General features: G+C 61.6%; 41 protein-coding genes (2 of these 41 cut by a window edge). 21 read left to right on the top strand and 20 right to left on the bottom strand.

All coding sequences use genetic code 11. The features are described from left to right. From DTP52_RS15485 to DTP52_RS15460, 6 genes are all read left to right on the top strand, one after another. Positions 1-1,333, top strand: the 3' portion of a protein-coding gene (locus DTP52_RS15485; RefSeq protein ID WP_218278357.1) for a glycosyltransferase family 39 protein. 125 nt of this gene lie to the left of the window's left edge; the window shows 1,333 of its 1,458 coding nt (coding positions 126-1,458); its start codon lies beyond the left edge, outside the window; its stop codon occupies positions 1,331-1,333. 393 nt (positions 1,334-1,726) lie between these two features. Then, entirely contained in the window at positions 1,727-3,391 is a 1,665-nt protein-coding gene (locus DTP52_RS15480) for an AMP-binding protein (protein WP_109754134.1), read from the top strand. Positions 3,392-3,407: 16 nt separating this feature from the next. Beyond that, positions 3,408-4,169 carry an SDR family NAD(P)-dependent oxidoreductase gene (locus DTP52_RS15475; protein ID WP_109754133.1) on the top strand — a complete coding sequence of 254 codons (762 nt, stop codon included), beginning with the start codon at positions 3,408-3,410 and terminating at the stop codon, positions 4,167-4,169. A 12-nt stretch (positions 4,170-4,181) separates the two neighbouring features. Further along, complete coding sequence (locus tag DTP52_RS15470) at positions 4,182-5,372, top strand: acetyl-CoA C-acyltransferase (RefSeq protein ID WP_162893830.1); 1,191 nt, start codon at positions 4,182-4,184, stop codon at positions 5,370-5,372. A gap of 9 nt (positions 5,373-5,381) precedes the next feature. After that, positions 5,382-6,509, top strand: coding sequence for an acyl-CoA dehydrogenase (locus DTP52_RS15465; RefSeq protein ID WP_109754132.1), 1,128 nt, complete (start codon positions 5,382-5,384; stop codon positions 6,507-6,509). Between the two features lie 13 nt (positions 6,510-6,522). Further along, a complete protein-coding gene (locus DTP52_RS15460) occupies positions 6,523-7,296 on the top strand; it encodes an enoyl-CoA hydratase (RefSeq protein ID WP_109754131.1) in 774 nt (257 codons plus the stop codon). Between the two features lie 126 nt (positions 7,297-7,422). Here the strand turns inward: DTP52_RS15460 and DTP52_RS15455 are convergent, their stop codons facing one another. The 8 genes from DTP52_RS15455 to DTP52_RS15420 form a co-directional block, all read right to left on the bottom strand. After that, positions 7,423-8,574, bottom strand: a complete 1,152-nt coding sequence (locus DTP52_RS15455; RefSeq protein WP_109754130.1) for an acyl-CoA dehydrogenase family protein — start codon at positions 8,572-8,574, stop codon at positions 7,423-7,425. Positions 8,575-8,577: 3 nt separating this feature from the next. Beyond that, the gene (locus tag DTP52_RS15450; RefSeq protein WP_109754129.1) at positions 8,578-9,684 is read right to left on the bottom strand and encodes an enoyl-CoA hydratase/isomerase family protein; all 1,107 of its coding nucleotides are present in this window, start codon (positions 9,682-9,684) and stop codon (positions 8,578-8,580) included. 134 nt (positions 9,685-9,818) lie between these two features. Continuing rightward, the gene (locus tag DTP52_RS15445; protein WP_109754128.1) at positions 9,819-10,526 is read right to left on the bottom strand and encodes an HPP family protein; all 708 of its coding nucleotides are present in this window, start codon (positions 10,524-10,526) and stop codon (positions 9,819-9,821) included. A 177-nt stretch (positions 10,527-10,703) separates the two neighbouring features. Next, on the bottom strand, positions 10,704-12,083 hold the full coding sequence (locus DTP52_RS15440; protein ID WP_109754127.1) for a UDP-glucose/GDP-mannose dehydrogenase family protein: 1,380 nt from the start codon (positions 12,081-12,083) through the stop codon (positions 10,704-10,706). Positions 12,084-12,180: 97 nt separating this feature from the next. After that, a complete protein-coding gene (locus tag DTP52_RS15435) occupies positions 12,181-13,116 on the bottom strand; it encodes a LysR family transcriptional regulator (RefSeq protein WP_109754126.1) in 936 nt (311 codons plus the stop codon). A gap of 188 nt (positions 13,117-13,304) precedes the next feature. Continuing rightward, entirely contained in the window at positions 13,305-13,844 is a 540-nt protein-coding gene (locus DTP52_RS15430) for a hypothetical protein (protein ID WP_109754125.1), read from the bottom strand. Between the two features lie 40 nt (positions 13,845-13,884). Next, positions 13,885-14,688: a putative hydro-lyase gene (locus DTP52_RS15425; RefSeq protein ID WP_109754124.1), complete on the bottom strand. Its 804-nt coding sequence runs from the start codon at positions 14,686-14,688 to the stop codon at positions 13,885-13,887. Between the two features lie 91 nt (positions 14,689-14,779). Beyond that, a complete protein-coding gene (locus DTP52_RS15420; protein WP_109754123.1) occupies positions 14,780-15,727 on the bottom strand; it encodes a LysR family transcriptional regulator in 948 nt (315 codons plus the stop codon). 253 nt (positions 15,728-15,980) lie between these two features. Here DTP52_RS15420 and DTP52_RS15415 point away from each other — a divergent pair, with 253 nt between their 5' ends. Both DTP52_RS15415 and DTP52_RS15410 read left to right on the top strand, forming a co-directional pair. Further along, entirely contained in the window at positions 15,981-17,264 is a 1,284-nt protein-coding gene (locus DTP52_RS15415) for an MFS transporter (RefSeq protein ID WP_162893829.1), read from the top strand. 118 nt (positions 17,265-17,382) lie between these two features. Beyond that, entirely contained in the window at positions 17,383-18,621 is a 1,239-nt protein-coding gene (locus DTP52_RS15410; RefSeq protein ID WP_109754121.1) for an OprD family porin, read from the top strand. A gap of 3 nt (positions 18,622-18,624) precedes the next feature. On the opposite strand, the gene DTP52_RS15405 is transcribed toward DTP52_RS15410, so the two are convergent. Then, positions 18,625-19,305, bottom strand: coding sequence for a bifunctional 2-polyprenyl-6-hydroxyphenol methylase/3-demethylubiquinol 3-O-methyltransferase UbiG (locus DTP52_RS15405; protein ID WP_109754120.1), 681 nt, complete (start codon positions 19,303-19,305; stop codon positions 18,625-18,627). A gap of 63 nt (positions 19,306-19,368) precedes the next feature. After that, positions 19,369-19,998, bottom strand: a complete 630-nt coding sequence (locus tag DTP52_RS15400; protein WP_109754119.1) for a LysE family translocator — start codon at positions 19,996-19,998, stop codon at positions 19,369-19,371. A gap of 157 nt (positions 19,999-20,155) precedes the next feature. On the opposite strand from DTP52_RS15400, the gene DTP52_RS15395 reads away from it, so the two are divergent. Continuing rightward, positions 20,156-21,535 carry a hypothetical protein gene (locus DTP52_RS15395; RefSeq protein WP_109754118.1) on the top strand — a complete coding sequence of 460 codons (1,380 nt, stop codon included), beginning with the start codon at positions 20,156-20,158 and terminating at the stop codon, positions 21,533-21,535. Positions 21,536-21,618: 83 nt separating this feature from the next. On the opposite strand, the gene DTP52_RS15390 is transcribed toward DTP52_RS15395, so the two are convergent. Then, on the bottom strand, positions 21,619-22,242 hold the full coding sequence (locus DTP52_RS15390) for a TetR/AcrR family transcriptional regulator (protein WP_178082488.1): 624 nt from the start codon (positions 22,240-22,242) through the stop codon (positions 21,619-21,621). 113 nt (positions 22,243-22,355) lie between these two features. Here DTP52_RS15390 and DTP52_RS15385 point away from each other — a divergent pair, with 113 nt between their 5' ends. Continuing rightward, positions 22,356-23,360, top strand: a complete 1,005-nt coding sequence (locus tag DTP52_RS15385) for an NAD(P)-dependent oxidoreductase (protein ID WP_109754117.1) — start codon at positions 22,356-22,358, stop codon at positions 23,358-23,360. A gap of 759 nt (positions 23,361-24,119) precedes the next feature. Here DTP52_RS15385 and DTP52_RS15375 read toward each other — a convergent pair. The 9 genes from DTP52_RS15375 to DTP52_RS15335 all read right to left on the bottom strand — a co-directional run bounded on the left by DTP52_RS15375 (position 24,120) and on the right by DTP52_RS15335 (position 33,948). Continuing rightward, positions 24,120-25,667 carry a TerC family protein gene (locus DTP52_RS15375; RefSeq protein WP_109754115.1) on the bottom strand — a complete coding sequence of 516 codons (1,548 nt, stop codon included), beginning with the start codon at positions 25,665-25,667 and terminating at the stop codon, positions 24,120-24,122. Between the two features lie 221 nt (positions 25,668-25,888). After that, positions 25,889-26,494 (bottom strand): class I SAM-dependent methyltransferase, encoded by a 606-nt coding sequence (locus DTP52_RS15370; RefSeq protein WP_109754114.1) that lies wholly within the window; start codon positions 26,492-26,494, stop codon positions 25,889-25,891. 311 nt (positions 26,495-26,805) lie between these two features. After that, the gene (locus DTP52_RS15365) at positions 26,806-27,306 is read right to left on the bottom strand and encodes a lipocalin-like domain-containing protein (RefSeq protein ID WP_109754113.1); all 501 of its coding nucleotides are present in this window, start codon (positions 27,304-27,306) and stop codon (positions 26,806-26,808) included. 46 nt (positions 27,307-27,352) lie between these two features. Next, positions 27,353-28,675, bottom strand: coding sequence for an NTP/NDP exchange transporter (locus DTP52_RS15360; RefSeq protein WP_109754112.1), 1,323 nt, complete (start codon positions 28,673-28,675; stop codon positions 27,353-27,355). A gap of 69 nt (positions 28,676-28,744) precedes the next feature. Continuing rightward, positions 28,745-29,797 (bottom strand): oxidoreductase, encoded by a 1,053-nt coding sequence (locus tag DTP52_RS15355; protein ID WP_109754111.1) that lies wholly within the window; start codon positions 29,795-29,797, stop codon positions 28,745-28,747. Between the two features lie 44 nt (positions 29,798-29,841). Then, a complete protein-coding gene (locus tag DTP52_RS15350) occupies positions 29,842-30,102 on the bottom strand; it encodes a DUF2790 domain-containing protein (RefSeq protein ID WP_109754110.1) in 261 nt (86 codons plus the stop codon). Between the two features lie 137 nt (positions 30,103-30,239). Continuing rightward, the gene (locus tag DTP52_RS15345; protein WP_109754109.1) at positions 30,240-31,613 is read right to left on the bottom strand and encodes a heavy metal sensor histidine kinase; all 1,374 of its coding nucleotides are present in this window, start codon (positions 31,611-31,613) and stop codon (positions 30,240-30,242) included. Then, positions 31,613-32,317: a heavy metal response regulator transcription factor gene (locus DTP52_RS15340; protein ID WP_109754108.1), complete on the bottom strand. Its 705-nt coding sequence runs from the start codon at positions 32,315-32,317 to the stop codon at positions 31,613-31,615. The genes DTP52_RS15345 and DTP52_RS15340 overlap by 1 nt, the downstream gene beginning before the upstream one ends. Before the next feature lie 197 nt (positions 32,318-32,514). Then, on the bottom strand, positions 32,515-33,948 hold the full coding sequence (locus DTP52_RS15335) for an HD domain-containing phosphohydrolase (protein ID WP_109754107.1): 1,434 nt from the start codon (positions 33,946-33,948) through the stop codon (positions 32,515-32,517). A 114-nt stretch (positions 33,949-34,062) separates the two neighbouring features. On the opposite strand from DTP52_RS15335, the gene DTP52_RS15330 reads away from it, so the two are divergent. The 11 genes from DTP52_RS15330 to DTP52_RS15280 all read left to right on the top strand — a co-directional run. Continuing rightward, a complete protein-coding gene (locus DTP52_RS15330) occupies positions 34,063-34,824 on the top strand; it encodes an alpha/beta hydrolase (protein WP_109754106.1) in 762 nt (253 codons plus the stop codon). A 172-nt stretch (positions 34,825-34,996) separates the two neighbouring features. Beyond that, positions 34,997-36,550 carry a GMC family oxidoreductase gene (locus DTP52_RS15325; protein WP_109754105.1) on the top strand — a complete coding sequence of 518 codons (1,554 nt, stop codon included), beginning with the start codon at positions 34,997-34,999 and terminating at the stop codon, positions 36,548-36,550. A gap of 450 nt (positions 36,551-37,000) precedes the next feature. Beyond that, positions 37,001-39,226, top strand: coding sequence for a type VI secretion system Vgr family protein (locus DTP52_RS15320; RefSeq protein ID WP_109754104.1), 2,226 nt, complete (start codon positions 37,001-37,003; stop codon positions 39,224-39,226). 16 nt (positions 39,227-39,242) lie between these two features. After that, on the top strand, positions 39,243-39,701 hold the full coding sequence (locus DTP52_RS15315; RefSeq protein WP_109754103.1) for a DUF6484 domain-containing protein: 459 nt from the start codon (positions 39,243-39,245) through the stop codon (positions 39,699-39,701). 15 nt (positions 39,702-39,716) lie between these two features. Further along, complete coding sequence (locus tag DTP52_RS15310) at positions 39,717-40,832, top strand: DUF2169 domain-containing protein (RefSeq protein WP_109754102.1); 1,116 nt, start codon at positions 39,717-39,719, stop codon at positions 40,830-40,832. Next, positions 40,829-41,866 (top strand): hypothetical protein, encoded by a 1,038-nt coding sequence (locus tag DTP52_RS15305; RefSeq protein WP_109754101.1) that lies wholly within the window; start codon positions 40,829-40,831, stop codon positions 41,864-41,866. Before DTP52_RS15310 ends, DTP52_RS15305 begins: the two co-directional genes overlap by 4 nt. Next, positions 41,866-42,948 carry a PAAR-like domain-containing protein gene (locus tag DTP52_RS15300; protein WP_109754100.1) on the top strand — a complete coding sequence of 361 codons (1,083 nt, stop codon included), beginning with the start codon at positions 41,866-41,868 and terminating at the stop codon, positions 42,946-42,948. The genes DTP52_RS15305 and DTP52_RS15300 overlap by 1 nt, the downstream gene beginning before the upstream one ends. Before the next feature lie 10 nt (positions 42,949-42,958). Then, complete coding sequence (locus DTP52_RS15295) at positions 42,959-43,867, top strand: hypothetical protein (RefSeq protein WP_109754099.1); 909 nt, start codon at positions 42,959-42,961, stop codon at positions 43,865-43,867. 37 nt (positions 43,868-43,904) lie between these two features. Next, complete coding sequence (locus DTP52_RS15290; RefSeq protein WP_109754098.1) at positions 43,905-45,191, top strand: TIGR02270 family protein; 1,287 nt, start codon at positions 43,905-43,907, stop codon at positions 45,189-45,191. A 452-nt stretch (positions 45,192-45,643) separates the two neighbouring features. Beyond that, positions 45,644-55,252 (top strand): non-ribosomal peptide synthetase, encoded by a 9,609-nt coding sequence (locus DTP52_RS15285; RefSeq protein WP_158285166.1) that lies wholly within the window; start codon positions 45,644-45,646, stop codon positions 55,250-55,252. Further along, a protein-coding gene (locus DTP52_RS15280; protein WP_109754096.1) for a non-ribosomal peptide synthase/polyketide synthase crosses the window boundary here: on the top strand, positions 55,249-57,671 show its beginning. 15,379 nt of this gene lie beyond the right edge of the window; 2,423 of the gene's 17,802 nt are visible here — the first part of the coding sequence; its start codon is at positions 55,249-55,251; its stop codon lies off the right edge, out of view. The genes DTP52_RS15285 and DTP52_RS15280 overlap by 4 nt, the downstream gene beginning before the upstream one ends.

Here is a 57,671-nt window from a genome sequence, read left to right as displayed (position 1 = left end):
CGCCGACAAACCGCCGCTGTTCATGTGGATGGTGGCGTTGTTCGTGCAACTGACCCACTTGCCCAAAGTCGCCCTGTACTTGCCCGCGTTGCTGGCAGGCGCCGTCACCACTGCGTGTCTGTATGACCTGGGCCGGCGCTTGTGGGGGCGACGCGTGGGGGTGATCGCTGCGCTGTTGTTTCTCGCCACCTACCAGACTTACAGCATCCTGCGCACCGGGCAGATCGACGGTTTCCTTGCGCTCTGGACCATCCTGGGGGTCTATGGCCTGTGCCGGCATTTACTGCTCGGCCCGGCCTGGCGCTGGTACTACGTTGCCTGTGCGGCGATGGGGTTCGGGATCATCAGCAAAGGCGTGGGGTTTCTGCCGGTGTTGATGCTGATTCCCTATGCTTATGCGCTGCGCCGGGGTTGGAAAGGCGTGGTGTCCATGCCTGGCAAGGCAGGCGCCTGGTGGTTGGGGCTGGCCGTGGCGCTGGCAGCCATCGCGCTATGGCTTGGGCCTTTGCTGCTGATCGTGTGGCAGGGCAGCCCCGACAGCCTGGCGTACGCCCAGGAAATCCTGCTGAAGCAGACGGCTGGGCGCTATGCCAATGCCTGGGAACACCGCGAACCCTTCTGGTATTTCTTCGTCCAGGTGATTCCGAAGTACTGGTTGCCGATATTCTTCATGCTCCCCTGGCTGGTGCCGGCCTGGCGCAAGCAGTTGCTCAAGCACGACGGTCGCGTGTTGGTGCTGCTGGGTTGGGTGGTCCTGGTGCTGTTGTTCTTCAGCCTGAGCAGCGGCAAGCGCAAGCTGTATATCTTTCCCGCGTTGCCGGCCTTGATCCTGCTGGTGGCGCCGCTGGTGCCGTGGATGCTACGCCGCTGGTTTGGCTCAAGGCCGAGGGGCAGGGTGGTATTCGCCACATTGACGGCAGTGTGGCTGTGCGCCTGGTTTGTGCGCGGTTTCATCGAGCCCCACAGGGAAGGTATCAACCCCCACGAAAGCCTGATGCGTGATGTCGCGGGGCTGACTTCGAATGCCGAATTGGTGCTCGTGGGGTGGCGTGAGGGGCATTGGCTGTTCGCCCAGCAACCCATCGTGCATTTTGGTTTCCATGACAGCCAGTCTCTGGAACGATCCGTCACCTGGCTACGCAGCCACCCGCAGGCCTTCGCCTTGGTGCCCGCGCGGGACCTGGCCCGCTGCTATGACCCGCAAAAAGCGCGCAGGGTTGGCGGTACTTCAAGGGCCGAGTGGTTCCTGGTGGGGGCTGATGCGGATAACCAGCGCTGCCAGCCCCCGGCGCCGGAGAAGGTTTATTCATTTGCCTGGAAGCAGCCCTTGTAGCGGCTGAACCATCGTCATCGCGAGCAGGCTCGCTCCCATACGGGGGCTTGGACGGTCACAAAATCCAGGCTCACCACTAATCACCTGTGGGAGCGAGCCTGCTCGCGAAGACGTCCTGACAGCCGATCACGATGTAGCTGAACCACCGCTATCGCGAGCAGGCTCGCTCCCACATGAATGGTTGGGGGCTCGCCAAATCGGGGCCCACCTCAAATTCCCTGTGCGAGCTTGCTCGCGATGACGGCCTTACGGGCAACACATCCCTCGAACCATGGCCAAACCAGTCAAGCAACTTGATGGCTTTGACCATTGCCCCCAACGCCCTCCGGCGCGAGTATTTCCCTGCTGTCTACGGTTCCCCCAACCAATAAAAAATACAGAGGGATTCTGCTCATGCGCGATTATTCGTCCGCCACGTCGCAGTTCGATTACCTGAACACCGTCAACGCCGCGCTGCACGGCTCGCTCGAGGCACTCAATGCCTGTGTCGAGTGTTGTGACCGGCACGCGTTGCCAGGGCGCATTGCCCTGTTCTGGGAGGGCCGCGACGGCAGCGACGCGACTTGGACTTACCGCGACTTGCAGGACCGCGCCGCGCGGTTCGCCAATTTCCTCCTGGCCCAAGGTGTGGGCAAGGGCGACAAAGTGGCCGGCCTGCTGCCACGCACCGCTGAACTCTTGATCGTGGTGCTCGCCACCTGGCGCATCGGGGCGGTGTATCAACCGCTGTTCACCGCGTTCGGGCCCAAGGCCATCGAGCACCGCCTCGGCAGCTCGGGCGCGCGGGTGGTCGTCACCGATGCGGTCAACCGTCCCAAGCTCAACGAAGTCGCTGGTTGCCCCACCGTGGTCACGGTCGGCGGCGAAAAAGGCCAGGGCATCGTGCGAGGCGACTACAGTTTCTGGGCCGAAGTGGCAAACCATTCCGACCAGTGCGAACCCGTGATGCTCACTGGTGAAGACCCGTTCCTGCTGATGTTCACCTCCGGCACCACGGGGCCCGCCAAGGCGCTGTCGGTACCGCTCAAGGCCATTGTCGCGTTCCAGAGCTACACCCGAGACGCGGTGGACCTGCGCCCTGAAGACGCTTTTTGGAACGTCGCCGACCCAGGCTGGGCCTACGGCATTTATTTTGGCGTGACCGGGCCGCTGGCGATAGGGCACCCCATCACGTTCTACGATGGCCCGTTCACCCTGGAAAGCACCTGCCGAGTCATCAACAAATACGGCATCACCAACCTGACCGGCTCGCCCACGGCCTATCGCCTGCTGATTGCCGGTGGCGAGCAGTTCGCCCGGTCGATCAAGGGCAAGCTGCGCATCGTCAGCAGCGCCGGCGAGCCGTTGAACCCGGAGGTGATCCGTTGGTTCGCCGACAACCTGAACGTGGTGATCCACGACCATTACGGCCAGACCGAACTGGGCATGGTGCTGTGCAACCACCACGGCCTGGAACACCCGGTGCACCTGGGCGCGGCCGGTTTCGCCTCGCCTGGCCACCGGATCGTGGTGCTGGATGAAAACAATCACGAACTGGGCATCGGCCAGCCCGGAATTCTTGCCGTCGATCGCAGCCAGTCGCCGATGTGCTGGTTCGCCGGCTACGAAGGCGGGCCGACCAAGGCCTTCGTCGGTGACTATTACCTGAGTGGCGACACCGTGGAACTGAACCCGGACGGCAGCATCAGCTTCGTCGGCCGCAGCGACGACGTGATCACCACCTCCGGCTACCGGGTCGGCCCGTTCGACGTGGAGAGCGCGCTGATCGAACACCCGGCGGTGGTGGAAGCGGCCGTGATCGGCAAACCTGATCCGGAACGCACTGAGTTGGTGAAGGCTTTCGTGGTGCTCAGCGCCCAATACCGCGCCGCGCCAGAACTGGCCGAAGAATTGCGCCAGCATGTGCGCAAACGCCTGGCGGCCCATGCCTATCCCCGTGAAATCGAATTTGTCAGCGATTTGCCGAAAACCCCAAGCGGCAAGTTGCAGCGCTTTATCTTGCGCAACCAAGAGATCGCCAAAGCTCAAGAGGCTGCGGCGCAGAACGTTTCAGCTTGAACCCAAGGAAACCATGATGCAGATCGACAACAAGATTTTCCTCGTCAGCGGCGGTGCTTCCGGCCTCGGCGCGGCCACTGGTGAGATGCTGGTCAGGGCCGGCGCCAAAGTGATGCTGGTGGACCTGAACGCCGAAGCCGTGGCTGCCCAGGCGCAGAAACTGGGCTGCCAGAGCGTGGTGGCCGACATCAGTAACGAAGCCGCGGCTGAAGCGGCGGTCAAGGCCACGGTGGATGCGTTCGGGGGCCTCAATGGCCTGGTGAACTGCGCCGGCATCGTGCGCGGCGAGAAGATCCTCGGCAAGAACGGCCCCCACGCGCTGGCGAGCTTCAGCCAGGTGATCAACGTCAACCTGATCGGCAGCTTCAACCTGCTGCGCCTGGCAGCTGCCGCGATCAGCGAAACCGAGGCCGATACCGACGGCGAGCGCGGCGTGATCATCAACACCGCTTCGGTGGCAGCCTTCGACGGCCAGATCGGCCAGGCAGCCTATTCGGCGTCCAAGGGCGCCATTGCCAGCCTGACCCTGCCGGCCGCCCGGGAACTGGCGCGCTTCGGTATCCGGGTGATGACCATCGCGCCGGGCATTTTCGAAACCCCGATGATGGCCGGCATGACCCCGGAAGTACGCGATTCCCTGGCCGCCGGCGTGCCATTTCCACCGCGCCTGGGCAAACCCGCCGAGTACGCGGCGCTGGTCAGGCATATCATTGAGAACAGCATGCTCAACGGCGAGGTGATCCGTCTCGACGGTGCCTTGCGTATGGCTGCCAAATAATCAGGAGGATTCATGATGTCCAACGATCCTATTGTCATCGTCAGCGCCGTCCGCACCCCCATGGGCGGCTTTCAAGGTGAATTGAAAAGCCTCACGGCCCCGCAACTGGGGGCTGCCGCGATCAAGGCGGCGGTAGAACGGGCCGGCATCGCGCCGGGCGCCGTTGAAGAAGTGCTGTTCGGTTGCGTGCTCGCCGCCGGCCAGGGCCAGGCACCGGCGCGTCAGGCTGCGCTGGGCGCCGGGCTCGACAAGTCGACCCGCTGCACCACGCTCAACAAAATGTGCGGTTCGGGCATGGAAGCGACGATCCTTGCCCATGACATGCTCATCGCCGGCAGTGCCGAGGTGGTGGTGGCTGGCGGGATGGAAAGCATGTCCAACGCGCCGTACCTGCTCGATCGGGCCCGCGGCGGTTACCGCATGGGCCATGGCCGGGTGCTTGACCATATGTTCCTCGACGGCCTGGAAGACGCCTACGACAAAGGTCGGCTGATGGGCACCTTCGCCGAAGATTGCGCCGAGGCCAATGGCTTCAGTCGCGAGGCCCAGGATGCCTTCGCTATCGCCTCAACTACCCGCGCCCAGCAGGCGATCAAGGACGGCAGCTTCGACGCCGAGATCGTGCCGTTGCAGGTCATGGTCGGCAAGGAACAAGTGACCGTGCGCCACGACGAGCAGCCGCCCAAGGCGCGGATCGACAAGATCGCCTCACTCAAACCGGCATTCCGCGAGGGCGGCACGGTGACGGCGGCCAACGCCAGTTCGATTTCCGATGGCGCCGCTGCCCTGGTGCTGATGCGCCAGAGCCAGGCGGTCCAGCGTGGCCTCAAGCCTCTGGCGGTTATTCACGGCCATGCGGCGTTTGCCGATACACCGAGTCTGTTCCCCACCGCGCCGATCGGTGCCGTGAAGAAACTGATGCAAAAGACCGGCTGGTCGCTGGATCAAGTCGATCTGTTCGAAGTCAACGAAGCCTTTGCCGTGGTGGGCCTGGTGACCATGAGCAAGTTGGAAATTGCCCATGACAAGGTCAACGTCCATGGCGGCGCCTGTGCGCTGGGCCACCCGATTGGCGCGTCTGGCGCGCGGATCCTGGTAACCCTGTTGTCAGCCCTGCGCCAGAAAGGCCTGAAGCGCGGCGTTGCGGCGATCTGCATCGGCGGCGGCGAAGCCACGGCCATGGCTGTCGAATGCCTGTACTAAGGAATCACCATGCTCCCGACTGAAGAACAGACGCAAATCCGTGACATGGCCCGGCAATTCGCCCAGGAGCGCTTGAAACCGTTCGCCGCTGAATGGGACCGTGAGCACCGTTTCCCCAGGGAAGCCATCGGTGACATGGCCGAACTGGGCTTTTTCGGCATGCTGGTGCCGGAGCAGTGGGGCGGTTGTGACACCGGTTACCTGGCCTATGCCATGACCCTGGAGGAAATCGCCGCCGGCGACGGCGCGTGCTCGACCATCATGAGCGTGCATAACTCGGTGGGCTGCGTGCCGATCCTCAAGTTCGGCAGCGATGAGCAGAAGGCGAAATTCCTCACGCCCCTGGCCAGTGGCGCGATGCTCGGCGCCTTTGCCCTGACCGAGCCCCAGGCCGGTTCGGACGCCAGCAGCCTCAAGACTCGGGCGCGGCTGGAGGGCGATCATTACGTGCTCAATGGCTGCAAGCAGTTCATCACGTCGGGGCAGAACGCCGGGCTGGTGATTGTGTTCGCGGTGACCGATCCGAGTGCCGGCAAGCGTGGTATCAGTGCGTTCATCGTCCCGACCGATTCGCCGGGCTACAGCGTGGCGCGGGTCGAAGACAAACTCGGCCAGCACGCGTCCGACACTTGCCAGATCCTCTTTGAGGATGTGAAGGTGCCACTGGCTAATCGCCTGGGGGAGGAGGGTGAGGGCTACAAGATCGCCCTGGCGAACCTCGAAGGCGGCCGAGTGGGCATCGCCGCGCAAGCGGTGGGCATGGCCCGCGCTGCGTTCGAGGCGGCCCGTGACTACGCCCGGGAGCGCGCCAGCTTTGGCAAGCCGATCATCGAGCACCAGGCCGTGGCGTTCCGTCTGGCCGACATGGCGACCCAGATCGCCGTGGCCCGGCAAATGGTGCATTACGCCGCCGCGCTGCGGGACAACGGCCAGCCGGCGTTGGTGGAAGCGTCCATGGCCAAGCTGTTCGCCTCGGAAATGGCTGAAAAGGTCTGTTCCATGGCCTTGCAGACCCTGGGCGGTTACGGTTACCTCAACGACTTCCCGCTGGAGCGCATCTATCGCGACGTGCGGGTCTGCCAGATCTACGAAGGCACCAGCGACATTCAGCGCATGGTCATTTCGCGCAATCTTTGAACAGGAGTCCTGCATGAGCTACGAAACGATTTTATTGGAGATCAAGGACCGCGTTGGCCTGATCACCCTCAACCGTCCCCAGGCCTTGAACGCCTTGAATGCGCAGATCGTCAGCGAGCTGAACCAGGCGCTGGACAGCCTGGAAGCCGATCCGAAGATTGGCTGCATCGTGCTGACCGGCTCGAAAAAAGCCTTTGCCGCCGGTGCTGACATCAAGGAAATGGCCGAGCTGACCTACCCGCAGATCTACCTGGACGACCTGTTCAGCGACAGCGATCGTGTGGCTAACCGGCGCAAGCCGATCATCGCGGCGGTGAACGGTTTCGCGTTGGGCGGTGGCTGCGAGCTGGCGTTGATGTGTGATTTCATCCTGGCCGGCGACAATGCCAAGTTCGGCCAGCCGGAGGTCAACCTCGGCGTGCTGCCGGGCATGGGCGGCACTCAGCGCCTGACCCGGGCGGTGGGCAAGGCCAAGGCCATGGAAATGTGCCTGACCGGGCGCTTCATCGACGCGGTGGAAGCCGAGCGCTGCGGCATCGTCGCACGCATCGTGCCGGCTGATGAACTGCTGGATGAGGCCCTTAAAACGGCGGCGTTGATCGCCTCCAAGTCGGTGCCCATCAGCATGATGGTCAAGGAAAGCGTCAACCGCGCCTTTGAAGTCAGCTTGTCCGAAGGTGTGCGCTTCGAGCGCCGGGTATTCCACGCGGCGTTTGCGACACAGGATCAGAAGGAAGGCATGGCGGCATTCGTGGCCAAGCGGGCGGCGGAGTTTCAGGATAAGTAATGCGGCGTCATTACTGACGCCATCGCGAGCAGGCTCGCTCCCACATTGGATCTGAGGTGTATGCCACATGTGTGTACACCACAAAGCCCTGTGGGAGCGAGCTTGCTCGCGATGTTTTTTCAGCCATCACACCAGGTAGTTCTTCAACTCCCGGGCAATGACCATCCGTTGTATTTCGCTCGACCCTTCATAGATCTGGGTAATCCGCGCATCGCGGTAGTAGCGCTCCACCGGATAATCCTCGAGATATCCATAACCACCATGAATCTGTATCGCCGAGGAGCAGACTTTCTCAGCCATTTCCGAGGCGAACAGCTTGGCTTGGGAGGCCTCGGACAGGCACGGTTTGCCGGCGCTGCGCAGGCGAGCGGCGTGGAGGATGAGCAGACGGGTGGCGTTGATGCGGGTGTGCATGTCGGCCAGCAGGTTGGCGATGCTCTGGTGCTCGATGATCGGCTTGTCGAACTGCACGCGATCGCGCGCGTAGGCCAGCGCCGCTTCAAACGCCGCACGGGCGATGCCCAGGGCTTGCGCCGCGATGCCGATGCGACCGCCTTCCAGGTTGGACAGGGCGATGGCCAGGCCTTTGCCACGGGCGCCCAGCAGGTTGGCTTCGGGAACGGTGCAGTTGCTCAAGGTGACCGCACAGGTGTCCGAAGCACGGATGCCCATCTTGTGTTCTGTGCGATCGACGATGAAACCCGCTGTATCGGTGGGCACCAGGAACGCTGAAATGCCTTTCTTGCCCAGCTCCGGGTCCGTCACGGCGAACACGATTGCCAGCTTCGCCCGCTTGCCATTGCTGACGAACTGCTTGGCGCCGTTGATCACCCACTGGCCATCGCGCAATTCGGCGCGGGTGCGCAGGTTGTGGGCTTCGGAGCCGGCCTGGGGCTCGGTCAGGCAGAAGCAGCCAATGGCCTGGCCACTGGCGAGCTCGGCCAGCCAGGTCTGCTTTTGTTCATCGGTGCCGAAATTCAGGACCGGCCCGCAACCTACCGAGTTGTGGATGCTCATCAGGGCCCCGGTGGCACCGTCACCGGCGGAAATTTCCTCCACCGCCAGGGCATAGGCCACGTAGTCGACGTAAGTACCGCCCCATTCTTCCGGCACCACCATCCCCAACAGGCCCAGTTCGCCCATCTTCGCTACCAGGCCGTCGTCAATCCAGCCGGCCTTTTCCCACGCTTGGGCATGGGGGGCGATTTCACCACGGGCGAAGTCCCGGGCCATGTCGCGGATCATCACTTGTTCTTCGGTCAGTTCGAGGTCGTGCATGGCTCAGTTCCCGTGGTCGTCGAAGCCGTCGAAGAAACTCGCCACGTGGTTGGCGTCCAGCGCCTCCAGGGTCGGCGGGTTCCAGCGCGGGTTCTTGTCTTTGTCGATCAGCAAGGCGCGCACGCCTTCGATCAGGTCACCGCGTTCGAACCATTGCCGGTCCAGATGCAGTTCCAAGGCAAAACAGTCTTCCAGGCTCAAATGCCGACCGCGCCGCAGCATCTCCAGGGTCACGGCCATGGCCAGGGGAGAACGGCTGTCCAAGAGGTCGGCGGTCTTCAGCGCCCATTCGTGGCTGTTGGCGACAGTGACCTGGCGCAACTGCTCGACCATGCTTGGCACATCGGGCAAGGCAAAGAAATGGTCAATGGCCGACCGCAAGTCAGCCAGGGGCGGCGCAGGCAGTTGCTGCTGGCCAAGCTTGGCCAGCAGGCTTTGCAGGTCCTTGAGCGGCGTGTCGTGCCACTCGAGCCGATCGAGACGTTCGTCGAGTTGCTTGAGCTTGCGACTGTCGAGGTACCAGTCGGCCAACCCGCAATACAATGCATCGGCGGCGCGGATCTGCACGCCGCTGACCCCCAGGTAGATCCCCAGCTCACCGGGAATGCGCGGCAGGAAATAGCTGCCGCCCACGTCCGGGAAATACCCGATGGCGACTTCCGGCATGCCCAGGCGACTGCGTTCGGTCACCACCCGCAGGTCGGCGCCTTGTACCAGGCCCATGCCGCCGCCCAGGACGAAGCCGTCCATCAAGGCGAGGATCGGTTTGCGGTAGTGGTGGATCGTCAGGTCGAGGGCGTATTCCTCGACGAAGAAATCTTCATGCAGGGTGTCGTCCTGCTTGTGGCTGTCGTACAGCGAGCGGATATCACCGCCGGCGCAGAAGGCCTTGTCACCGGTGCCACGCAATACCACGGCGCGGATCTGCGGGTCGAGTGCCCAGGTATCGAGTTGTTGCTGCAAGCTGCGCACCATGCCCAGGGTGAGGGCATTGAGGCCGGCGGGGCGATTCAGGGTCAAGTGCCCAATGTGATTGCGAACGTCGACCAGCACCTCATAGGCCGCGGTTTCGCTGGTTTGCGCGGCTTGTGATGAAACCTGAGCAGTCATCGCTAACTCCCTGCTTTTATTCTTCTTTATGAATTGTATCGCGCGTATCCGTTCAGGATCGTACCAGTGCAAATTTGCATTGCACAACCGGGATACGTGCAGGTCCTGTCTGCATATTTATAGCAGCCACAGGCTCAACCGCGACCAGAGAGAACCTCCGTGATGCTGCGGCGCTTGGCATTTCGCTCGCTGGCGTGGATCAACTGCTCGAGATCTTCTGGCGTGACGTCAAAGAATGCTTCCATTTCCGCCAGGGCCAGTTTCAGGTCTTCGGCCGTGATGGCGTGCCGGTCGACGGGAGAGTGGTCAGCCGGTATGACGGCCACCGGTTCACTGGCGCGCTTTGGATAGCGCACCCGGGTCAGATTGTTGTAGGCCAGCGCAAAGGCGAGCAGTCCGGAGCCGGCCAGCATGGCCGCGCCTACGGCCTGCCAGTCCAGGGCGATGATGGACGGGGCGGCCAGCACCAACGTTGCCGCCAGGGCCCCTGCCGGTGGGTGCAGGCAGCGCAACCAGCACATCAACACCAGCGCCATGCCAGCCGCCAGGCAGGCGCTGCCCAGCGTGCGGCCCAGTACATGGGCCACCAGCAGCGCGACGACCGACGCACACAGGTAGCCGCCGACAATCGACCAGGGCTGGGCGAGCGCGCCCGAGGACACCGCAAACAACAATACAGCCGAGGCGCCGAGGGGGCCGATCAGGTGTTGCGCCACCTCAAGACCGAATACCTGTCCACAAAGCCAGACACTGAACATCGTCCCCAACGCCATGCCGATGGCGGCGCGGCTCCATTCGGTGGGACGGGTATTGATAGCGGCGGGGAACCAGCGAGAAAGCATTAAACGAAAATCCAAAAAACGAACAAAAAAAGGGGCTTACGGGTGAGTCCCAGAAAGCCCTTTAAATGTTCCAACAGTTGGGGGAGGAACGCTGCACAGTGTGCCGTTCACAACCCTTGGTTACAAATTCATATTAATGCTGATTGAGTGCATTAATTTTGAGGTATCGCTCAGGGCTCAAGCACTTCTCGAGGGCCGGAACCATGTTTGCTGGGCAACGGGCAGGTTGCGCGACTGCCCGCGACCCATCGGGAAATAAGTAAAACCCTTGTCGGCCATGCGCTCCGGATCGAACAGGTTGCGACCGTCGAAAATCACCGGGGCCTTGAGCCGTTGCTGGATCAGGTTGAAATCCGGCGCCTTGAAGGGCTGCCATTCGGTGCAGATGACCAGCGCGTCGGCCCCCGGCAACACCGATTCCGGCGTGCCCATCAGCATGAGTCGGGGCTCGTCGGGGTAGAGCAACTGCGTCTGCTGCATGGCTTCCGGGTCGAACGCGCGGACGCTGGCACCTGCGGCCCAAAGCGATTCCAGCAGGGTGCGGCTCGGTGCATCGCGCATATCGTCGGTGTTGGGCTTGAACGCCAAGCCCCACAGCGCGAAGGTCTTGCCGCGCAGATCGCCCTGGTAAAACGCGTTGATCCGCTCGAACAGCTTGTGTTTCTGCCGTCCATTGATGGCTTCCACCGCTTGCAACAGGTCGCTGGAGCAGTGGGCCTGCTCGGCGGTGTGGATCAGGGCACGCATGTCCTTGGGAAAGCATGAGCCGCCGTAGCCGCATCCCGGGTAAATGAAGTGATAGCCGATGCGCGAGTCGGCGCCGATGCCCAGGCGCACGGATTCGATGTCGGCCCCCAAGTGTTCGGCCAGTTCGGCGATCTGGTTGATGAAGCTGATCTTGGTCGCCAGCATGCCGTTGGCGGCGTATTTGGTCAGTTCGGCGCTGCGCAGGTCCATGAACAGGACCCGGTCGTGATTGCGGTTGAACGGGGCGTACAGGTCGCGCATGGTTTCGCGCACTTCATCGCGCTCGCAGCCGATCACGATGCGGTCCGGACGACGGCAATCGGCGACCGCCGAGCCTTCCTTGAGGAATTCGGGGTTGGAGACGATATCGAACTGCAGCAGGCGACTGGCCTTGAGCAGGCATTTGTCGATGTGCGCCCGCAGAACATCGCCAGTGCCCACCGGCACGGTGGACTTCTCCACCACAATGACCGGCAGCTCGCGGTAGCGGGCGATGGCCTCGCCGACGGCCAGGACCTGGGCCAGGTCAGCGCTGCCATCGTCCCGGGATGGTGTGCCCACGGCGATGAACAGCACTTGGCCGTGCTGCACGGCGAGTTGTTCGTCACAGGTGAAGTGCAAGCGTCCGGCCTCCAGGCCTTCACGCACCAGCGCGGCGAGACCGGGTTCGAAAATACTCACCTGGCCTTGGCGCAGGCTTTCCACCTTGCGCTCGTCGATGTCCATGCACACCACGTCATGGCCCACCTCGGCCAACACCGCGGCTTGCACCAAACCTACGTAGCCACTTCCGAATACACTGATTTTCATGGCGGATTCCCTGGGTCATTCCGAGCGGGCGACATGCACAACCAGCGTTCGCCGCAGTGCGCTTGGCTCAGAATAAGTCGGGGATATTGCAGTTCACTTACAGTCCGCTGATGTCTTGTGTCGGCAATCGGTACGCTGCTGGCAGTTGCGCGACGAACTCGCCGACCACTTCCCGGGTCAAGCTGACAATGTCTTCCACTCGTTCCATACCGGCGCCGGTCCGCCAACTGGCTACGATGTCCATGACCGATGGCAGCGGCACGCCGTCCACCAAGGTCAATGTGCCTTGGGTCAGTTCGCCGACAACCAACGCCGCGGGCATGGCACCGATGCCGAAGCCATCGCGAACCAGGCGGGTGATGGCCGACGCGGAGTTCACACAGTTGATGCGGGGCGAGACGATGTTGGCTGAATGCAGCAGGTTGAGAATGTCCTGGTGGGGCCGCGAGTTGCGCGAGAACGTCACGATGCGCTCCTGGGACAAGTCCTCCAGCGACGCATAGGATCGGTCATAGGGGGAACCAGTGCGAACCACCCAGTGCATCGGGTAGCGAGTCAGCAGTGTATTGCGCACGCTGTCCAGGCGCAGGATGTCGGTCTGGAAAATGATGTCCTGGTAGCCTTTCTCCAATTGTGAGCACAGGTTGCTCGCGGTGTCGGCCGACAGCTCGATTTCCAGGGCTGGGTAGTATTCCATCAGGCGTGTCACCAAGGGGCTGAGCCAGGTGTGGATCACCGTATCCATTGCCCCGATGCGGATCCGGCCGCGTACCTGGCGTGGATCCTTGATCACGGCTTTCATGCTTTGCATGGTGTCCATGATGCGCTCGGCGTATTCCAGCACGCGCTGGCCTTCGGAGGTCAGCGATACGCCTTTGGAATCGCGCACGAACAGGCGCACGCCCATTTCGTCCTCCAGGGCCGCGATCCGGCTGGAAATGGACGCCTGGGTGGTGAACAGCTTTTCGGCGGTGAGACGAAAGCTCTTCAGGCGGGCCACCCAGACGAAGGTTTCGAGAAACTTGATGTTCACTTGGGCGTTTCCTTGATCATGAAGCATAGAAACAGTGGCGACGGGCGTATCCCCACCTTGTGGGAGCAAGGCTTGCCCGCGATGAAGATAACTCGGTCTTCCTGGAAATCGAGGTGCGTGCATCGCGAGCAAGCTTTGCTCCCACAGGGAAGTCCCCTCGCGCAGTGGCTAGGCAGGTTTCCTATTCTTCACTGCTCGGCATTAGCCATGTACAGGACTACTTCTCGCAACTCGGCTAAATCCGGAACATTATTGATAGCCGCCTCAGGCCTACACCAGGGATAGTCCAACTTCGATACCCAGGCCATGATCATCGGCAGATCGGTCGCCGGCAGGGTCTTCATGTGTTCGATGGTGATGGTCAGTCGCTCGGCCAGTCTCGAGGCTGGATCGAACTGCCAGTCATACAGGCCACACCCGACACGCACCTCGCCGCTGCTTTTGTCTGACATCGCCACCAGCCATTTGCACTCGAACGCCTCTGTGTTGGCGGGCGGAGGGGCGGCCAGGCAGAACGTGTAGACATTTTCGAAGGTCTGGCCAAAGCGACTGACCAACACGTCGCCAATGGCGGTACGGCCTTCGACGTGGGCGGGAAACGCGATGGTACCGGTGCGCACGACCATGTCCAGAATAGCCGCCGGTGTAAAGGCCTGGGCCAGCAGGTGAGGGCGGTTGCCGTCCTTGGCGTGGATGTACTGTTGAATCGATCGCTGAGCGGTGTTCATCGCGTGTCCTTTCAGGTTGAAAAACAGCCTTTGTTCGAGGCTACAAATCACTGTTCCATAAGTCCGTCACCAGCATGCAACCCGGAGCGTGGGTGATGCACAGCGGTGGACGCGAGGCCTGGACCACGGATTGGGGCGTTACGCCACAGGCCCAGAATACCGGGATTTCGTCCGCTTCCACCGGTACGGCGTCGCCATAATCCGGCATGTCCAGGGACCGGATGCCGATCAATGAAGGATCACCGATGTGCACCGGGGCGCCGTGAACGTTGGGCATGCGCCCGGTAATCTGGATCGCTTGGATGGCCGCGGCCGCTTTCATCGGCCGCATGCTTACCACCATCTTGCCAGACAGGCGAGCGGTGGGACGGGTGTCGATGTTGGTCTGGAACATCGCGACATTGCGCCCCAGCTCGATGTGCCGCAAACGGATGCCAGCCTCCAGCAAGGGCTGTTCAAAGGAGAATGAGCAACCGAGGGCGAAGGCCACCAGGTCGTCCTGCCACAGGTGTGCGATGTCCAGCGGCGTTTCGCTCAACTCGCCGTGGCGGTAGACCCGGTATTGAGGCACCTCATGGCGGATATCGATGGCGGCGCCCAGGTTACGGAAGAACGGATCCCCTGGCTCGGTCACGTCCAGCACTGGGCAGGCCTGGCGGTTGAGGGTGCAGTAGCGCAGGAATTCATTGGCCCAGTCGCTGGGCAGGATCACGATATTGGCTTGCACGCGCCCTTGGCCCAGGCCGCTGGTATGGCCCTGGTATTGGCCGGCGGCGATGCTCTGGCGCAGGGCGACGGGCGTGCATTGCTGCAGTTGTTCGAAAGGCAGGGCGGGTTGATTCATCACGGGGTCTCCAAGCGTTCGTCCGTTACTTTGAGAACAGCATGGCGATGACGTCCAACAAGGAATATTGGTACCCCGTGACAACTAAAAGTTATTCCAGAGGCGCTTGGCTGTTCAGGCCCGGGGCCGCCACCATGCGTTGCGGCCCGACATCAGCGGCGTATTGGCTGACCACCTGGCGACTCATCTGGACGATGTTCTCGATCAGCTCCAGGCCGACGCCAGCGCGCCAGGAGGCGACGACGTCGAGTTGGGGCAGGGCGGTGCCGGGCTCGAGCTGGATCAATTCGCCGCTGGCCAGCGGCTTGGCCACCAGCGCTGCTGGCAAGGCGCCGATGCCGAATCCGTCGCGAATCAGCCGGGTCATGGCCGACACCGAATTGACGCAACTGACCCGCGGTGCCGTGACCCCATGGGCGTACAACAGGTTGAGCACATCCTGGTGCGGACGCGAATGCTTGACGAAGGTGATGATGCGCTCGCCCGCCATCTCCACCAGCGAAGCGTAGGGGCGGGCATAGATGGACTGGCTGGCGGCGATCCAGTGCATGGGATAGTGACCCAGTTCCAGGTTGCGCACGCTTTCGTGGCGGACCAGATCGGTCTGGAACACGATGTCCAGGTAGCCTTTCTGCAATTGCTCACAGAGGTTGCGCGCCGCATCGGCGGTGATTTCGATTTCCACGGCGGGAAAGGCTTGCATCAGCATCGACATCAACGGGCTGAGCCAGGTATGAATCACCGTATCCATCACGCCGATGCGCACCAGGCCTTGCTGCGGGCTGTTGGTGTCCAGTGACTGCTTCAACGCCCGCTGGACTTCGAGCATCTGTTCGGCGTAGTCGAGCACCTTGAGGCCTTCGGGTGTCAGCGAGACCCCGCGCGAATCCCGCACGAACAGGCGCAAGCCCAATTCTTCTTCCAATGAAGCGATCCGGCTGGAGATCGCTGCCTGGGTGCTGAACATCTTCTCGGCGGTGAGGCTGAAGCTCTGCAGTCGGGCGACCCAGACGAAGGTTTCGAGGAATTTGAGGTTCATGAAGGCTCTCTGGGTGCGTGTGGTTCTTATGATTGCAATTGTTACTCCAGATCAGGCCATTGGACGCATCAAATTTTCTTATGCCCGATCGGGTGTTTTTCCCGTTTGACGCTGCGTGGATTTGCCACAAAGAATCCGCCCCACGACGCAGCCACTGCGTCCGCATCCCCAACGACAACGCCTTCACAAAAGAATAACGAGGCGTGTCCGTCATCTTCGCTTGCTGCCGCAGGAACCTTCCATGGAAAAGACCATGACTGACGGCGTAACCACCGGGACAGGGCGCACGGGCCCATTCAGTTGGTACGGCCCCCTGTCGAAAAATGAAAAACGTACATTCTGGAGCTGCAAGATCGGCTATGCCTTGGACGGCATGGATACGCAGATGCTGAGTTTCGTTATCCCGACCCTGATCGCGACCTGGGGAATCTCCAAGGGCGACGCCGGCATGATCGGCACCTGCACCTTGTTGGCCTCGGCGGCAGGCGGGTGGATCGCCGGAATCCTGTCCGACCGTATCGGCCGGGTACGGACCCTGCAACTGACGGTCCTGTGGTTCGCGTTCTTCACCTTTTTGTGTGGGCTGGCGCAGAACTACGAACAATTGCTGGTGGCCCGGACCTTGATGGGCTTTGGCTTCGGCGGGGAATGGACCGCGGGGGCGGTGTTGATCGGCGAGGTTATCCGCGCCAAGGACCGTGGCAAAGCAGTGGGCATGGTGCAGGCCGGGTGGGCGCTGGGCTGGGGGCTGACGGCGCTGCTGTATGCCGGGCTGTTCACTTTCCTGCCACCGGAACAGGCCTGGCGGGCGTTGTTCATGATCGGCCTGGTACCGGCGCTGTTTGTGCTGGTAATCCGTCGACTGGTCAAGGAGTCGGACACCTTCGAACATGCTGTGCGGGAGCGCCAGGCCAAGCCAGAGCTGGGTTCGCGGTGGGCATTTTTCGAGATATTTGCCCCTCGGATGCTCAGCACTACCTTGCGTGCCTCGCTGTTGACCACCGGTGCGCTGGGCGGCTACTACGCAATCACCACATGGTTACCGACATACCTGAAAACCGAGCGCGGCCTGAGTGTGCTCGGTACCGGCGGTTACCTTGCGATGGTCATCGTCGGTTCCTATGTCGGCTATGTGACCAGTGCGTTGTTGACCGATGCCATCGGCCGCAAAAAGAACTTCATTCTGTTCGCCGTCGGGTCCATGGCAATCGTCCTGGCCTACACCCAACTGCCCATCGATAACGCCTGGATGCTCTGGCTGGGCTTCCCCCTGGGTTTCTTCGCTTCGGGCATCTTCGCCGGCATGGGCGCGTTCCTGACTGAGCTGTTTCCCACCCGTATGCGTGGGTCGGGTCAGGGGTTCTGCTACAACGCCGGGCGCTCCATCGCGGCGCTGTTCCCGTTGTTCATCGGCACGCTGAGCAACACCTTGCCCATCGGCACCGGGATCGGTGTGTTCGCCGCCGGCGCCTATGGCGTAGTGATCCTGGCGGCGTTGAGCCTGCCGGAAACCCGCGGCAGACAGCTCGAATCCTGACTGCCCGTGGCGTCCGCGCAAAGAGCGGACGCCGTACCAACCTTTAAAACAACAACCATCGGACGCGAAGGCAGCGCCCCCGAGAGGGTTCGCTCGCGTCCATAAAAAGGAGCATGCCATGCGGCATTTCACATCCACCTGGTTTCATACCCCCGCCGGTACGTTGCTCGGCCTGAGCCTGATCGGCATGCCGAACGCCCAGGCCGACTTCATCGCCGACAGCAAAGGCAGCCTGGAGGCCCGCAACTTTTACTTCAATCGCGACTTCCGCCAGGAGGGGGCACGGGACAAGGCTGAAGAATGGGCCCAGGGCTTTTTGCTGCGGATGGAGTCGAGTTACACCGCCGGAACCGTGGGTTTCGGCCTCGATGCCTTGGGCATGGCCGGCTTCAAACTCGATTCCGGGGGCGGCACGGCGGGCACCAATCTGTTACCGGCGGATTTGTCGGGCGGTTCGCAAGACCGTTATGGCGAACTCGGTCTGACTGCCAAGGTGCGCCTATCCAATAGCACCTTGAAGCTGGGGACGTTGCAGATCAAGGACCCGGCGGTGAGCTCCAACGACACGCGCCTGCTGCCGGGAACGTTCAAGGGCGGGTTGTTGAGCGTGCAGGAAATCGATCGCTTGAAGCTGAGCGCCGGGCAACTCACGCAGATCAACTTTGTCGACTCCACCGACTACCAGGACATGACCGCCAATCGCATCGGTGGAAGCAGCGACAAGTTCCAGTTCGCCGGGGCGGACTATCAGTTCCTGCCGAACCTCACGGCGCAATACCGCTATAGCCAGTTGGAAGACATCTACCAGCAAAACTACCTCGGGTTCGTCCACACCCTGGACCTGGGCGCAGGCCAGTCGTTCAAGAGCGACGTGCGCTATTCGCGCAGCACCGAAGACGGCAACTTTCGCGATCTCGACAACCAGGCCTTCGGCGCCTTGTTCACCTACAGCCTGGCGGGCCATGCGTTGGGCCTGGGTTATCAACGCATGAGCGGCGACGATCCGTTCCCCTACATCGGACGCAGCGATCCGTACTTGGTCAACTTCGTGCAGATCGGCGACTTCGCCAACATCGACGAGCGTTCCTGGCAGGCGCGTTATGACTACAACTTTGCCGCCATTGGCGTGCCCGGGTTGACGTTCATGACCCGCTACATCACTGGCGACAATGTCCAGCGCACCGCACCAGGCGAAGGTAAGGAGTGGGAGCGCAACACGGATATCGCCTATGTGGTGCAGGACGGCACGCTCAAGGGGCTGGGCTTGAAATGGCGCAATGCGACGGTCCGTTCGAATTTTGGCAACGATCTGGATGAGAACCGGTTGATCGTCAGCTATACGATGGCGCTGTGGTAAGAATCATCGCTCTGCCGACCGGTATTGTTCGGCCACCAAAAGCAACGACTGCGGCACCGGACTTTGTGGGTGCTGCGGTTCCTGCAGCACCACCAGTCGGAAACCGGCCATGTCCAGGGCATTGAGCCAACTGGACAAGGTGCGGAAGTACCACGGCATGGGCCGCCATTGGCCCTTGAACCCGTCGAAGGTTTCTTCTCGCCAGCCGTCCTGGTAATTGCCTGCCGCCACAGTCCACGGGTGCAGTGCCTGGATCACTAGCGCTGCGCCCGGGTTGAGCAGGGCGTTCATCGCCGCGAGCAATGGGATGATGTCCTGGTGCAACAGGGCGAAGTTGGCGCAGATCAGGTCGTAGCCGCTGCCGACGTCCACCTTGGCCTCCACCAGCGCTTCATAGCTTGCCAGGTGCACCAGGGAGGAGCCCGCTGCCCGGGCCGCATCGATCAACGTCGCGTCGCCATCCACACCGACCGCCTCGATGCCCCGTTCAGTCAGCGCCCGCAACAGCCAGCCTTCGCCGCAACCCAGATCAAGCACACGCTCGGGCTGGCGGCTCAGTACCGCCAGCAGCATGGCCTGGTCCGTGACCGTCAGGCGGCTTTCGATGGCCCCCGTGCGGATGGCTTCGATCCAGGCCTGGGCATTGTGGTGCCAGCTTTGGAGGAGGGTGGTTTCGGAGGACATGGGTCCAGCTCCGCAGTGGATTGGATAAGCATAGGACAATCGCTGGCGCAAGGACGCCGCGGGTCAAAGCGGGCGGTCGAGAAACAACAGGCGTGCCGCCAGCGCTGCCATGACCCCGGCAAAACCATACGTACCCAGGCGCCTTGAAATCCCGCTGTTTGCCAGTTTCGCCCTGAGCTGTGCGGCGCAAACACCCAGCAGCGTATGGAAGACGAATGCAATCAGTGCCAGCAACGCTCCGAGGAAGATCAGTTGCAGGCTTACGCCGCCGGCCTTGACGTTGACGAACTGGGGCAGAAACACCATGAAGAACAGCAGCGCCTTGGGATTCAAGAGGCTGTTGAGGGCGCCTCGGCAGAAGATTTTCCACTGCGAAGCCACCTGGAGCTGGCTATCCTGAGTCGCAGCCGGCGCTCTCAGTGCTTGCCAGGCAAGCCACAGCAGATAAGCGGCCCCGGCCAGGCGCAGCACGTCGAACGCCGGTGCCCAGCTCATCACCAGCGCGCCGATGCCAGCGCTGACCATCATGGTCATCAGCACGTCCGCCAAGGAAATGCCGAGGGCGGCCGCGACGCCAGCACGCCAGCCGTGGGCCAACGCATGGCTGGTGACAAAGGCCATGTTGGGCCCCGGAACGATCAGCAAAAGCACGACAGCAACCACGAACAGGTAGAGATTGGCGGTATCCGGCATGGGAATCACTCCGTGGGATGAGCCTCGACAGTAAGCGAACGGCGAGCAGGGCGTCAGTTACAGTCCGGGCCTAACTGATAGCAACAGTCGTCTCTCTCGCGATGAATCACGGGAGTCGCTAAACTGCGGCCCCGAATTTCAGCAAGGAAGTGGGTGGATGCGTTCGCTCGTCAGCAGTGTGCTTCTTTCCATGACTGTGGCGGCCCCGGTCATGGCCGAGCAAAGAGCGTTCGCGGTGAATGACCGCAGTGGCCAATATCTGGTCGAAGTGCTGTTCCCGGAGCCGCCGGAAGACCCGCATCAACTGGCCCAAGCGTTCATCACCGTGCGCGACAACAACACCCACGAAGCCCTGCAGCAATTGCAGACGCCCGCCGGCAATGTGCCCGTGGACCGCAACGGCAAGGTCGATAACTGGCTACTTGGCCCTCAGAGCCTGTTGTACTTCGACGATTTCAACTTCGATGGCCGCCAGGACTTGGCGATCCGCAATGGCAACGATCCCGACGCGAGCTACAAACCGACGTTCGACGTCTACCTGCAAGACCCGCGGAAAACCCAATGGATCCTCAATCCGGCCTTGACGGCCCTGGCCAGGGAGGACAGCAAAGGCATGTTCTCTGTCAGCCCGCTGGACGGCGTTCTGCTGTCACAAACCGACCGTGACTGCTGCTGGACCCGCGCCACTCAATGGAAAATGCGCGGCGACGAGCTGGTCCTGCTTCGCTCGGACACCGAGGAGCAAATCCAGCCGACCGAGCCAGGCGAAAACACCAGCATGCCCAGCGGCTACACGCTGCGCACCACGGGTGAATTGAAAGAGGGCCAATGGCTTGAGCAATCGCGCCTGGAAGGCCCCGAGAAGGAGGACCCCGTGATCCTCGCCGGTACCCTCGACACAAAGACCCCGGTAGAACTCTGGTACCAGGTGCAAGGTGCCGTGATCGTTGGTGAGGTGCGCTATACCCAGGCGGGCACCGGCGAACCGATCAAGCTGCTGGGCATTCGGGAAGACGCGGATGACGACCTTATCAGCCTCCATGAATATGCCGGCGATGGTCGTCAAACGGGTACCTGGCGGATCTCCCGGGAAAAAGTCGAACCGTACTCTTTCACCGGTATCTGGGTCAGCGGCGCCAAGGGCGACGACCACCAAGGGGCTGTCCTGCTGCACGATGAAGAACGCGAGTTGGATAACGACAAGATCGACGATGTCGACGCGGCCCAGCGTAGCGGCCATTACCAGATGCAGGACGCACTGGGGCACGACGCCGATCTGGACCTGAAGATTCTCCCTGAGCGGGATGCCAATGGAAGAGAAGTCGCCGAATTCACCATGACCACAAAGGACAGCGTGACCGAGCATCACATCGTGCCGATGGACAGCAGCAACCTGATCATCGTGCGCGAGCCGCAAGCCTCCGGGAAGAACGGTCCATATCACATTCAATTGGTGAAAGGCTTTGCGGTCATTGCCTACAACGCGGTTCCGGATTCACAGGACGGGCTGGCCGGGGTGTATTTGAAGCAGCGTTGAGCACGGAGCAGCAATCCGCAAGCCGTAGAAGAGCTTGCAGTCCATCGGACATGTAAACGATCTCGGGTCCGCTATCACGACGTCTAAAGTTGCGCCTCTGTCGGCTTTACGACGCTGCGGATCAGTGAAGCGAATGTTTCAATGACCTCGTCTTCGCCATGCCGCCCTCGTACCAACGCGCAGGACAGGGCTTCCCCCGCGCCAACCAGGCCAATGCAGCATCGTTCGAGTTCGTCCGCTGGCCACGTCGTATGAGGTTCGAGCACAGATATGAACATCTGCACACAGTTATCCAAGAGCTCCTGGAACACCGCCGCCTTCTCTTCGCTGCCTGCCAGGGCTGCGCCCACAGCATGGAATTCGTCGGTGTTATCGGCCGCGCAATGAATGTAGGCGCTGGACAGGACCAAGGCTGTCTCTTCCAGGCTCCGCGCAGTCTTGGACATGGCGTCACGGAAAGCGCTGACCCGCTCGGTATCGATCCATTTGTAGAGCTCGATCAACAGACCCGAACGGGTGCCGAAATGATCGTAGACAACCGGTTTGGACACGCCGGCGCGAACGGCCAGATGCCCCAAGGTCAGCCGATCCGCGTCTTCCTCGCGCACGATCAGTAGCGCGGTATCCAGCAACTGTCGCCGCCGTTCGGCTTTCGCAAGCCGGCGGGGAGGGGAACCGACAGGGCTGTGCTCAATGTCTTTCTGCACGGTTTTTTGCTCCTGACCGCTAAAAAACCTACCAATGGTAGGTTGAAGTGCGTGATGTTGTGTTAGGTTACCTACTGAAAGTAGGTTTAAACCAGAGACAGGGAGAACACACCATGTCACTTGATCCTATCTTATTAATGGGCGGTTCCGGCGCCATTGGCCATCACACTGCCCGGGCGCTTCGCGCCGCCCACCCCGAGGTACCACTGCTGATCGGTGGTCGCGACCTTGCCAAGGCTCAGCGCGCCGCGGATCACATTGGCGGGGCGCAGGGCGTGGCGATTGACTCTAACGCAGACGATCTAGGCCTCGGCGATCGCCCGGTCAGCGCCGTCGTGGTCTTTTATATGGACCACGCCCTTGCCGGATTGCGTTTTGCGCAAAAACGCGGCGTGCCGCACCTCAGCATTTCCTCCGGCGTTTTCGAGATCGCGCCGGAAATTGCGACGTACATGCATACGCCTGACGCCTCGCCCATTGTCCTCGGTTACGAATGGATGGCAGGGGCGACGACCGTGGCGACGCTGAGCGTTGCCCGGGCATTTGGCCGGGTCCAGGACATCCGTATCAACGCGCTGGTCGATGAGCAGGACACCGGCGGCCCGACCGTCGCCACTGACTTTGAACACCTGAACAAAATGCTGCCTGCCGCACTGACACGACGCGACGGTGTGTTCGTTTGGCGCGAAGGAGAGGATTCCAAGGCACGATTCCATGCGGTGGATGGTACGGAAATCGAGGCTTCCGGCTTTTCGTCCATTGATGTCGTCGGCCTGGCGGCTGCGACGGGTGCAGCAAATGTCCAATTCAACTTGGCCACCGCAGTGAGTTCAACCCGGCGCCAGGGCAGGCCGATGTCCACTGAGATCATCATCGAACTCGTTGGCGAGGACCTCCAGGGCGAACCCTTGCATACGCGTCATGCAGTCATCCACCCGGCAGGCGCTGCGCCATTGACCGGCCTCAGCGTCGCAATGACGCTTGAACGACTCCTCGGGTTGGACGGCCAGCCACCGACGCCGCCAGGGCTTTATTTCCCTTATCAACTGTTGGACGCCGCCACGTATCTGGAGCGTCTGAAGGAGGAGGGCGGGGAGTTACGCAAGCTACTGGGGTAATGAGCTATGAAACTCCGTGTGCTGATCGTTTTCTCGGCGGCTTATCAAAAAAAGCACGGGCCTCGCAACGGCGATCAACATGGCTGACCGAGGTTTTGCTATCAGGGGTAGACCTGCTTCTTAGTATCCCGGTCAAGTACGTAGGAATTCACCCTGATCTGCATTTGCTCACTCCCTGAGACCCCTATCATGGATGTCGACGATGACCACGTAGCCAAATAACGCTTGCCGGCTTCCAACCTGATGTCCGGGGCACTGAAGCCGCATTTGCCTCCACCTGTACCCAGTTTGTTCATCGAGACCCAGCACCACTCCAATGAGTGCGGACCTGGCGTCAACCGAACGGCTTGGTAACCGAAGTACTCCAGGATTGAGTGCTTACCGGCATAAGGTAAGGACTGGCCATCCACCCGGGTTGCGAGAAGCAGGCGGTGGAACGGTACGCCCAGATCCCGATACTGGAGCGTCTCGAAGTAGATAACCGGGGCATCGGCGACTCCATCGGACAAGTCCAAGACCTGGAGGGCAGGATCATCTAAATTGCCGACAAAAGATCTGTACTGATAGTTAGAGCAAGCGGATAGCAGTAGTAGGGCCGCAGCAGCTCCCAATAGCCGAAACGTCATCGAATCCTTCCTGGAGGTGACATCAGAGGGCGCGCAGTTTAACTGCATCTGATTGTGGAGTGGACCCTTTTTAGCCGGTTCTGGATAAGGTGCATACGTGCGGTGGGCTAGCATCTGCGGCCTCGCTCTACGCTTATTCCTTACGTAACAGCACCCTGGTCACCCGGCGCTCTTCGACCTCCAGCACAGTCATGCTCCACTCTTGCCAACGAAGAGTGTCTCCGATGATTGGCAAGCGATCCAGCAGGCTCATCACCAAGCCGGCGAGCGTCTGGTAATCTTGCGTCGCTTTCGCCTGGAAGCCGATGTGTTCACGAACCTGGCTGAGGGGCAGGGCGCCGCTGACGAGAAAGCCTCCATCCTGGGCGACAATATTCGGGCCTTCAATTTCACTGGCATCCGGCAGTTCACCTGCAATGGATTCCAGGATGTCAGTCATTGTGAGAAGGCCGACGAAGTCACCGAACTCGTTCACCACGAACGCGATGTGGGTCGACTCTTTACGCATTTGCTCCAGTGCGTTGAGGATCGTGAAACTGTCGAGCAGGTTGATGGCTTTGCGCGCCATGACTTCCAGATTGGGCTGATTGCCCGCCAGTATTTCCTTGAGCAGTTCTTTCTTATGGACAAAGCCTAGCGGCTCATCCACGCGTCCTTCCCGGATCAACGGCAAGCGTGAGTAGGAAGAGTGCATCAGTGCCGTACGGATTTCCTGCGCTTCATTGGCCAAGTCGAGGTGGTCAATTTGCGCACGAGGTGTCATCACGCTGCGTATCGGGCGCTCGGCCAATTGCAGTACGCCACTGATCATGACCCGTTCGCGTCGATGGAAAACCTGCTCCGGTTCGTCACCTTCCAGCATGTCGGCGATTTCCTCACCGACTTCATCGGCCCCCAGCTTTTGGCCGCCCAACAGGCGCAACACCGCATGGGCGGTGCGCTCGCGCATCGGCCGAAGACCTTGCAGGCTTTTCTTGCGGCGCGAGCGCGCCAGCTGGTTGAACAATTCAATCAGGATCGAGAAACCAATCGCGGCGTACAAGTAGCCTTTCGGAATGTGGAAACCCAGGCCTTCAGCCGTGAGGCTGAAGCCGATCATCATCAAAAAGCCCAGGCACAGCATGATGACAGTAGGGTGGCCGTTGACGAATTTTGTCAGCGGTTTGCTCGCGATCATCATCAAGCCGATAGAGAACATCACCGCGATCATCATGACCGACAGGTGCTCCACCATACCCACGGCCGTGATTACCGCATCCAGGGAAAAGACCGCGTCCAGTACCACAATCTGCGCAACGATAGGCCAGAACATCGCATAGGCCGCGTTGCCGGACCGTTGTGCCACGTGGCCTTCGAGTCGCTCATGCAACTCCATGGTAGCCTTGAACAACAGGAATACACCACCGAACAGCATGATCAAATCCCGGCCCGAGAACGTCTTGCCGAAGACCTCGAACAGCGGATTGGTCAACGTGACCATCCAGGAGATGCTGGCGAGGAGGCCAAGACGCATCAGCAACGCCAGAGACAGACCGATGATACGGGCGCGGTCGCGCTGCTCGGGCGGAAGTTTGTCAGCCAGGATGGCGATGAATACAAGGTTATCGATGCCGAGCACCAGCTCCAGCACGATCAAGGTCAGCAGGCCGAGCCAGGCCGTGGGGTCAACGATCCATTCCATGGGTTATTCGCTCCCTCGGACGATCAATGCGAGGGAAGAAGGTGCTGGAGCGCTGGAGGGAATTCTGTTCTTTGGAAAGCTACTGGGAGGTTCCTGGGGCGTGTTCATACAGACCTGGAAATAATTGGGAAAGAAATCCTACAACGGTTTCCAGCATTTCATACGAGACGATTTATTACAGGATCTGACAGGACGGTGGGTTTGTACTCGACGCGACGTTTCTAACAGCTAACAGCTAGCCAAATCGTGTGACCACCACAAGCCGGATCTTCCGTAGTTTGCTCAACGACGTTGAAACCATGGGTTGTGAGCAATTCGAAGTATTCATTGTGGTCCAGGCTGGCGTGATAAAGCGTTTCTCCTTCGAAAGTGCCTAATGCAATGCCATGGGCCGGCCCGCTGGTAAACATCAGTGCAGCGCCTGGCTGGACATGGGCCTGGAAAATCGGGAACATCCGAAGCTGATCCTCAGGCGTCAGGTGAAAGAAACTGTCCCACGCCAGAATGCCAGCGAAACGCTGATCAAGCGCCAACTGGCGCATATCGGCAACATGCCAATCGTGCTGCGGGAAACGTTGCTGACATAGGCTGATCATCGCCTTGGACGAATCAATGCCACATACGGCATGTCCCGCGTCGATCAAGTAACCAGCCATGGGTTCGGCGCAACCACAGCCAATGTCGAGGACATGAGCATCGACAACAGGCATGGCCTGACGAAAACGATCCAGCCATGATTGCTCGACGAGGCACCGCGGGCGAACGCGATCCCATGTTTGAGCGTGACGCTCGTAGAGGTCGATGATCTGATGGGCTGCCTCATGCATGGGAGAAGATCCTGGGGAATGTGGTCGAGGGATGTGACTGAGTTTTCAAATGTACCTGGGAAGATGGCCTGTGTGGAATATCTATTGGTACGTGTAATGTATATTATGTTAAACAGAGTGTTTATGATTTTAAGGCGGATGCATTCGTACTGATTCTAGCCCCACCGGGGCCGGCCATTGCAACGCTATAGAGATTTCAGCAGCACCGCCACTCCACTCAGAGCTGCCGGGGGATTGGCCAGGAAATGAATGTATTCGACAGAGCGCTGGAACCGCCCTGTCTCACGAGAAGCATGGAAGATGCTTCGAAGCTACTTTACACGCTCCCAGACGATGTGAACCTTCATCCCATCCGGGCGCCGAAAATCTTCCACCATCCGGTCGCCGTCAACCTTCAGTTGCAAGTCATCCTGGGTACGCACAGCGCCCACCCAGTTTGGAAACGTAGATCCTTCGACGGTGTTGCCCGTGAACTCGCCGTTCTGGTTAACGGTATATCGTCCAAAGAAACCGATGCTACCGAGCATGGCTGCGCGGTTTTCCTCATCGGTGCCTTCGCCACGCACGTTGGAGCGAAACGGCGGCACGCGTGGATCCGTGAGCACTTCAACAAACGTCAACTCCGGGGTGAAAACGAGCCAGCCATGAGGATTGGGTCCATAAGCATCCGAGCTACTGCCCTGGTGCTCAACCGTTGCGCTGATCATGCGCCAGGTGCCGATCAACGAGTTTTGTTCGCCCGCGAAGGCTGTGGGGAAAACCGAAAAGGCAATGACCGCACCTACTGCCAGTACGCTGTTTTTTAGAGTCATCTGTATCACCTCTCACTGTAAGGATGCGATGGAGAATAAAAAATCTTCATGCCCTGGCCGAGATAATTGCCAGGCGTAGTTCCCGCGAAGCGGCATAATCGGCCTGCCGTCCCAATTGCCAGCCCAAGTAACCCCACAGCAACGCGCAACACGCGCCAATCATCGCGGCCAGGCCGGCGCCCTGCCCCAGCATGTCAAGCAGGCTCTTGGCCCAGCCACTCATGGCGTCACCGGCGCGATAAACCACGGTGTCGATGAAGTTCTTCGCCTTGTATTTACTCTCGGCGTCCAAGGGTGCGAAGAGCATTTCCCTGCCCGGCCGGACGAACGCGTACTCGCCGATTCGTCGTACGATCATCAACGTCGTAAGCAGCGCAAACCCGGGCGCCAACGCCAGGCCCAGGAAGCCGATGGACATGAGCAGCGGCACGATGGCCAGCAACGCGCGTACCCCCAGCTTCGGTGCGATACGGCCGGTGATGAACAGCTGGGACAGCAACGCGCCCGCCTGCACGATGATGTCGATGGTGCCAAAGATGCGAACTTGCGATTCGCGATCCGGATAGTGCTCGGCCACCAGGCGCGCCTGCTCGAAATACAGAAAGGTGCTGACGGTCGCCAACAGCACCACGAACCCGGCGATCCCCAGCAGGTAAGGTGATCTGAGCACGGTCGTCAAGCCGCTGAACGGGTTGCCGCGCAGTGGCTGCCGAGGGCTTTGCGTCGGCGCGGCACCCGGTCGGCCTGCCCCACCCTCCTCGCGCCATCTCATCAACGCCCGCTTCAAGACCAGCGTGGCCCCGAGCAACAAGGCCGCCAGCAGCATCAACCCAGAGGCGCCGAGGGTATCGATGAGCAGCGCGCTCAGGGCCGGCCCCAGCAAACCGCCGATGCTGGCGCCGGCAGCGATGAAGGCAAATAAACGCTTGGCCTGCTCGCTGTCGAATACATCCGCCATCAAGCTCCAGGCCACGGACACGACGAACAGGTTATAAACCGAGATCCAGACGTAAAAGACCCGGGCCAGCCAGACACTGTCCGGCTGGAACTGGAAGAACTCGACGAACATCAGCAGATTGATGCCGAAGAAGCCGTACACCCAATCGATGAGGCGCAAGCGCGGTACCCGGGAACTGAGCCAGGCGAACATCGGAACCGCCGCCAGCATGACCAGGAAGGTCGCGGTAAACAGCCATTGCAGATTCTCCACGCCCGCCGCGATGCCCATCGATTCGCGGATCGGGCGCAGCATGAAGTAACCGGTAAAGAGGCACAGGAACAGCAGGAATCCGTACAACGCCGGACGCAGCTCACCGTCGCGGGCATTAAGGGCGAGGCTCAGCCGGTGCAGATAGGAAGGCGTACTCATGGGAGCTCCAGGAAGGCGGCAACAGGCCAGAGGGTGGGCACGGGACGGACACCCGCGCCCAAGGTTGCATCAGGGGTAGGTGACGCCGGTCAGCCGTTCGGAGACGGCCCAAAGCCGATCGGAATCCGCCTCCCTGGTTGCTGCGGCAGGCGTTTTGGCAAAACCCAGCGGGCCGCGTTTTTCCTGGTCTCCGGTCGGGCCGTAATAGGCGCCGCCGACGGCCTGCTTAGCGGTGGCGGCATACAGCGTGGGCAACGCCCCTTGTGCCGCTGAGTGGTAGGCGTCGCGGTCCTGGGCCCAGCGCTGGCCGAATTCACTGTTGAGGCCGGGGCCGCGTTCGACCAACTCGGTTACGGCAACGCCGGGGTGCGCGGCGATGCTACGAATGCCCCAATTTTCGGCATCGCTGCGCCGCTGCAACGCGAACGCCCAATGCAGGATGGCCAGTTTCGATTGCGCGTATGTCGCGTACGGGTCGTACTTCTGGTTGGCCTGAAGGTCATCGAAGTTTATCGCGCCACGGGTCGCTGCAATGCTTGAAAGGCTCACCACGCGTGCGTCCTGGCTTTGACGCAGGAGCGGCACCAGCAGGCCGGTCAGCGCGAAGTGCCCCAGGTAATTGGTTGCTAACTGAAGTTCGAAACCATCGGCTGATGTACCTCGTTCGGCCGGCGCCATGATGGCGGCATTGTTGATCAACACGTCGAGGCGCGGCAGCCTCTGATTAAGACGCTGGGCCAGGTCGCGCACGGATGAAAGGTTGGCCAGGTCCACGGCCTCGAACTGCACCTTGGCATCGGGCACCGCCTGTTGAATGCGTGCAATGGCCTGTGCACCGCGCTCTGGATTGCGAGCAGCGATAATCACCTGCGCGCCGGCACGGGCAAGTGCCAGCGCATCCTCATAACCCATGCCGCTGGTGCCGCCGGTGACCAAGACGATTCGGCCCTCCTGAGACGGCATGTCGTTGGTCGACCAGTCGGGTTTCGGTGCGACACGAGCCGATGCTTCGATACTTACGGCACTGAGCAGCGCGACACCGGCGACAAGTGCCCGGACCAGTCTCATCAGTGGGTTTATGGTGTTCAGAAGGCCGATTGCGGGGGTTGCTGTGTTCCACATGGTTGAATCCTCTATTTGAAACAATGAACCGACACGACCGGCGATCACTGGATGGAACACGCCTCAGCCAGTTGCAGAAAGCTGACTTGGCGGGTTTGCCCTTGCGTATCCACATAGGTCATTTTTGCCCGCACAACCTCACACACTTGCGAGCTCGGTGCCTCGATGCGAATGGCGTGGGCGATGTCCAGCGGCATGCCATACTCGTAAGCCGGTGGTTCCGTGTTTTCTTTGGCGAACAGAGGTGAACCGCTCAACGTGATGACGGCCAGCAGACTGGCGATCGACAGGTTTTGGATATTCATGATGGACTCCATGACTGCCTTTACCGGGATGGTCTTAGCACTCTAGGAGGGGGACACTGACGTCAAGGTGACTGCTGACTGACAGGAAGATGTCAAACGCCGATGTTGGGGAAACACCGGCGTTCGCTAAGACGCAACTAGCGCGCCGCTTGGCTCGTCAGGGAAAATCCGAAGGTATTGAGCCCATCCTTGCTGTGGGCAAACACTCGTCCACCGTGCATGGACGCCACGGCCCGCACAATGGAAAGCCCCAGGCCATGGTGCGCGTCGCTCCGGGCCCTGGCGGCGTCGGCGCGATAGAAGCGTTCGAACAAATGCTCCAGATGCACGTTGTCGATAGGCTCGCCTGCATTGGAAACGCTCACCTGGGCCTGCATGCCATGGCTTTCCAGGCGGACGATGATGACGCTCTCCGGCACCGCGTATCGCGCCGCGTTTTGTATCAGATTGGCGAGGGAGCGGTGAAACAGGCGTCGGTCGATGCATACGCGCATGTCGCCTTTGATCACCACGTTCAGCTGTTTGTCATGCAAGACAGGCTCAAGGTATTCCACCGTCTTCGACGCCTCTTCATAAAGCGAGACATCACTGAGCTCGGTCGCCCGCTGCCCACTTTCGGCACCCGCCAGGAACAGCATGTCATTGACGATGGTGCCCATCCGCTCCAGTTCTTCGAGGTTGGACTGCAACAGATCCTGAAGCTCATTCACGTCCCGCCCGTGGGCCAACGCAACCTGGGTCTGCCCGATCAGGTTGGTCAACGGCGTTCGCAGCTCGTGGGCCACATTGGCATTGAACCCTTCGAGCTGGCACCAGGCCGTTTCCTGGCGAGCCAAGGCGCCATTGAACGACACCGCCAACTCCTGCAATTCGCTTGGCAGCGCCTCGGTGTCCAGTCGCTGCTTCGAATCCCCCGGCGGCAGGCTGTTGGCCTGACGGCTCAGGCGCCTGACCGGCCCCAGGCCAAAACGCGCGATCCAGTAACCGAGCAATGCCACCAGCACAACGCCCAGCGCCGAAATCAGGATCAGCGTCTTGGTGAATTGGTCCAAGGTCTTCATGAACGGCGTTGAATCGAGCCCCACGATAAAGCGCAACTCCGGCCGGCTACCCATGGCCGCGATGGTCTTGATCAGCAGGACCATGGGACGATGCCGGTCAGGTATCTCGACCGTGGAGAATCCATCCGGGCGCTTCGACCAATCCTGGCCGTCCGGCATGGCCCCGCCATAACTGTAGGCCGGGTCGTCAACCAGCACCCAATAACGCACCCGCTCGTCCGCGGGAGTCAGGCCATCCAGCTTCTCACGCAAGCCGACCCAGAACGCCGGCGAATCGTATTTTGCGAGCACGGGGTCGAGTACGGAATGACGCAGGATCAGCTCGTTCTGCATCTGATCTTCGAGCGATTGCTTCAAGGAACAGCGCAACAGCGTCGCACTGACCGCGGTGATCAGCATGACCGAAAGCGCAAACATCAGGCCGAGCCGCCTGGATATCGATCCTTTCATCATGGCGTACCGTTTTGCCTGCCATCGGCTTCGCGGCTTTCCAGTACATAGCCCATGCCACGGACCGTATGCAGCAGCTTGCGAGGATAAGGCGCATCCACTTTAGCGCGCACACGCTTGATCGCAACCTCGACCACGTTGGCATCACTGTCGAAATTCATGTCCCAGACCTGCTCGGCGATCATCAATTTGGGAAGAATCTCGCCCTGGTGCCGCGCCAGCAGGCTCAACAGACAGAACTCCTTGGCCGTGAGGTCCAGCCGCACCCCGGCCCGGGTGACCTTGCGCGCTTGCAGGTCGACCTCGAGGTCATCGATGCGCAAGTGCGTCGGGTCGGCCGTGTCGTCGGCGAAACGCCGGATCAATGCCTGGATGCGCGCAACCAGTTCGGCAAATGAAAAGGGTTTGGCCAGGTAATCATCGGCGCCCTCTCGCAGCCCACGGACGCGATCATCCACCGTACCCCTGGCCGACAACATGATGACCGGGGTTTTCTTGTACAGGCGCAAGCCCTGCAGCACGCCGTAGCCGTCCTTGCCCGGCAACATGACATCCAGGATAACGACGTCATAATCCATTTCCAGCGCGTAGTGCAGGCCATCGATGCCATTAGTCGCGACATCAACGATGTAGCCGAGCTCGCTCAAGCCACGGTGCACATAAGAGGACGTCTTTTCCTCGTCCTCGACGATGAGCAAACGCATCGGGTAACTCCTCCGTAGAAGCGGCGCGGGTCGAGACGGACTTTTATCCATCTCTCAAGCATTCTGGACAGGCTGTGTGCACCATTTTCCAGACTACAGAACAAAGGTGTCCTGAACCTGACCGCTTCCTGACATTCTTGTCAGAATAGACCGACGTCTGGCCCCGTCGCTGGAAAAACCATCGTCCGGAAAGCGCCTCAAATCAACCCTAGCGTCAGGGCTTTGAGCGTCGCAGCCGCACGGGTGGTGCATTGAAGTTTACGGAACACGTTTTCCACATGGGTACGAACCGTGCTCGGACTGATGCCTAGTTGACGCGCCACTTCCTTGTTGCTTCCGCCTGCACTGATGCGCCGTAGAATTTCGGTTTCACGCTCGGAAAGCAGGCCACCGCCAGGCTTGCAGGCGGTCATCGTGGTATCCCCGCGCGCCGCCGCGATGACCGCCTGACAGGCGCGTCGGTCAAAGCGTCCCTGATCCGCTTCGTCCAGCAACAGACGGGTGGCATCGTCATGACTGAGGGCCGGTCGCCACGGTCGGTCGCTCAGCAACGCTTGCCAAGCCAGGGCCGCGGCAAGCAAGAGGTGTTCGCTTTGCAGCGCGTCGCCGCTGAGACTGCGAAAGTAACCACTGCCATCCAGTCGTTCGTACGCGTGAGCCGCTATCCGACCCGACACGGCCAGCGCCGGTATCTGGCCGCAGGCCCGCGACGTCCAGTAAGGCACCAACCGCACTTGCTCAAGATCGCCCTCCAATAACGCTCCGGGAATATTCCAGACTCGATTGGGCACTGCTGCGCGGCCAATACCATGGATGAGCGCCGCTTGGCCGAGATGGTCAACGGCTGATGCCGACAGGCCGGAAAGCCTGGCGGCCTCGCGCACCAGTTCCGAGGCGCAGCGCGAATATCCCGACAGCCACGGGAGCTTGAGATCGATCACATCGCCGACCAGGGTCAGCGGCACCTGTGCCGTGGTTTCCCGCGGATCGACAGACTGTGGTGTCCGCAGCTGATCCAACCAGTCCTCAGCGTGCTTCAACATTTCGCTGGCGAGCGCTGCTGGATAACGTCGGTCGCTCTTGCTGCTGATCCACTGTAAAGCCACCTCCAGACCGTGGCTGCGGGACAGAATTTCCAGATCCCCTGCCAGCAACACCTGATAAACCACCTCCGGTACCTGCGGATGACGCAGGCCGAACGGCCTTCCCTCCCCGTCGTATTGCTCGAACACATGACGCAGCCCGTGTTCGACTTCGGTTCTCAAGCCCAATGTATGAGCGATATCACCGGACACCTCGCAATGAATCTGTGCTAGCGGCGTGGACCTGCGCATCGCTCGCTGGCCCGCCGCACTGAGGGTATTCGTCAGCATCGCGTTGCGGCCCTCGACGTCATCGCCCAGCAGTTGGGTAAAACCCTGCGCATTGGCGGTGCACCCTGACCAGCGCAGCAAGGCGACCTGGCGTCCGATCTCGGTGTGCTCGCCAGCACCATTGCACGCCTGCGCGAGCATCAGCACCAATCGGGCGGTGCGGCGCGACTGATCGAACGGTTGGCCCATGCTCAGGTCGCCGACCATGGACAACGCCAGAATGGCGTCTTCCAATTCGATACAGTCACCTGCCGACATGTCGTTTCCTCCGGACATTCGATTGAACATTATTGATGGCCTCGGATAAATGACCGATACCTCAGCCGCCGAGTATCGCTGAAACTGCGCTCACCCCATACAGGAGATCGCATCATGTTCAAACCCAAGGCCCTTGCCCTCACACTCGCCATGACCTGTTCCTTGTTCGGCGGCGCAGTACATGCCGCGACGCAGCAACCTTCTGTCGTCATCGTCCATGGCGCTTTCGCCGACGGGTCCGACTGGGGCAAGGTCGTCCCGCTGCTGCAGGCGGAAGGCATCAAGGTCACCGTGGTACAAAATCCGCTGACCTCGCTGGCTGACGATGTCGCCGCCACGCAGCGTGTACTGAACAACCAGGAGAACGACGTCGTATTGGTCGGCCATTCCTGGGGCGGCACCGTCATCAGCGAGGCTGGCACCGACAAGAAAGTACGCAGCCTGGTGTACGTCGCCGCGTTCGCCCCGGATGCCGGTCAAGCCAGTAAAGACCTGGGCAAGGACTACCCTGCCCCGTCCGGTGTGAAAGACATCGCCGCCGACAAAAACGGTTTCCTGTACATGACCGCCGAGGGCATGGCCACCGGGTTTGCCCAGGATCTTTCCGCACAGCAAACCGCGGTAATGGCGGCGACGCAGGGGCCGATCCGCGCCTCGGCCTTCGATGACAAAACCAGCGTCGCCGCCTGGAAAGGCAAGCCAACCTGGTACGTCGTGGCCAAGGAAGACCGGATGATCCAGCCTGATCTGCAGCGGGCTTTCGCCAAGAAGATCGGTGCCAAGGTCAGCGAAGTCGACGCCAGCCACGTGCCGCAACAATCGCGCCCGGCCGATGTTGCAAAAGTCATCATCCAGGCTGTTCAGAAGAGCCAGTAATCCCTGGCCCCTTCTGCGCTGAGGTCGAGGGAAGTGCGCTGCACCTGGAATGTTTGCCGCCGCGAGTCATAGCGCAAGCGGTAGCCGAACAGCCAGCCGCAACGTACCTCCCTGCCCTGGCGAAACTCCATGAATCTGGCGAACGAAACACTCCGCCCAAGGAGCCCTGCTCATGAGTTCCGAGCTGAAAAAACATCATTTCGACTTTATCGTCTGTGGAGCGGGCACCGCCGGCTCCGTCGTGGCCGGACGGCTGGCCGAAAATCCCGAGGTCGAGGTATTGCTCATCGAGGCTGGGGGCGGCGATGAACACCCCCATGTGCTGGAGCCGGGAAACTGGCCCCTGAACCTTGGCAGCGAGCGCGATTGGAACTTCGTAGGTGCCGCGAACCCTCATCTCAACGACAGGAAAATCCCGCTGAATATGGGCCGCGGATTGGGCGGTGGGTCCAGCATCAATGTCATGTTGTGGGCCCGCGGTCACAAAAACGATTGGGAAGATTTTGCCGCGCAAAGTGGCGATCCTGCGTGGAACTACGCCTCGGCCCTGAAGATTTATCAACGCGTGGAAGACTATCAGGGGCCCTGCGATCCAGTCCGTCGCGGCAAAGGCGGACCGGTTCATGTCGCGCCTGTGCGAGACGCCCAGCCGATTGCGAACGCCATGCTCAGCGCGGCTGCCGGAATGGGTATACCGGTTTTTGACAACCCGAACGGCGCCATGATGGAAGGCCGCGGAGGTGCTGCCTTGAACGATCTCATCGTCAAGGATGGCCGGCGTAACTCCATCTACCGCGCATACGTCGCGCCACGCCGTGGCCAGCCCAATCTCACGGTCTTGACGGATACGCTTGTCAGTCGCGTGCTATTCAGGGACCAACGCGCCATCGGCGTGCAAACCATAAGCAATGGCCAGACCGAGTGCTTTTACGCCAATCACGAAGTCATTCTTTCGCTGGGAGCGGTCAACACGCCGAAGGTCCTGATGCAATCAGGCGTGGGGCCGGAGGAAGAATTGCAGCGCCATGGCATTGCGCTCGTCCAGCAGCTCCCCGGTGTTGGCGCCAATCATCAGGATCACGTGTCCTTTGCGGTTATTTTCGAATACGCGACGCCACAAGCGGTGGGTTACGGCGGTTCGGAGGCGACGCTCTACTGGAGCAGCGACAGCACTTTGCGTCTCCCGGACATGTTCCACTGCCAGGTCGAATTTCCAGTACCCAGCGCAGAGACCGCCTCACTCGGCGTGCCCGTACACGGCTGGACAATGTTCGCCGGCCTTGCCCACCCGGAAAGTCGCGGACGGGTCAAGCTCAGCGGCCCGAATGTGACCGATGCCCCCATCATTGAACCCAACACGCTGTCGCATCCGGCCGATCTGCGCAACGCGCTGGAAAACATTCGATTTGTCCAGGAGCTGGGCGCGCAAGCCCCCTTCAAGGGCTTGGTAAAAGGTGAAAGCCTGCCTGGAAAACTGAGTACCCAATCGCTCGAACACTACGCGCGCAACGCGGCCGTGACTTACTGGCACCAATGCGGTACGGCAAAAATGGGCCAGGACGCGATGTCCGTGGTCGATGGTCAACTGCGGGTCTACGGAGTCCAGGGCCTGCGCATTGCCGACGCTTCCATCATGCCGCATGTCACCAGCGGCAATACGATGGCCCCGTGCGTCGTGATCGGTGAGCGGGCCGTGGAGGCTATACGGGCCACTTACGACATATAGCATTGATGGCGGCACCATTGCGACGGCTTCATAGAAAGTGTGGGGCGGCTTTGGCTATCCGCCTCGACCTTCAGACAGCCAATGCGGGCGCATGCGGAACCAATTCGCAGGCACATGGATGCCGGGGGCTTTTTCAACGGGTTCCGGCAATGATCCGGGACGATGTGCTTGTTAATCCGCATCATCTCTTATGCATATTTGGAATTAAATAAATAGCTAAAGAAACTAAATAAACGACCTTAGCTCACCTATCTTAAAATCTTGAAACCCCTCAGGTTCCTGTTGAATAAAGAGGATTGCGAGGCCGATATGGAGATCACCTTCGTGGTGGATAGGCAGCAGTTGTTGGACTCGACTTCCCCTGGCCCTTCCTGTGGCGACAACCCTGGATCCGACGCCGCCTTCCTTAAGGCTGACTGACGCCCGAATACGAGCCACAGGAAGCCGTTCATGGCAATCACGCAAAACAATCGCTTGGTGCAGGTCGACAGTCCTCTCGGCGAAGATGTGCTGTTGCTGCAAGGCATGGAAGGTAGCGAAGAGTTGGGACGGTTGTTCCACTACGAGTTGGACCTGACTTCCGAAGACCGAGCAATCACGTTCGACCAGTTGCTGGGCAAGCCGATGGGCCTGACCCTGGAGCTGTACGACGGCGGCAAACGCTACTTTCACGGCATTGTCTGCAGTTGCCGGCAATTGACCGGCCACGGCCAGTTCGCCGGTTACCGGATCAGCTTGCGTCCCTGGTTCTGGCTGCTCACGCGCACCTCGGATTGTCGGATTTTCCAGAACAAGACGGTGCCGGACATCATCAAGCAGGTGTTTCGCGACCTCGGTTTCTCCGATTTCGAAGACGGCCTCAGCGGCAGTTACCGCGAGTGGGAATATTGCGTGCAGTACCGCGAAACCAGCTTCGACTTCGTCAGTCGGCTGATGGAGCAGGAAGGCATCTATTACTACTTTCGCCATGAGAAATCGCGGCATGTCCTGGTATTGGCCGATGCCTATGGCGCTCACACCACTGCGGCGGACTATGAATCAGTGCCCTTTTATCCGCCCGATCGACAAATGCGCGAGCGTGATCATTTCTACGACTGGCAACTGGCCCGGGAAGTACAACCCGGTTCGCTGGCGCTGAACGACTACGACTTCCTACGCCCTCGCGCCAGCCTTGAGGTGCGCTCCAGTGTGCCGCGCAACCACAGCAACGGCGACCATCCGCTCTATGACTATCCCGGTGAGTACGTACAGAGCAACGATGGCGAGCACTACGCGCGCACCCGCATCGAGGCTATTCACAGCCAGTTCGAGCGTGTGCAGTTGCGCGGTCGCGCTCGCGGGCTGGGTTGCGGCCATATGTTCACGCTGACGGGCTATGACCGCGCGGACCAGAACCGCGAATACCTCGTGGTGGTCGCCCGTTATCAGATCCGTCAGGAAGCCTATGAAAGCGGACAGTCGGATATCGCCGAACAGTTCGTCAGCGAACTGGACTGCATGGATGCCAACCAGGCCTTCCGCCCTCTCCCCCTCACGCCCATGCCCATTGTCCGCGGGCCGCAGACTGCCGTGGTGGTCGGCCCCAGTGGCGAGGAGATCTGGACCGACCAGTATGGCCGGGTCAAGGTGCATTTCCATTGGGATCGCCATGACCAATCCAACGAAAACAGCTCCTGCTGGATTCGCGTGTCCCAGGCTTGGGCCGGGAAGAATTGGGGCTCGGTGCAGCTCCCGCGGATCGGTCAGGAAGTCATCGTCAGCTTCCTGGAGGGCGATCCGGATCGTCCGATCATCACCGGCCGCGTCTACAACGCCGAACAGACCGTGCCCTATGCGCTGCCGGCCAACGCCACCCAGAGCGGGGTGAAAAGCCGTTCGAGCAAGGGCGGCTCACCGGCCAACTTCAATGAAATCCGCATGGAGGACAAGAAAGGCGCCGAGCAACTGTTTATCCACGCCGAGAAGAACCAGGACATCGAGGTCGAGAACGACGAGACCCACTGGGTCGGTCATGACCGCAGCAAGACCATCGACAACGACGAAACCGTGCACGTCAAACACGACCGCACCGAAACCGTCGATAACAACGAAACCATCACCATCGGTGTGGACCGCAAGGAAAAGGTCGGCAACAACGAAACCATCTCCATTGGCGTGAACCGCACCGAGGATGTTGGCAGCAACGAGAAAATCACTATTGGTGCCAATCGCACCGAGAGCGTGGGCAGTAACGAGACCATCACCATCGGTGCCGACCGCACGGAAAAAGTCGGTGCGAACGAAAAAATCAGCATCGCCAGCAACCGCACCGAGGACGTGGGTGGCAACGAGACCATCGGCATCAGCGGCAACCGCAACGAAACGGTCCAGGGCAACGAAGGGATCGAGATCAACGGCAACCAGAGTACCCAGATCGGCCAGAACGAGTCCCGCGATGTCGCTCAGAACCGCAGCACGAGCATCAAGCAGAACGACAGCCTGGATGTGGGCAAGCACTTCTCCCTCAACGCTGGTGACTCCATCAGCCTGACCACGGGCGCGGCCAGCATCACCATGAAGAAGGACGGCACCATTGTGATCAGCGGCAAGAACATCACCATCGACGGATCCGGCGCCATCAACATCAAGGCCAACAAAAACGTGGTCGTCAAAGGCCAGAAAATCCTGCAGAACTAGCCACGGAGTGGGCGCCATGACCGTTGAATATCATTTCCCCGTTTCCTCTACCGCCACGCCCGCGCGCGTGGATGGCGTCGTGATTGGGGTGCTGCTGGATGTGCCCGGGGCAGATGCCCCGGTGGTGGCCTTCCCTGGCTGCCCCGGCGAAACGGGCCTCGCCGCGCGCACCACCACCCCGCTCGCCCGTGAAGACATCGGCGCCCAGGTCGCACTGATGTTCGAGGCCGGCGATTTGACCCGGCCGCTGGTGATCGGTCGCATCCAGCGCCTGCCGCAAACCGCCACGCCAGCCGTCGCCCACCTGGACGGCGAGCGCTTGGAGTTCACGGCAGAGCGGGAAATCGTCCTGCGCTGCGGTAAGGCGAGCATTACCCTCACGCGTGAGGGCAAGGTGCTGATCCGTGGGACCTATCTTTCGAACCGGTCATCCGGCGTGAACCGCATCAAGGGCGGTTCGGTGCAGATCAACTAGACAGGTAGTCGACTCATGGAGCTGCTCAACGCCAGCAAACTGTTTGCGGCCTACACCCAGGGCCTGGAGCCCGATGGTCGCGAATCCCTGGTGATCGTGGCCAAAGGCACGTTTGATTTACCGCTGGACGGCCGTGCGGCAACCCTCGCCGACACCCAGCAACTGCTGCTGATGGCCGACACCTTCCTCGGCGAGCCGGGCCTCAGCGCCCCGCTGCAGGAAATGGACTTCGCCCCGGTCAAGCCATTCTGCGATGTGCTGGTACGCGGCAAGGCCTATGCCCCAGGCGGGCGGCCCGTGACGCAGCTGGCCGCGGGCATTCGCGTCGGGCAGATGAGCAAAGCCTTTTCCGTCCTCGGCCCCCGACAATGGCAACCGGGGCTATTGGGGGTATCTCCCGGTTTACCGCAACCCTTTACCCAGCAGGACATCTCCTATGCCCAGGCCTACGGAGGCTCCCATCCCATGGCCAAGAATCCGGATATGCGTCATTGCTACCCGGACAATCCAAGCGGTTGCGGTTGGTTTCCAGGCAGCATCGACAGTGCTGAAGTCGCTTACAAGCCAATGCCGAATACGGAAGAACTGGGCAAGCCGATCGACAGCCCCTCCGGCGATTTTCGCCCCATGGCCCTCGGCCCCATCGGTCGTAGCTGGCCACAACGTGCCCGTTTCGCCGGTACCTACGACGAGGCCTGGCTGGCCGACTGCTTTCCGTTTCTCCCGCAAGATTTCGACCGTCGCTACTTCCAGGCAGCCCCTGACGATCAGCAGATTCCTTACCTGCGTGGCGGCGAGGACGTGCTACTGCTCAACCTCACGCCCCAAGAGCGCGCGGGCTTTCGCATCCCTGAAATGGAGGTGCCGGTGACGTTCTTCTTGAAAAAAGGTGGCCATGAGACTGTGCAGGCGGTAATCGACACCCTGCTGATCGACACAGACGCGCGCCAGGTGCAACTGACCTGGCGTGTTTCCCGTCCCCTGCGGCGCAACCTGTTCGAGATCGCCCAGGTGCTGGTTGGCACAATGTCCACGGGTTGGTGGCGCGCCCGTGAACTGGGCAAGGATTACTACCCGTCGCTCTCCTCCCTGGTAAAAGCCAGGCGCGCCCCCGAGGAGATGGACGGATGACCGCACTTTGCATCATCGGCTCCGGCATGGTCAGCGCTGTCGGCCTCAGTGCACCCGCGAGCTGCGCGGCGATCCGCTGCGCCATCGACAATTTCCAGGAAACCCGTTTCATCGACCAGGGTGGCGAATGGCTGATGGCCGCCAGCGTACCTCTGGAGCAGCCCTGGCGCGGCCGCCCCAAGCTGATCAAGATGGCCTCTCGCGCCATCGCCGAGGCGTTACAGAGCACCCCTGGGGTTGACCCGGAAAAGACCCCGCTACTGCTGGGATTGGCCGAAGCCGAGCGCCCCGGCCGCCTCGCCGGCCTCGACAAGGGGTTGCTGCAGGCTATCGAAACCGAACTGGGCCTGCGTTTTCATCCGGACTCTTACATCATCGCCCGTGGTCGGGTCAGCGCCGCCGTGGCCCTGCTGAATGCGCGCACGCTGATCTACCAGAGCGGCCATCGCCACGTACTGATTGCCGGCGTCGACTCTTTTCTGAACGCATCGACGTTGGCCGCCTTCGAAGAACGCGAGCGCCTGCTCACCAGCCAGAACTCCAACGGCTTTATCCCCGGCGAAGGCGCCGCCGCCGTGGTGCTGGCGGCCCCCGTCGCCCGTGAAGAGCCGCAACTGGCCTGCATGGGGCTGGGGTTCGGCGTGGAGAAGGCCACCGTGGAGGCCGAAGACATTCCCCTGCGCGCCGATGGTCTGACTCAAGCTGTGCGCGCAGCCCTGAGCGAAGCCGGCTGTGGGTTGGAGCAGATGGATTATCGGCTCACCGACATCTCCGGTGAGCAGTACTACTTCAAGGAAGCCTCCTTGGCCCTCAGCCGAACCCTGCGCGTGCGCAAGGAGTTCTTCCATCTCTGGCACCCGGCCGACTGCATTGGCGAAGTCGGCGCCGCCATCGGCCCGGCCATGCTCGCCGTGGCCCTGGCTGCCAGTCGCAAGGGCTATGGCGAAGGACCGAATATCTTCTGCCACCTCGGCAACGACGCTGGCGAACGCGCCGCCGTGATGCTCAGTTACCAGACTGTGAGGGCTGCGTAATGGCGAATGAGGTGTATGCCAACAATATGGAAATTTCCTGCAAGGCGGCGGATGGCAAATCGATCGCCTGCTTCCCGGATGTCTGCTTCACCCCGCCCCAGGCCCCGCCCACCCCGCTGGGGGTGCCGATTCCCTACCCCAATACCGGCATGGCCAAGGATACGACCAAGGGCACGCGAACGGTTAAGATCAGTGGCAAGGAAGCCATGCTCAAGGATAAGAGCTATTTCAAGACCAGTTATGGGGACGAGGCTGGCAATGCCCCGAAAAAGGGGATCATCACCGGCAAGATCAAAGGGAAGGTCTATTTCACGGCCTGGTCGATGAATGTGAAATTTGAAGCTGAAAACGTCGTACGAAATATGGACCTGACCACCCATAACCACGGTTCAACGTCCAACACACTGGCATGGCCCTATTTGGATGCGGTAGCAATGGCCGACCCCAACAACCCTTGTGTCAAGTCAGGCACCGTGGAAAAAGTAAAGGCGGCCTGCCCGCCGCCAGCCAAGTCATTGTCTCGCGGCGCAATACCCGGCCCCGCCGACAATACAAGCCCCGCGTGCTGTGAAGCACGCAAATGCATGCTGGTACCAAATTCGCCCAAAACCCGCTGTTCAAAATGTGGGGGAAAGACCCCGCACCACCCGGTACCGGTAGCAGATTTATCGACACCCCGGCCCATCAATCCGAAAACCGGGAAGCTGAAAGTCCGTGGTGATCCTTTCGTCCCGACATACGATCACAACAAGGCCCCCTGCATATGTGTAGAGGGCGCTGACCACAACTCTCGTCAAGGCCCGACGGAAAAACTCATGCAGCATGGACGTATCGGTAGGGGGTACGTGGTCAAACGAGATGCGATGTTGGACGGTCGTGATGATTTCACCTACGCGCAAATAAGTGACCTCTCGGCCCAAGCGGTCGCCGATGAGACGGGCTGCGATAAAAACTGCCTGAAGGCTCAGATCGACAAAGGTCACGCAGACCTGGGCGTTGGCCCGGAATCAAGTATGCGCAGGGGGGAAGTTCGCGCACCCGCCCTTGAAAAGAAGCCGAAGAACCCGGCCCCCTTGATATAGAGATGCCATCATGAACAATGAAGACTCCCTGTTTTTCACCTGTGGCCTAATTGTTAAGCCGGGCACAATCGTTATTCCTGCGCAGTACAACTCCCTGCCGGACGAACAGATGTCCAGGGTCGCCTTCTGCTTCGATGGAAATTGGGTCTACAACGACGTAGACAACGATGTCATCGGGGCGGTCTGCTTCAGACGCAGTGACAACAGCCTCTGGATGCTTGGACGAAATGGCAACCTTCGTTATGTGAGGTCTGGCTCGGCGGACTTCACTCTGGACAACATTCGAGGAAAGTTCGAAAACCATCGCATCGAAACAGGTCGGCTTGGCGAGCTGCTTTGCATAAGAGAAGTCGAGAACCAGTTGTACATCTGCGGCCAGTCATCCCAGGTTTATCGTCACTCAAACGGTGCATGGACGAACATGAGCCCTCCCGGAACGAAAATAGGCTCTCCAACCTTGGAAAGCCTGGATGGCCTGTCGCACGACAATATCTATGCGGTGGGTGAAAAGGGCCTCATCCTGTACTACGACGGATCGTACTGGAGCACCCTGGACTCCCCAACCAATCGCCCGCTGTCATGCGTAAGGTGCAAGAGTGAAGAGGAGGTTTATGCATGCGGGAATGATGGTCTGTTGCTGCTAGGCAACCGCGATCAATGGCAGGTCATCGACACAGAAAGAACCATGAATTTCTGGGACATGGCGTTGTACAACGGGGATCTGTACCTTTCCCATGTGCACGGCATCGTTCGATATGATGGGCAGGACTTCTTCGACATCGATACGGGCCTTATACCCCCTCCCGGCGCCCATAAACTTGATGCCCGTGATGGACTGCTGTACTCCTTTGGTGTTGACGACATACTCAAGTTTGATGGCAATCAGTGGGAGCGGGTGATATGCCCGCACAACACATGAGTTTGCCCGCCACCTCGATCATTGCGATGCTTGGTTCATGAACAACTCGCTGTCCCGGGTGGTCGAGCAGCACGCCGAAGAAGCCAGCTTCCTCGTGGTCCTGCGCGACTATGCCCTGCGCGCACCGCACTACGACATCGAGCACCTCGACAAACTCGATAACCGCCTTGACGCCCACCTTGATGGCTTGCGCATCGCAACCCCTGACGGCCTGCAAACTCTATTGGCCCAGCTCGGCCCGCACGCCATCGGCGAGATGTTCGCCAGTGTGGTGCTGGCTTTCGAGGCGGCCGATGCGAACGTGCTGTCGCGGCTCAGCGAACATTTGCGCACGGCCATGGAAACGGAGCGCGGTTATCTGATGGCCTTGGGCTGGCTCGACTGGGAGCGGATATCGCCCTGGATCGAGCGCATGCTCGCCGCCCCTGCCCCGCTGTTCCGCCGCCTCGGCCTCGCCGCCTGCGGCATGCATCGCCACGACCCAGGCCCCGCCCTGCTGGCCGGACTTTCCGATGCCGACCCCAGCGTGCTGGCACGTGCCGCGCGCACGGCTGGCGAACTGCGCCGGCGTGACCTGCTGCCGGTGATTCGTGCCCACCGCCAGCATGAAGACGCCGCCACGCGCTTCTGGGCCAACTGGGCCACCACCCAAATGGGCGATCAGCAGGCCTTGGAGCCTCTGCGCTCATTCGCCGAACAACCGGGCGAATTTCAATACCGCGCGCTCTGTGTGCTGCTGGCCTGGCAGGAACGCGAGCCCAGCATCGCCTGGATACGCCAGTGGGTACAGGATCCCCGGGATCGGCGCATCGGCATCGAGGCCCTTGGGCTGCTGGGCGATCCGGTCTGCGTGCCCTGGTTGATCCAACAGATGAGCGACCTGCCCTTTGCCCGTGTCGCCGGCGAAGCCTTCAGCCTGATCACTGGCGCTGACCTGGCGTTGCTTGATCTGGAACTGCAGGCCCTGCCGGATTTCGATGCGGGCCCGAACGACAACCCTGAAGATCCCAATGTCGCGATGGACCCCGATGAGAACCTGCCCTGGCCCGACCCGCAGGCAATCGAAAAATGGTGGCAAGCCAACGGCGGACAATTCCAGATGGGTACGCGTTATATGCTGGGTTTGGCCCATAGCGAACACAGTTTTCAGCAAGCCCTTGTCCACGGCCAGCAACGCCAGCGCATCGCCGCCGCCTGCGGCCTCGCCCGCTATCGGCCAAACGAAGTGCTGTTTCCCACTAGCGCGCCGGCCTGGCGGCAAAAGAGGTGGTTGGCAGCGGTCAACGCCGTATCGAACATCAGCGGCACGAAACCACCGAGCTAATCCTGTACCGGCGGGCATTTTTTGGCCCCGCTCGGCTGCGACTCCGGGGTTTTGTGGCCTGAGGCGCGGCAGGATAGCAACGATTTTTGGTGGAGAAGCCTACAAAATGTAGGAAATATGCCAAATAATTATCCTACGTTTCGGTCGCTAAAACAGCGATCTCCCAGGGAATGCGCGCATCTTCCAGGCCTTTTAATCCGTGGGCTTTGGGCCTTGACCGATGGTCGCATCGGACATCACATCTCTCTTCGTCTCCCGTTTTTCAACGGTTGACCGCTCAGTCATAGCGTCCTAGCCTAAGCGCGCGGCAAAAACCGGAGCAGTCATAGGACGTCGCATCAATGAACAGTCCTTCCTGACGCTCCTCTGGCAAGGAAATGTGCCGCGAGCGACTGCCGGCTCCAGTCTCATGGAACCAGCTTGCACCAGCCCTCACATTACATGGACGTGTCATGATCGAACCGCGATGCTTTTCGTTAAGCTCCACGCAGCAATCCGTCTGGCTCGACCAGTTGTTATCACCCGATATCCCCTCCTACAACATCGGCGTCACGGTGCAGGTCCACGGTGCGGTGGACCTTACGGTATTTGCCGCTGCGGTGCGGGTGGTAATCGCTCAACACGATGCGTTGCGGCTGATCTTCAGCGAAAGCGACGGGCATGCGCAGCAGCGGGTAGCCACCGACCTGGAGGCGCCTTTCGCCTACCATGACTGGCGCGGCGAGCCCGAGGTACGCGCCAAGGCCCTGGCCACTATCACGCAACTGAATCGCACGCCGTTCGCACTTTATGAGCAACCGTTGTGGGGCATGGAATGGTTTCAGTTGTCCGACACCGAGGCCCTGTGGAACAGCCGGTATCACCACCTGATCTGCGATGGCACTTCGGTGGGCCTGGTCGGCCAGGCCGTTAGTGCGGCCTACGATCAGTTGCTGCGTGGTGAACAACCGGTGCTGGACCCCGAACTGGCCGAAGGCTACCGAACCTTTGCGGCCAGGGACCAGGATTACCTGCGCTCGTCGCGCTACGACAAGGCCCGTGAATACTGGCTGGAGCAGTTTGCGGCGCTGCCGGAACCGTTGTTCCAGACCGCCCGGTCGCCGAGCGTACAACGCCAGCCACAGCCCAATGCAACCGCTCATGCTGTCAGCGCCCAGGCAACCTGGCCATTGGGGACACGGCGCCTGGATGCTCTGAGCCAGCTGGCAAAAGCCCAGGGCGCTACGCTGAGCCATTGTCTGAGCGCCTTACTGGCCGCTTACTTCAGCCGGGTGACCGATCAACGGGAGCGCCTGGTCATCGGTCTGCCGGTGCATAACCGCGCCAATGCCTTGCAAAAACGTACCGTGGGCATGTTTTCTTCGGTGTTGCCATTGGCGGTCGCGGTCGATCCTCTCGCCAACTTTATCCAGACCGTGCAACAGGTCGCCGGCCAGACCCTGCGCAGCTATCGGCACCAACGCTATCCATTGCAAGCCTTGCATCGCGAGCTACGCGCGCGGGCCGGACATCCCGGCCACCTGTTTGAGCTGATGCTGTCGGTCGAGCAGTACCCCGGCGATGTCAACCTGGGGTCGGCGCGTTGTTCGCTGCGCACCTGGCACAGCGGCTACGAGCGTTATCCGCTGGCCATCTACCTGCGGGACTACGAGGCCCAAGCCGAACCGCTCCTGGAGTTCAACTACGACCTGCGGCTGTTCGACGCCGAGCAGATCGCCGCGCACCTGCGGCGGCTCGAACACTTGACCGAGCAGGTACTCGCCGACCCCACCCGGGCCCTGGCCGATTGGCCGTTGCTCGATGACACCGAACGGCATCAGGTCATTGAAAAACTCAACGCGACCGCCCGTGACTACCCCGTCAATGAGCCACTGCATATGTTGTTCGAGGCGCAGGTACAGCGTCGACCCGAGGCGACGGCGGTGTTGGATGGCGACCACTCGCTGAGCTATCGCCAGCTCGATCAGCGCGCTGAACGGTTGGCTCGCCACCTGGCGACAAGTGGCGTCGAAACCGGCAGCAAGGTCGCAGTGTGTATGGCTCGAGACACGTCGCTGATCGTGTCGATCCTGGCGATCTTGAAGCTCGGCGCGGCCTATGTGCCCATCGATCGAGACGCCCCGGCCGCCCATCAAGCCCGAGTGTTGATGGATTGCGGCACGGCTTGGCTGCTCAGCGCAGGTGACAGCCCAGCGCCGAAGGATGGCGTCCAGGTCATCGATGTCGAGGCCTTGAACGAAGATTCGACCGCTGGCCCAAGTCGTCTACTGACGAATAGCGCAGGCGACGTCGCCTACGTCATGTACACCTCTGGTTCTACTGGCGCGCCCAAGGGCGTGCAAGTACCCCACCGTGCGGTTACCCGGCTGGTACGCAACAACGGTTTCGCCGAGTTCAACGCCCAGGACCGGATTGCCCTGGCCGCCAACCCGGCGTTCGATGCCAGTACCCTGGAAATCTGGGGCGCATTGCTCAACGGCGGCTGCCTGGTGGTCTGCCCGCGCGACACCCTGCTCGACGCTGCGCGCTTCAATGAGCATCTGCTGCACCACGAAGTCAGCGTGCTGTGGCTCACCGCCGGGCTCTTTCATCAGTTCGCCGAACCCTTGGCCCCGGCGTTTCGCAACCTGCGCTACCTGATGGTCGGCGGCGATGTGCTCGACCCTCGGCGCATCGCCCAGGTGCTGCGCCATTCGCCGCCCCAACACCTGCTCAACGGCTACGGGCCGACCGAAAGCACCACCTTCGCCACCACCCACCGCATCACCCTTGAAGACGCCCTGAACGGCGATATCCCCATCGGCAAACCCATCGGCAACACCCAGGTCTACGTGCTCAATGAACAGCGCCGTCCGCTGCCCATTGGCGTTGCTGGCGAGCTGTACATCGGCGGTGACGGGTTGGCCCTGGGTTACTTGAACCAGCCGCAACTGAGCGAACAACGCTTCGTGCCCAACCCGTTCCAGCCGGGCTCGCGTCTGTATCGCACCGGCGACCTGGCTCGCTGGCGCGCCGACGGTGTGCTGATGTTCCTGGGGCGTAACGATTTCCAGGTCAAGATCCGTGGCTTTCGCATCGAACTGGGCGAGATCGAAGTGCAGCTCAAGGCCTTGCCCGAGGTGAGCGAAGCCGTGGTCATGGCCGATGCCCAGCAACGTTTGCTGGCCTATTTCACCGCCACCACGGCCCAGGAACCGAGCGAGTTGCGCGCGCGCCTGGCCGCCGTGCTGCCAGACTACATGCTGCCAGCAGCCTTCGTGCAAGTGGACAGTTTTGCCCTGACCGCCAACGGCAAGCTGGACCGTCGCGCCCTGCCCGAACCCGACGAAAATCATTTCGCCCAACAACGCTACGAAGCGCCGCAAGGGCCAGTGGAAACCCGCCTGGCCGAGCTTTGGGCCCAGGTCCTCGGCGTGCCGCGCGTGGGGCGCCAGGACAACTTCTTTGCCCTCGGTGGGCACTCGTTGATGGCGGTGCAATTGGTCGAACAATTACGCGTACAGGGCTGGAGCCTGGATGTCGGAACGTTGTTCAACGCCAGCAACTTGCTCAACCTGGCCCTGGCGCTGGAACACCCCGGCGAGCCCGTCGAGGCCGGCGAACCGGTAATAGCGTCCATCCCGCCGCACTGTGTCCGCATCACCCCAGAACATGTGCCGCTGGTGAACCTACCCCAAGCGCAGATCGATCGCATCGTCGCCAGCGTCGACGGCGGCATCGCCAACGTGCAGGACATCTACCCCCTCGCGCCGTTGCAGGAAGGCCTGCTGTTCCAACACTTGCTGCAGCCCACGGACGATGCCTACCTGCTGCGAGCCACCCTCGCCTTCGACAGCCGCGAGCGCCTGCAAGGGTTCATCGCAGCGTTCGACCAAGTGATTGCCCGCCATGACATCCTGCGCAGCGCTGTGCTCTGGGAGGGCCTGGACGAGCCGGTGCAAGTGGTCTGGCGCACTGCCCGTCTGCCCGTGGTCCACCTCACCGATGGGGAAACCTTTGCCGAGCGTGCACTGGACATTCGTCGCGCGCCGTTGGCGCAGGCGTTCACGCGCTTCGACGCACCCCGGCAACAGTGGCAGTTGCAATTGGTCCACCACCACCTGGCCATCGACCATGCCACCCTGGGCCTGCTATTTGCCGAAGTCCGCGCCTTGATGCTCGATCCCGATCATCGGCTACCGCCTAGCGTGCCATTTCGCCCGTTCGTGGCCCAGGCCCGCGAGCCTCGGCGTCAAGCGAGTGCCGAGGCATATTTCCAGCGACTGCTTGGCGACGTTGACGAGCCGACCCTGCCCTATGGTCTGCACGATATCCAAGGCACGGGCCGTGACAATCGCGAGGCGCAGTGTCAGCTCGAACCGGCCTTGTCTCTGCGCTTGCGGCGCCTGGCCAAGACCCAAGGGGTGGGCGTCGCCAGCCTGTTCCACCTGGCCTGGGCGATGCTGGTCGGCAAGACCAGTGGCCGTGACGACGTCGTCTTCGGCACGGTGCTGTTCGGGCGTTTCACCGGGGGCCAGCAGGTCGATCGGGCCCTGGGCATGTTCATCAACACCCTGCCACTGCGCATCGACCTCGACACGCCGCTGCACACTGCGTTGCATCAGATCCATACACGGCTGATCGAATTACTCGCCCATGAACACGCGCCCCTGGCCCTGGCACAACGTTGCAGCGCCTTGCCGGCCCAGGCGCCGCTGTTCACGGCCCTGCTGAACTTCCGCCACAGCCAGGCCCAGCACTCGGCACGCCCGGAATTCAACCTGCCAGGGATCCAGGTGCTGGGCAGCGAGGAACGCAGCAACTACCCGTTCTGCCTGTCTGTCGATGACTTGGGCGACGGGTTTGCCCTGACCGCGCAAATCCAGCGTTCGGTCTGCGCCGAAGCGGTCCTGGCGCATATGGTCCAAGCCCTGTGGGTGGTTGCGCAGACCTTGGAAACGGCGCCGATGACCCTTGCCTGCACACTCGACAGCTTGCCCGCGAGGCAACGCGAACAGGTGCTGGAAGGGTTCAACGCGACCCATCAGCCGCACCCACGCGAGACCATGCTGCAACAACCTTTCGAACAGCAGGCCGCGTTGCGCCCCGACGCCGTGGTCGCGTATGTTGCAACCGCAACCGCCGGTACCACGACGCTCACCTATGGCCAGCTCAACCGCCAGGCCAACCAACTGGCCCATGCCTTGCTGGCGTCCGGCCTGCGCCCCGATGATCGGGTGGCGATCTGTCTGGAGCGCGGCCCGCACCTGCTGGTCGCCTTGCTGGCCATCTTGAAGGCCGGCGGCGCCTACGTGCCCCTGGACCCTACTTACCCGCCGGCACGCCTGCTGCACATGCTCGAAGACAGCGCGCCGCGCATGGTCCTGAGCAGCCAGTCACTTCGAGGTCGGCTACCGACCACGCCGACGACCGAGCGCTGGGAGCTGGACGACCCGGCGTTGCAAGCGCAGTTGTCCGCCTTGCCGATGGAAAATCCCGACGTCAACGGCCTGCACGCGGCGCACCTGGCCTATGTGATCTACACATCCGGCTCGACCGGACTGCCCAAGGGCGTGATGATCGAACACCGAAACGCCTGCAACCTGCTGCACTGGGCCCTGCGCAGCTTCGAGACGGATGAACTGCAACGCAGCCTGTTCGCCACCTCGATCAATTTCGACCTGGCGGTGTTCGAATGCTTTGTCCCCTTGGCCGCCGGCGCGGCCCTGCAACTGGTCGACAATGCCTTGGCCCTGGTTTCGCAGCCCAGCGCCGTATCGCTGATCAACAGCGTACCGTCGGCGGTCGAGGAGCTGCTCAGGATCGGCGCCATCCCCGGCGCGACCCGAGTCGTCAACCTGGCCGGCGAACCGCTCAAGGCGCGCCTGGTGGAACAACTGTTCGCCCAGAGCGCCACGCGTCGGGTTTGCAACCTCTACGGACCGACGGAAACCACCACCTACTCGACCTGGCTGTCGATGCGTCGCGAAGAAGGCTACGTAGCCGGCATCGGCCGACCGCTGGACAACACCCGCGTATACCTGCTCGATCGGCATCGCCAGCCGGTGCCGCTGGGGGTGGCCGGGGAAATCTACATAGGCGGCGCGGGCGTGGCGCGCGGCTACCTGAACCGGCCGGAGCTGAGCGCCGAGCGGTTTCTACCCGACCCTTTTGTCACCGCGCCCGACGCGCGCATGTACCGCACGGGTGATCTGGGGCGCTGGCGTGCCGATGGTCACTTGGAATACCTGGGGCGTAACGATTTCCAGGTCAAGGTACGCGGCTTTCGCATCGAACTGGGTGAGATCGAAGCCCAATTGCTCGGCATGCCGGACCTGCGCGAAGCGGTGGTATTGGCCCAACCCGGCCCTTCCGGCGACTCGCGCCTGGTCGCCTACCTGGTGCCCCATGACCCCGCCAGCCCTGCCCCGGATCTGGCCGAAGTCCGCGCTCATCTGGAAAGCCGTTTGCCGGACTACATGCTGCCCAGCGCATGTGTCGTCCTGACTCACCTGCCACTGACACCCAACGGCAAACTCGATCGCCAAGCTTTGCCAGCGCCTGCCGCAGCGTCCGCTGGCCACGCCAAACAGGTGCCACGCGGGGACACCGAACGGCGCCTGGCAGCGATCTGGACGCAGATACTCGGTGAACCGGACATCGGTCGCGAGGATGACTTCTTCAGCCTCGGCGGGCACTCGTTGTTGGCGGTACAACTGCTCGAACAACTGCGGCGCAACGGCTGGGACCTGGACATTCGCAGCATTTTCGAACGTCCGACCCTCGCCACCTTGGCCCAGCGCCTGGAGACACTCGGCACTGGCGCCGCGCCTGAAGCCAGTGTCACGCGCATTCCTACCCCTTGCTCACGGATCACCCCGCCGATGCTCGACCTGGTCGAGTTGCCCCAGGCCCAGATCGACCTGATCGCGGCCCGGGTCCCCGGCGGTGCCGCCAACATCCAGGATATCTATCCGCTGGGCCCTTTGCAGGAAGGCATGCTCTATCACCATCGCGCGCAAAGCGCCGGGGATCGCTACGTGTTGCGCAGCCTGTTGGCGTTTACCGACGAGGCATACCTGCAAGGCTTTTGCGCCGCATTGGAGCAGGTCATCGCCCGGCATGACGCCTTGCGTACCCTGGTGCTCTGGGAAGACTTGGACGAACCCCTGCAAGTGGTCTTGCGCCAGGTGGCCTTCGTGCCTCGTCGTCTGTTGTTCAGCGGTGACGACGTCGCCGGGCAATTGCAGGCCAGCGCCGATCCCCGCCATTACCGGCTCGACTTGTGCCAGGCACCGCTGATCGAGGCGCGGGTGGCGTTCGATGCCGTCCATGAGCGCTGGTTGCTGTTGCTGCTGCATCATCACGTAGTGGTGGATCACACCTCGCTGGAGCTGATGATCGAGGAGATCGCCTTGATCGAAGGCGCCCGCCAGGCGGACTTGCCGCCACCCACCAGCACCCGCGGCTTGGTGGCCCAGGCGCGACAGGCGCACGTCGTGGCGGCTGCGCGGACATTTTTCAGCGAACAGTTGGGAGACCTGGAGGAACCCACCCTGCCCTTTGCCATCGACCTGGAAACCGATCCGCGCTGGCAGGCCCTGGAACACCGGCAAGCGCTGCCAGCCGAACTGGCGCGGTGCTTGCGTCAACAGGCCAGCGCCCACGGGGTGAGCGCGGCCAGTGTCTGTCACTTGGCCTGGGCGTTGGTCTTGAGTCACCTCAGCGGGCGCGATGACGTGGTCTTCGGCACGGTCCTGTTCGGGCGCCTGCAGGCCGGAGCCCACGCGGACCGGACCGTGGGGCTGTTCATCAACACCTTGCCGTTGCGCGTGCGCCTGGATGACGGTGTGCAGGTAGTGCTGGCCCGGGTGCAGCATGCGTTGAACGGTTTGCTGAGCCACGAGCAGACCCCGCTGGCCTTGGCCCAGCGTTGCAGCGCCATGCCGGCGGGCACCGCGCTGTTCAGCGCGTTGTTCAATTACCGCTACAGCCATGCCGAGCAGGCGGACCTGCGCCAGGCCATGCCGGGAATGAGCTTGTTGCACAGCGAAGAGCGCACCCATTATCCGTTCAACCTGGCAGTGGACGACCTGGGCGAAGGTTTCCAACTGACCGCCCAGACCCACCCCGGACACGCCCCGGCCCGGCTCGTCGGGTTCATGCAACAAGCCTTGGTTGCGTTGGTGGAAGCGCTGGAGCAAGCCGGCGATACCTCCGTGCTGCAATTGTGCGTGCTGCCTGACGAAGAAAAGGCGCAATTGGACCGCCTCAACCCACCGCTCGCCGCGCAGGCCCCCGACGCGACCTTGCAACAACGCTTTGCCGAACAGGCCGCGCGCAGCCCGGACGCCCTGGCGGTCATCGACGAACACCAGGCCCTGAGCTTTCGTCAGCTCAACCAACAGGCCAATCGCCTGGCCCATCATCTGCTCGCGATGGGTATACAGCGCGGCAAGCGCATCGCGGTCTGCCTGGAACGCGAGGCCCATCTGGCGATCGCCCTGCTGGCCGTGTGGAAAGCCGGTTGCGCCTATGTACCGCTGGATCCGGACTACCCGGTGACACGCCTGGCTTACATGCTCAGCGACAGCGCCCCGGCCGCCCTGCTTACCCAGGAACACCTGCGCGACCGGCTACCGTCTTTCGACGGCAGACCGTTGCTCAGCCTCGATGCACAATCGCAAGGGCTCGCGGCCTGGCAACAGGCCTGCGCAGACAACCCCGATGGCGCCGCGCTGGGTCAGCAACCCAGCGACCTGGCCTACCTGATCTACACCTCCGGTTCCACCGGACAGCCCAAAGGCGTCATGGTCGAACACCGCTCGGTGCTCAACCTCTGGGCCGGGTTGCGCCAACGCCTGGACGATCTGCCGCCCGGCACACGCTGCTCACTCAACGCCTCGGTCGCCTTCGATGCCTCGGTGCAGCAGCTCTGCCAATGGCTGAGTGGCCACTGCCTGGTGCTGGTCCCCAAACGTGTGCGCCTGGATGCCGGCGCCTTGCTCGGCTACCTGAGCGCCCAGCAGGTCACTGTATTCGATTGCACTCCAAGCCAGATGCAGGCCTTGCTCAAGCACCGACAAACGCTGGCATCGGCCGTACCGTTGCCGCGGCGCATCCTGCTCGGCGGCGAAGCGGTGCCCAGCGAGTTGTGGACGCAGTTGGCCAGCGAGCACGAGGTACGGGTGTTGAACGTCTACGGCCCCACCGAATGCACGGTCGACACCACCAGCGCCTGGCTCGATCACCATTCGCAGCCAAGCCTCGGCCAGCCGCTGCCCAATACCCAGGTGCAGGTGCTCGATGGCCATGGCCGACGCGCGCCGTTGGGGGTGGCAGGGGAAATTCATATTGGTGGCTATGGCGTGGCCCGTGGTTACTGGCAACGCGAGGACCTGACCCGCGAGCGCTTCATTGTCGACCCGTTTACCCGCCAGCCGGGCGCGCGGCTCTATCGCACCGGCGACCTCGGACGCTGGGAGCTGGACGGCAGCCTCAGCTACTTGGGGCGCACGGACTTTCAAGTGAAGATCCATGGGCACCGCATCGAGCTGGGTGAAATCGAAAGCCACCTACTGGCGCTGCCCGGCGTGCGCCAGGCCGTGGTGGTGGGGCGCGCCGACCGCCATGGCGTGACGCGCCTGGTCGCCTACCTTCAGGGCTCGGCCCTGCCAACCCCGAGCCAGGCACGCACCACCCTCGGTGAACGCTTGCCCGATTACATGCTGCCTAGCGCGTATGTGCGCCTGGACAGCTTGCCGCTGACCGCCAACGGCAAGCTCGACCGCAACGCCCTGCCTGAACCTGACGCCCAGGCCTACGTGCAAACGCACTATGAAGCCCCCCAAGGCGAGGTGGAGATCACCCTGGCGGCGCTCTGGTGCGAGCTGCTGAATGTCGAGCGGGTCGGTCGCCACGACAATTTCTTCGCCCTGGGCGGTCACTCGTTGATCGCCATGAGTCTGGTCGAACGCATGCGCAAACACCGCTTGCGGGTGGATATCAGCCAACTGTTCACCGCCCCGACCCTGGCAGGTCTGGCCGCGGCCACTACCCCTTTGAAGGAGATGCTCCTGTGACTGCGGCTCAACTGCTGGCTCTGCTCAAACAACGTGGCGTGACCCTGTCATTGCGTGGCGATCAATTATCGGTGGTGGCCGACGACCAGGTCCTGGCCGACCAGGAGCTGATCGCGCTGCTGCGCAGCCACAAACCGGCACTGATCGAAGCCTTGCGCCAACCTGTCGCACTACCGCCCCTCGAGAGCGGATTGCCCAAGGGCACCACGCACATTACCCCGGCGATGTTCGACCTCTGCCAGTTGGACGAAGCCCAGCTCGCCAGCATCGTCGCCGGCGTACCAGGCGGCGCCGCCAATATCCAGGACATCTACCCACTGGTGCCCTTGCAAGCGGGCATTCTGTTTCATCACCTGCTTCAACAGCGCGGCGACACCTATCTGCTCAACGTGCTGCTGGCCTTCGACGACGAGCCCTGTTTGCAGCGCTTCATGGACGCGCTCAACCAAGCCATCGCCCGCCATGACATCCTGCGCACCGCCTTGGCCTGGGAGGGCCTCGATGAACCGGTGCAGGTGGTCTGGCGCCAGGCGCCGCTGGCGCTGGAACTGATCAACCCCGCCCAGGCCGATGTCGAGGCTGCATTGCGCGCCCACACCGATCCACGGCAGCGGCGCCTGGACCTGCGCCAGGCGCCCTTGATGCGCGCGGTGGCCGCCGAGGACCCACGCGCCGGACGCTGGCTGTTGCAACTGTTGCACCACCACGCGGTGATGGACCACACCTCGCTGGAACGGCTGGTTCGGGAGGTCGCGGCGATCCAGCAAGGTCGGCTGGCCGAACTGCAACCACCACAGCCGTTCCGCGATTTCGTGCTGCGCGCTCGCCAGGGGCTGAGCGAAGCGCAACATGCCGCGTTCTTCACCGAACTGCTGGGCGATATCGATGAACCCACCGCACCGTGCGGGCTGCTCGACGTACGCGGCGATGGCAGCCAGGTCCAGACCCTGGAGGCACCGCTGGCGATCGATCTGAGTCGCCGGATCCGTCTGCTCGCACGCAACCTGGGCGTCAGTAGCGCCAGTCTGTTGCACCTGGCCTGGGCCCTGGTCCTGGGCAAGACCAGCGGCCGCGACGATGTGGTGTTCGGCACGGTGATGTTCGGTCGTTTGCTCGGCGCCGGCGAAGCCGCGACCGCCATGGGGCTGTTCATCAATACCCTGCCATTGCGGGTGCGCCTGGAGGTGCCGGTGGAACAGGCGCTGCGCGACACCCACGCGCTGCTCAGTCGGTTGATTGCCCACGAGCACGCGCCCCTCGGCCTGGCCCAGCGTTGCAGTGCCTTGCCCAGTGGCACGCCGCTGTTCTCGGCGTTGCTCAACTACCGGCATAGCACTGCCACCGAGCACGCCCCAATGCTGGCCGGCATGCGCGTACTGGGGGGCGAGGAACGCACCAACTACCCATTCAACTTGTCAGTGGACGATCTGGGCGAAGGTTTTTCGCTGAGCCTGCAAATCGACGCCCAGGTCGGTGCCGAACCGGTGCTCGACTGGCTCAACACAGCGCTGCAGAACCTGCTGGAGGCCCTCGAACGGCATCCACAGACTCTGGCGTGCCAACTTTCGGTGTTGCCTGGTGCGCAACAGGAACGGCTGTTACGCACCTTCAACGCCACCACCCGCGCCCTTCCTGGCCCGGGCTTGCTGCACCTGGCACTGGAGCAACAGGCCGAGCGGCAACCACAAGCCATCGCCGCACGTTTCGAGGCCGCCGATGGCTCGAGTCCGCTGACCTATGGGCAGCTCAATGCCCAGGCCAACCGGTTGGCGCACCGTCTATTGCAGGCCGGGGTCGAGCCGGACAGCCGTGTCGCGATCTGTCTGGAACGCGGCCCGCACCTGCTGATCGCCCTGCTCGGGATTCTCAAGGCCGGCGCCGCCTATGTGCCGTTGGATCCGGCGTATCCCCGGGAACGTTTGCTGCACATGCTCGAAGACAGCGCGCCGCGGGCACTGTTGACACTTCGCGCCCTGCAATCCAGCGTTTCAGCGCCCAGCGGTTGCGAGCTGCTGTGCCTGGACGACCCCCATACCCAGGCCAGCCTGGCCGAACTCCCCAGCGACAACCCCGACCCAGCTAGCCTGGGCCTGACCAGCGCGCACCTGGCCTACGTGATCTACACCTCAGGGTCCACGGGCACACCCAAGGGCGTGATGATCGAGCACCGCAACGCCTGCAACTTGTTGAACTGGGCGCTGCACGCATTCGACGCGGTCAGCCTGCGGGACAGCCTGTTTGCCACTTCGATCAACTTCGACCTGGCGGTGTTCGAGTATTTCGTCCCTCTGGCCGCTGGTGCGACCTTGCACGTGGCCCGCAATGCCCTGGCCTTGCTCGACTGCCCGGTGCCGGTGACGTTGATCAACAGCGTGCCTTCGGCGCTTGACGCGCTGGTCGGTGCCCAGGCGATCCCGGC

This window comes from Pseudomonas sp. 43mfcvi1.1, assembly GCF_900115935.1.
Lineage (GTDB): Bacteria > Pseudomonadota > Gammaproteobacteria > Pseudomonadales > Pseudomonadaceae > Aquipseudomonas > Aquipseudomonas bijieensis.
This window is presented reverse-complemented; position numbering and strand designations above follow the sequence as displayed.

Excerpts from the sequence above, each read along its gene's own strand:
- DTP52_RS15325 (WP_109754105.1), top strand. The coding sequence starts at position 34,997 with ATGAGTTCCGAGCTGAAAAAACATCATTTCGACTTTATCGTCTGTGGA.
- DTP52_RS15430 (WP_109754125.1), bottom strand. The coding sequence starts at position 13,844 with ATGAACACCGCTCAGCGATCGATTCAACAGTACATCCACGCCAAGGAC.
- DTP52_RS15405 (WP_109754120.1), bottom strand. The coding sequence starts at position 19,305 with ATGTCCTCCGAAACCACCCTCCTCCAAAGCTGGCACCACAATGCCCAG.
- DTP52_RS15400 (WP_109754119.1), bottom strand. The coding sequence starts at position 19,998 with ATGCCGGATACCGCCAATCTCTACCTGTTCGTGGTTGCTGTCGTGCTT.
- DTP52_RS15420 (WP_109754123.1), bottom strand. The coding sequence starts at position 15,727 with ATGAACCTCAAATTCCTCGAAACCTTCGTCTGGGTCGCCCGACTGCAG.
- DTP52_RS15360 (WP_109754112.1), bottom strand. The coding sequence starts at position 28,675 with ATGAGTACGCCTTCCTATCTGCACCGGCTGAGCCTCGCCCTTAATGCC.
- DTP52_RS15290 (WP_109754098.1), top strand. The coding sequence starts at position 43,905 with ATGAACAACTCGCTGTCCCGGGTGGTCGAGCAGCACGCCGAAGAAGCC.
- DTP52_RS15305 (WP_109754101.1), top strand. The coding sequence starts at position 40,829 with ATGACCGCACTTTGCATCATCGGCTCCGGCATGGTCAGCGCTGTCGGC.
- DTP52_RS15295 (WP_109754099.1), top strand. The coding sequence starts at position 42,959 with ATGAACAATGAAGACTCCCTGTTTTTCACCTGTGGCCTAATTGTTAAG.
- DTP52_RS15345 (WP_109754109.1), bottom strand. The coding sequence starts at position 31,613 with ATGAAAGGATCGATATCCAGGCGGCTCGGCCTGATGTTTGCGCTTTCG.
- DTP52_RS15470 (WP_162893830.1), top strand. The coding sequence starts at position 4,182 with ATGATGTCCAACGATCCTATTGTCATCGTCAGCGCCGTCCGCACCCCC.
- DTP52_RS15410 (WP_109754121.1), top strand. The coding sequence starts at position 17,383 with ATGCGGCATTTCACATCCACCTGGTTTCATACCCCCGCCGGTACGTTG.
- DTP52_RS15415 (WP_162893829.1), top strand. The coding sequence starts at position 15,981 with ATGACTGACGGCGTAACCACCGGGACAGGGCGCACGGGCCCATTCAGT.
- DTP52_RS15335 (WP_109754107.1), bottom strand. The coding sequence starts at position 33,948 with ATGTCGGCAGGTGACTGTATCGAATTGGAAGACGCCATTCTGGCGTTG.
- DTP52_RS15475 (WP_109754133.1), top strand. The coding sequence starts at position 3,408 with ATGCAGATCGACAACAAGATTTTCCTCGTCAGCGGCGGTGCTTCCGGC.
- DTP52_RS15340 (WP_109754108.1), bottom strand. The coding sequence starts at position 32,317 with ATGCGTTTGCTCATCGTCGAGGACGAGGAAAAGACGTCCTCTTATGTG.
- DTP52_RS15310 (WP_109754102.1), top strand. The coding sequence starts at position 39,717 with ATGGAGCTGCTCAACGCCAGCAAACTGTTTGCGGCCTACACCCAGGGC.
- DTP52_RS15465 (WP_109754132.1), top strand. The coding sequence starts at position 5,382 with ATGCTCCCGACTGAAGAACAGACGCAAATCCGTGACATGGCCCGGCAA.
- DTP52_RS15455 (WP_109754130.1), bottom strand. The coding sequence starts at position 8,574 with ATGCACGACCTCGAACTGACCGAAGAACAAGTGATGATCCGCGACATG.
- DTP52_RS15480 (WP_109754134.1), top strand. The coding sequence starts at position 1,727 with ATGCGCGATTATTCGTCCGCCACGTCGCAGTTCGATTACCTGAACACC.
- DTP52_RS15355 (WP_109754111.1), bottom strand. The coding sequence starts at position 29,797 with ATGTGGAACACAGCAACCCCCGCAATCGGCCTTCTGAACACCATAAAC.
- DTP52_RS15440 (WP_109754127.1), bottom strand. The coding sequence starts at position 12,083 with ATGAAAATCAGTGTATTCGGAAGTGGCTACGTAGGTTTGGTGCAAGCC.
- DTP52_RS15460 (WP_109754131.1), top strand. The coding sequence starts at position 6,523 with ATGAGCTACGAAACGATTTTATTGGAGATCAAGGACCGCGTTGGCCTG.
- DTP52_RS15395 (WP_109754118.1), top strand. The coding sequence starts at position 20,156 with ATGCGTTCGCTCGTCAGCAGTGTGCTTCTTTCCATGACTGTGGCGGCC.
- DTP52_RS15375 (WP_109754115.1), bottom strand. The coding sequence starts at position 25,667 with ATGGAATGGATCGTTGACCCCACGGCCTGGCTCGGCCTGCTGACCTTG.
- DTP52_RS15365 (WP_109754113.1), bottom strand. The coding sequence starts at position 27,306 with ATGACTCTAAAAAACAGCGTACTGGCAGTAGGTGCGGTCATTGCCTTT.
- DTP52_RS15285 (WP_158285166.1), top strand. The coding sequence starts at position 45,644 with ATGATCGAACCGCGATGCTTTTCGTTAAGCTCCACGCAGCAATCCGTC.
- DTP52_RS15370 (WP_109754114.1), bottom strand. The coding sequence starts at position 26,494 with ATGCATGAGGCAGCCCATCAGATCATCGACCTCTACGAGCGTCACGCT.
- DTP52_RS15330 (WP_109754106.1), top strand. The coding sequence starts at position 34,063 with ATGTTCAAACCCAAGGCCCTTGCCCTCACACTCGCCATGACCTGTTCC.
- DTP52_RS15445 (WP_109754128.1), bottom strand. The coding sequence starts at position 10,526 with ATGCTTTCTCGCTGGTTCCCCGCCGCTATCAATACCCGTCCCACCGAA.
- DTP52_RS15450 (WP_109754129.1), bottom strand. The coding sequence starts at position 9,684 with ATGACTGCTCAGGTTTCATCACAAGCCGCGCAAACCAGCGAAACCGCG.
- DTP52_RS15385 (WP_109754117.1), top strand. The coding sequence starts at position 22,356 with ATGTCACTTGATCCTATCTTATTAATGGGCGGTTCCGGCGCCATTGGC.
- DTP52_RS15300 (WP_109754100.1), top strand. The coding sequence starts at position 41,866 with ATGGCGAATGAGGTGTATGCCAACAATATGGAAATTTCCTGCAAGGCG.
- DTP52_RS15350 (WP_109754110.1), bottom strand. The coding sequence starts at position 30,102 with ATGAATATCCAAAACCTGTCGATCGCCAGTCTGCTGGCCGTCATCACG.
- DTP52_RS15425 (WP_109754124.1), bottom strand. The coding sequence starts at position 14,688 with ATGAATCAACCCGCCCTGCCTTTCGAACAACTGCAGCAATGCACGCCC.
- DTP52_RS15315 (WP_109754103.1), top strand. The coding sequence starts at position 39,243 with ATGACCGTTGAATATCATTTCCCCGTTTCCTCTACCGCCACGCCCGCG.
- DTP52_RS15320 (WP_109754104.1), top strand. The coding sequence starts at position 37,001 with ATGGCAATCACGCAAAACAATCGCTTGGTGCAGGTCGACAGTCCTCTC.